Raw genomic sequence first — 57,671 nt, forward strand, 5'->3', positions numbered from 1 at the left:
TTATTATGCAGTTGTTACTCTGCTTTATTTCATGCTGCTTTATCTAGTGTTTTCCAACCTACTGCTAATCCTGTGTCATAGCGTAAATCAACATAGTCCACTTGTTTTTCTTGCTGCGAAATCAGCGGTAAAAGATCCACAAATCGCTGCAACCTTCCAATAAACTCAGTACGACCCAAATTTAGCTTGATACCGTTATTTAACTGCACATTCCATGCAAAACGCTCACTCAAAAACATTTCTACAATGTACAGATTTGATGTTTCCAACAAAGACTGCATATTGCGATACCCCTGTAATGCCGTTTGTTCACTTCCGCCTGGGCCGTATAAATTCGGTAAGGTTATTTTTTCCGTCAAATCAGCGGGGCTAAGCTGCGCATTAAAGGCATCACCATATTGATTCAATAGCATATCGCCATTCCAAATTGCCGCAGGCTGTTGTTCCACTACAAAAATTTCTAAACCACTAGGCCAACGCTTTCGCACAGAAGCACGATAAACCCAAGGCATAGCTTCAACCATTTGATGAGTTTGATTGACATCCAACTCAAAAAAGCTACCTGGCTGGGATTTTTTGATCAGGCTTTCTATCTGTTGATCATCAATAAATATTCTGTCACCAGACACCACTATTTGTTGCACTGGCGCTTGTTGTTCGTCTTCCAACCAAATGTTCAATTTAAATACTGCATACCCTAGCGCCAACAACAAACAGATAAAAAACATCAGCCCAATAAAAAATTGTGCACTTTTTTGTGGTTTATCTAATGTTGGCAAATCACTCATCGGCCTACCTCAGCGGTCTGAAGCACAGCCAAAGACAACTCGGCAAAGCTCATTCCAGATTGTTTTGCCGCCAAAGGCACTAAACTTTTTTCAGTCATACCCGGTACAGTATTCGCCTCTAGTAAATAGAAACGACCTAGTTTGTCTTGCATAAAATCTACCCGTCCCCAGCCCGAACCGGCTAAGGCATCAAAAGCTTCAAGGGCCAACTCACCTAATTTCGCTTCTAACTCTTCAGACAAACCACTTGGGCAGCGATACACTGTACTATCCGCCTGATATTTTGCGGTGTAATCATAAAATTCACGAGGGGTGGACATACTGATAGACGGCAAAGCCTTACCATTAAGTATGCTAACTGTGTATTCAGAACCATGAATGAACTGCTCTATCAAGACTTTATCATCGTATTTAAAGGCGTCTTGAACCGCAGTTTCTAATTGTGATGCACTATTTACTTTGGCCATACCTATGCTGGAACCTTCCTGCGCAGGTTTAACCATCACCTCATTCCCCAAGTCGGCCATTATAGCCTCGCAAGATCCCGCATCAAAGCTTCTTTTGTCAGCTATTTTATATTTTGCTGTGGGTAGCCCTAAACTTTGCCATACCTGCTTGCTACGAATTTTATCCATGCACAAAGCCGAGCCAAGTACACCGGTTCCAGAATAAGGTATATTAAGTTGTTGCAGCGCACCTTGTAGCGAACCATCTTCACCACCACGACCATGCAGTACTATCACCACTCGTTGAATTTTTTGCTCCAAAAGCAGAGTTAAAGGCTGTTCTGCCGGATCAAAGGCGTGAGCATCCACTCCCAATTCAAGCAACCCTTTTAATACGGCCTTACCCGAATTTAGCGAGACGTCTCGTTCGGCAGAATCGCCACCAAACATTACCGCAACTTTGCCGTATTGGCGCGCCGAAGTGAGTTGTTGTTTACTCACGACTCTAACCCTTTACTTAAAATTGCAGGCTCTAATTGGCTGCTTTGTAGAAACTTCGCAATTTGACCAATATTGCCAGCTCCTTGAGTGAGCACTATATCTTGGTCACTCAAGCTTTCGGCTAACAGTTTGGGAAGTTCATTAATACTCGACACATAAATTGGCTCTAATTGTCCACGTTGACGAATTGAGCGGCACAAAGAACGGCTATCGGCACCATCGATTGCTTCTTCGCCGGCGGAATACACTTCGAGTAATAACAACACATCCACTTGTGATAACACTTCAACAAAATCTTCATATAAATCGCGGGTGCGGGTATATCTGTGAGGCTGATAAGCCATCACTAAGCGTCTATCTGGCCAGTTGTTTCTGGCTACGGCTATAGTAGCGGCCACTTCTGTTGGGTGATGACCATAATCATCAATTAAAATCGCTTGGCCTTTAGATGTGGCATAATCACCTAAAAACTCGAAGCGACGACCGATCCCCGAAAATCCTGCTAATGCTTGCACAATAGAATTGTCGTCTAGCCCTTCATCCGTGGCCACGGCAATAGCAGCCAAGGAATTCAACACATTATGCTGGCCTGGAATATTTACCCTTATGCTAAGTGCCGGCAAGCCCTCGCGCAGCACATCAAACGTACTCTGATTAAACCCTAACTGAATATTTACCGCCCGCACATCGGCTTGCTCAGAGACACCGTAGGTCAAGTACTTGCGCCCCACTCTTGGTAACAACTGTTGAATAACTGGGTCGTCAATGCACAACACCGCTAGGCCATAAAAAGGCAAGTTATGGAGAAAATCAATATAAGTATCTTGCATCTTCTGGAAATCACCTTGGTAGGTTTCCATATGATCCGCTTCAATATTCGTGACCACAGACACCATAGGTTGCAGATGTACAAAAGAAGCGTCGCTTTCATCTGCTTCGGCAATCAAATATTGGCTATCGCCTAACCTTGCATTAGTACCAGCACTGTTTAACAAGCCGCCAATGACAAAAGTAGGATCAAGTTTTGCTTCAGCAAATATGGTAGCAAGCAAACTCGTTGTGGTGGTTTTACCATGAGTGCCTGCAACCGCAATACCATGACGAAAACGCATTAATTCTGCCAACATTTCGGCGCGACGAATAACCGGAATACGCTTGTGGTTGGCGGCGATAATTTCAGGATTACTTTGATCAATGGCGCTAGAAACTACTACCACATTGGCCAGCTCTATATTGCTAGCCAGGTGGCCAAAATAAATGGTCGCCCCTAAATCTTGTAACCTTTGCGTCATCCCATTAGGCTGACGATCAGAGCCAGAAATACTGTAGCCTTCATTGGCCAACACCTCTGCAATGCCACCCATGCCAGCACCACCTATGCCCACAAAGTGAATATGCTTAATACGGCGCATTTCTGGTACGTGATAATGGGCGGGGGATTCTAAATTCATGCTACTTGCTCACTTAATTCTATACAACACTGGGCCACGTCTGTAGCGGCACTCAGGCGGGCAAGGGTTTTACTACGCTTACCCATTTCTATCAACGTTTGTGGCGACTGCACATAGTTTTGCAGCAAGGCTTGCAAGCGCTGTGGGGTCAGTTGGTTTTGTGGTAACAAATGGGCTGCTTGCACATCGACCAAAGTCTGCGCATTTTTGGTTTGATGGTCGTCAACCGCATAAGGTAATGGGACAAATATTGCGGATACCCCAGCCATCGCCACTTCAGCCACTGTTAAGGCTCCTGCTCGGCATATGACTAAGTCAGCCCAAGCATAGGCGCTAGGCATATCATCGATAAACTCACTCAATTGATAACTATCAGCGCTAATGGCTTGCTGTGTATAGGCCTGTTGCACAGAAGCTAAATGGCCAGCGCCTGTTTGATGACGTACCTTTATTTGGCTTGTATTGGCCAATGCCAAAGGCACAGTTTCATTCAGTACTTGTGCCCCAAGGCTACCTCCCACTACTAAGAGGTTAATAGGCAAGTTCAGAGAGGTCTTAGCGGGTAGCTCAGTAAACCCTTGACGCACCGGATTGCCAACCCAAGTGTATTTGTGACTTTGAGAGGTGGACTGTGCAGCAAAGGTATTATCAAAACCTGTTAACACTTTTGTAGCGACACGCGCTAAGAGTTTATTGGTTAATCCTGGCACTGCATTTTGCTCATGTATAATTAAAGGCAAGCGATTTAACCATGCAGCTACGCCACCTGGGCCGCTGGCAAATCCCCCCATGCCAATAACGACATCGGGTCTAAAAAGCTTGATAACTTTATGGGCTTGAATGGTGGCTTTAAGCATTTTAAACGGCGCTTTTAACAAAGTCGCGATACCATTTTTGCGCACACCTACCACATCGATAAAACTAATAGGGTAGCCCGCTTGCGGTACTATTTTAGCTTCCATGCGATTTTCTGTGCCCAACCAGTGAATCTCCCAGTTCAGTGCGGCCAATTCAGCAGCCACCGCTAAACCTGGGAAAACATGACCACCAGTACCGCCAGCCATTACAAGTAAACGCTTAGTCATCTAAACCTCCACCATGGCGGCCTGGAGTCGAATCCGCCTGCACCTCGTCAATAACAGCGCTGACCTTTTTCTTGGCTTGTTTAATCAATATTTTTTTATTCGATTTAGATACACCACCTTTGTTGATAGCTTGAATGCCATCCACGCGCATTTCAAAATCTATACGCACTAAGATTGCCACTGCCACTGACATCACTATCATGCTAGAGCCACCATAACTCAGTAATGGAAAGGTCAAACCTTTGGTGGGTAAAATTCCTGCACTGGCACCGACATTTACGGCAGTTTGCAAACTAAACCAAATTCCTATCGCATAAGCCAAATAAGCATCGAAGGGGCGTTCTTGCCTTAAGGCTAGGTTTCCCATTGTCATGGCTTTCATCACTATAACTAACATGATCACCAACACCGCTAGAACACCTGAAAAACCAAACTCTTCCGCTAATATGGCCATTATAAAATCAGTATGGGCTTCGGGTAAGTATTCGAGTTTTTGCAAACTATTGCCTAAACCTTGACCAAACACATCTCCACGCCCATAAGCCATTAGAGATTGAGTTAGCTGATAACCACTGCCAAAAGGATCTGCCCAAGGATCTAGAAAGGAAACTATGCGTCTAACCCGATATTCTTCGAATACAATTAGTAATACTATGACTGAGGTACCTGTTATGGCTAAACCTAGAAACTGCCAGATTTTGGCGCCAGCCATAAACAATATACCTATAGTAGTAAACAACATAACCACCACAGTACCCAAATCAGGCTGCAACAATAACAATAAGGCAAGAGCAAAAAACACCACTAAAGGTTTAATAAAACCTTTGATATTCTCGGTCACTTCTTCATATCGACGCACTAAATAGCCGGCTAAGTAACAAAAGAAAAACAACTTTGCTGGTTCGGCCGCTTGAATAGTAATGGGCCCAACCACTAACCAACGGGTACTGCCATTTACCGTGCGTCCAATCAACAACACCAATAGCAATAACACCACAGCAAAAAGTAACAACCACACATTACTCTTGCGCCACCAGCGCATAGGTACTTGCATCACAATCATACTGGCGATCATCGCGCCCACTATATAGATGCCATGTCGAACCGCAAAATAGAATGGATTTCCATACAATCTATCTGCCACAGGCATAGAGGCTGACGTCACTACAACCAAGCCAATTGATAGTAAGGCGATGGCTAACAGTATCAATGAATGATCATAAGCCTGCACCTCTGTTTTAATGGCTGTTGATTGCGCGTCGTGCTTTGACTTAAACAATTGTCTAAGTACATTAACTTTGTTTTCTGCTGCCACCGTCATGCTGCACACTCCTTTACGGCTTGCGCAAAACATTCGCCTCGTTGTTGATAGCTCACAAACATGTCTAAACTGGCACAAGCCGGTGAGAGCAACACCACATCTCCCGCCTGACTATGCCGCGCGGCCGTCAAAACGGCCTCTTGAATACTATTAACGGATATGCTGTTGCCGTGTAAGCAAGCAATTTTATCGCCATCTTTACCTAGGGTAATAAGTAGCGCCACCGATTTTTGTAAATAGGGTGCCATAACCGAAAAATCAGCACCTTTGCCGTCACCACCTGCGATTAAAATTAACTGACCTTGAATAGTGGATGCCAAACCATTAATTGCCGCTAAAGTAGCGCCAACATTGGTTGCCTTAGAGTCATTGATCCAGCGAACCTGATCAACAAATGCGATTGTTTGGCATCTGTGTGGCAAGCCACCAAATTTTTGAGCAGCAACTTGAATACTGTTGTCATCGATTCCGAATACTTTCGCTAAAGCCGCAGCAGCCTGAATATTCAACATGTTATGTACGCCCACTAATAGGCAACTTTTACTATCTAAAAAGGTCTCGTTATCAAACAAGATACAGGCATTTTTATTATCCCAAGAAAAACCTGTGCGACTTTGGGTTAGCCCAAAACTCATGGCGACTTTGGTATTTTCAGTGACACACCAATTGTCATCTCTATTGCAAATCCTATGTTCACAGTTTTGATAAACGCTGAGCTTTATTCGTTGATAGGTTTCCATGTCGCGATGACGATCTAAGTGATCTTCACTGATATTCAGCACAGTTGCCGCAAATGGTTTTAATGAATAAGTGGTTTCTAACTGAAAGCTAGATAATTCAAGGACGATCACATCAGCATGCTGATCTAATAAATCCAAGGCTGGCACACCAATATTACCGCCCATCAATACCTTTTTACCGGCGGCCTGACACATGTCCGCAACCAGATGTGTCACAGTAGACTTACCATTGGAGCCAGTGATTGCAATCACTGGCCGGCTATTAAACTGCGCAAATAACTCTATGTCGCCAACCACTTGCACACCAGCGTCTACTGCTTGCTGGATTGCAGGTGTGTACAAATCAACACCTGGGCTTAGCACAATTAAATCGGCATTTATTAATCTATTAGCATCAAGCTTGCCTAAAATTAATGGAACCTCAAGGCTGAGAGTTAGCTCATTTCGACTGTCCATCGCTGTCACATTGGCACCCTTAGTCAATAAAAATCGTACGCAAGATAAGCCCGTTAGGCCCATTCCTACCACTACGATTTGTTTATTAGCTAAAGTTACAGTATTCACAGCGATGAATTGCTCCTTAACGCAATTTCAATGTGGCAAGTCCCACAAGTACTAACATCAAAGAAATGATCCAAAAACGCACTATCACCCTCGGCTCTGGCCACCCCTTAAGCTCATAATGATGGTGTATTGGGGCCATTCTAAAAATACGTTTGCCTCTTAATTTGAAAGAGCCTACCTGCAAAATGACCGACATGGTTTCCACCACAAAAATGCCGCCCATAATAAACAGCACAATTTCTTGTCGAACTAACACAGCTAAAATACCCAGTGTTCCGCCTAAGGCTAGCGAACCCACATCCCCCATAAATACCTGTGCTGGATAAGTGTTAAACCACAAAAATCCTAGTCCAGCTCCCACTATGGCGGTGCAAACGATCACCAGCTCGCTGGTAAGAGGAAGGTAAGGAATATGCAAATAAGCAGAAAAATTAATATTGCCTGTGGCATAGGCAAAAATAGCAAAAGCGCCTGCGACCAAAATAACCGGCACTATTGCAAGACCATCAAGGCCATCTGTCAGGTTGACAGCATTGCTGGTACCCACCAATACAAAATAGGTAACAACAATAAACAACATTCCCATTTGTGGCATCACATCTTTAAAAAATGGCACTAATAACGCTGTTTCAGCTGGGCTTTGTTGACTAGTGTACAAATAAAATGCCACAGCAATGGCTATCACGGATTGCCAAAAATATTTCCAGCGCGCAATAAGTCCTCTGGCATCTTTGCGGATAACTTTACGGTAGTCATCGACAAATCCAATTGCACCATAAGTGCTTAATACAAATAGAGTGACCCACACATACCTATTCGTTAAATCACTCCATAACAGCACACTCGACACTATTGCCGCCAAGATAAGCAAACCACCCATGGTAGGAGTACCCGATTTTGCCAAATGAGATTCGGGTCCATCATCACGAATGGTTTGACCTATTTGCATGCGCTGCAGTCCTCGGATCATCTTTGGTCCAATGATCACTGCAATAAGCAAAGCGGTTAAAGTGCTAAGAATTGCGCGCAATGTTAAGTACGAAAACACGCCAAAACCCGCATCAAATTGCTGCAACCATTCTGCTAACCAAATTAGCATGCAATTCTCTCCCTAAAGCGTTCCAACTTTCCCACAGGAGAATCCTCCAATGCTTGGACTACCAGCTCCATTCGTGCACTACGAGAGCCTTTCACCAAAATACTGATGTCGCATTTTTCTGATATGGTTTGCTGATTAATAAACGCTATCATTTGTTCCAAGCGACTGAAGTGTCTACCGTTCTCAGCAAAAACGTCACTGGCACTTTGACTTAACACGCCTAGGGTATACAGTTCATCTATGCCTTTGTTCTTAGCATATTCGCCCACTTGCTCATGGTAATAACGCGCTTTTTCGCCGAGCTCCGCCATGTCTCCTAAAATCAGTGTTTTTCTGCCAGCAAAGCTCGATAACAGATCTATGGCAGCGTTTACTGAACCTACGTTTGCATTGTAAGTATCATCTAAAATCTTCACTTGATTTGTCAGTTGCTTAACTTGCAAACGCCCTGCAACGTGGGGCATGCTCCGTAGCCCTTCTCGCACATCTTGCAAAGTTCCACCTACTTGCAACACTAACGCTGTCGCAGCCAAGGCATTGCTAACATTATGTATACCAGGCAATGACAGGCCGACCCCAATGCGCCCTTTAGTGGTTACCAATTCAAACTGGGCACAACCATCTAAACCCAGCACAACGTCTTCAGCGTAAACATCTGCTTGTTTTTCGGCGGAAAAAGTTTGTACCTTATGGTATTTGAGTTTACCCAACCAATAATCAGCAAATTGGCTATCGGCGTTGACGACTGCTAATCCTTGGGTCTCAGACAAACCTTTGAAAATTTCACTTTTTGCTCTTGCAACACCAAGCAAACTACCAAACCCTTCTAAATGGGCAGCAGCAACATTAACAATAGTCGCCACATCAGGCTTAACCAGATTAGTGGTATAAGCAATTTCACCTAAATGATTAGCACCCATTTCAATCACAGCAAACTCATGGTGTTTTTCTAGCCTAAGCAATGTCATAGGCACACCTAAGTCATTGTTAAAATTACCTTTAGTCGCTAACACCTTACCTCTACGAGCCAAAATAGCGGCCACCATTTCTTTGACTGTGGTTTTACCGCTACTGCCCGTAATTGCCACGGTTTTTGGGGCGACCTCGGCCTTTACCGCTGCCCCTAACAGTCCTAAGGCTATGGATGTATCTTCCACTAATATATAGGGAAGTAGCGTCTCAATATGTCGTGACAAAATTAAGGCAATGGCGCCTTTTTCAGCGGCTTGGTGCACAAATTTATGGCCATCAAAATTTGGTCCTTCGAGTGCCAGAAATAAGTCGGCTGGCTGAATACTTCTGGTGTCAGTACTTACACCTTCTATAGTCAATACCTGCTCATGCTGAGCTACTAATTGCCCATTAACCTTTTCTGCCACCCAGGATAATGATACTGGGATCATGATGTTTTCCCCTCTTGAAGAAGTGCAACAAACTGGCGTTCATCGTACGCCAACCTTTGATTACCTATAATTTGATAGCTTTCATGGCCTTTACCGGCGACTAATATCATGTCACCCGCGGTGGCGATTGCAGCGGCTGTCTTAATGGCCGATTTCCGGTCATGCTCTACAAGCATTTGTTCTGGGTTGATACAACCCGCTAAAATATCTTGAATAATGCTTTGGGGGTTTTCGCTGCGCACATTGTCATCGGTTAAGATAACTTGGTCGGCCAACCTCTCGGCTATTTCCCCCATTAACGACCGCTTGCCAACATCTCGATCGCCGCCACAACCAAACACACACAAAAGTTTTCCATGGCAATGTTGGCGGGTAGCCAACAAGGCTTTTTCTAACGCATCGGGGGTGTGGGCATAGTCCACCACAACTGTGGCGTGATTTTTACGCCTATACAGTTCCATTCTCCCAGCAACGGGCTTAAGCTTTTGCACTATATAAGCAATCTGTTTTAAGCTTTTACCTAAACACAACTGGCTAGATATGGCGGCTAAGACATTGGCCACATTGAATTCGCCCAGTAGCGCAAGACGCAATTCAGCGTCTCCCCATGAGGACTGCAATGTTAGGGCAATACCATCGGCTGTATAGCGCACATTGTTTGCTACACAAAATTTATGTTCATTGGGCAAATCAGCCACACAAACATTCAAGCCAAATAACACCACTGAGGTGCTTTTAGGAATATTTAACAACCAATTTTTATGTTCAGGATCATTTGCATTTAGTACCGCGAAGGCCAATTCTGGTTGGCAAAGCAACAATCTTTTTGCCTTAGCGTATTCAGCCATTGAGCCATGATAATCAAGGTGGTCGCGGCTTAAATTTGTAAAAACAGCAATATCGGTCTTAACAGCTTGAATACGGTTTTGCACTAACGCGTGAGATGACGCTTCTAACGCCACTTGGTATGCTCCATCACTGACAAATTCAGATAGTAACCGCTGCATGCTAATCGCATCTGGCGTGGTATTAACAGCATCATGTGAAGGTTGAGAGTCAGAGTTAGTGTGGTACATGGCGGCACCTAAAGTACCAATAACCGCTGCTTGCTCGCCCATGAGAACCGCTAATTGACTGCTTAGTTGCACTGTTGAGGTTTTACCATTGGTGCCTGTTACAGCTATCACCGACATTGAATTCGCTGGAAATTGATAAAAATATCCAGCCAGTTCCGACAGTTTTTCAGGCAATTGGTAGAAATACACAATCACGCTTTGCTCACGCATTTCTACATGACCATGTTCGGTTTTGTCATCACATTGGGCCACAATAACCTTGGCCCCTAGACTTACCGCCTGAGGAATAAAATCTCGCCCATCAAGTGAATGCCCCTTAATGGCAATAAAGGCTTTATGAATAGCAACATCACGGCTATCTAGCACCAAATCACTTATCATAATATCGGGTGCATCAATCCCAAAGTGCGCCAGCAGTGGTTTAATACTTTGGTCAAAGGCTTTAGGAAATTGATTGGTGATACTTACCATGTCAGCCTGCATTAACGACCTCCTTGTGAGTATTCACTGTGGACACGGCTAACGAAGAAACTGTTTTGTCGTCAGGGGGTACATTTAACATCTGTAAACTAGCAGCCATCACTTTAGAAAAAACCGGCGCGGCAGTATGTCCCGCGTAGTACAGTTCGCCCTTAGGCTCATTAATTAAAATAACCACAGCCAACTGAGGATCTGACACAGGCGCAACACCCGCAAAAATATTGACATACTCCTCACCGTAACCATTGGCATTGGCTTTACGGCTAGTACCCGTTTTACCTGCCACGCGATAGCCAGGCACTTTTGCTTTTTGGGCAGAACCACCGGCTTGAGTGACGCTTTCAAGCATCTGTAACACCTGCTGCGTAACGTCCTCGCTGATGACTCTTTCACTCTCAATAGGCTCGTCATTTTTTATAATGCTAAGGGGGCGCTTAATACCACCATCCCCTAAAATGCTATACATTCTGGCCAGCTGCAGCGCCGTTACCGAGATACCATAACCAAAGGAAAGTGTGGACAGCTCAAAATCTGACCAACGGTTACGTTCATTAAAAATACCGTTGCTTTCACCGAGCAAATTAGCACCGCTGTCGCTCATTAGGCCGACGTTGTAATACATGTCGAGTAAGAAGTCTTTAGGCACCGACAAAGCCAGCTTAGAGGTGCCCATATTGCTTGATTTACGGATGATTTCAGTTAAGTCAATTTCGCCATAATTGCGCGAGTCTCTAACAATATTGCCGCCTAAATGCATCCAGCCCGGCGAAGTATCAATCAAAGAATCTACATCAGCCGATCCAAACTCCAAAGCGCTTAATACTGCCAGTGGTTTAATTGAAGATCCTGGCTCATAGGCATCGGTTACCGCTCTATTTCGAATTCTGTGGGTCGACACACCCGCCCTATTATTAGGATTAAATGAAGGGCTATTCACTAAGGCAAGGATTTCACCGGTACTTACAGCCACTACCACAGCCGAACCCGAGGTCGCCTTGTAATATTGCACCGCCTGCTTTAGCTCTTTGTATGCCAAAGCTTGAATACGTTGGTCTATGGTTAACTGAATATCTTTCGGCTTCTTGCCTTCCTCAAACTCAATAAGTTCAACCATGCGGCCTTTACCATCACGTCGAATTTTGCGAGAGCCTTGTACACCAGCAAGATAGTCGTTATATACCTTCTCAACCCCCTCTATGCCGTTATCATCAACATTGGTAAATCCAACAACATGGGCTGATACTTCACCACTTGGGTAGTAACGTCTCGATTCGTCTCTAAGATAAATACCCGCCAATTTAAGTTGCTGAACATACTTAGCCATAGCTGGGGAAACTTGGCGCTGAATATACACAAACGTTTTTGTTGGATTGCTGACTTTTTGTTTAAGGTCTACTACATCTTGACCTAAAACTTCTGCCAAAGCTTGCCAACGCTTTTTGTTTTCGCGTTGCACGGACTTCAAATCAAAGTGAGGGTCTGCAGCTGCTTTTTTCTCAATTTCTAACATAGACTCAGCAATGGCCTTAGGACTAGCCCAAATAGCCCTTACTGGTACACTTACCGCCAGTTGCTGACCATTTCTATCTACAATCAAACCTCGGTGCAAAGGGTTAGAGCGAGTACGTAGGGTACGATTGTCACCACGCTTGATAAGTAAATCCGGGGAAATCACTTGGATATAGGCTGCTCGGATCCCCAAACCAACAAATACCAAAGAAATGGTTACCACAACCACAACAAACCGCCAATGCAAGAAGCTTGGCACACTCTTAATTTTTGCCTGATTGGCGCTGGTTTTGCGTTTTGAAGGGGTAGTTAGTCGACTCATTTTATCCTCACCACAACTTCTTCATTGGGTAAGGGGCGGCGCATATTTAGCTGGCTCTTCACTAAATTTTCGATACGGTTATGTTCAGCCAAAGCGCTTTGTTCAAGCACTAAATGACGCCATTCAACATCAAGCTGATCTTTCTCTTGCATCAAGCGTTCGATGGCAATGGACATTTGCCTGTTGTGGTGGGCACTGAGTATCACTAAGGCCGCACTAACCAAGACTGCCAGAAACAACAAAACCCGCACTGGATGGCGGGCTAAGTCAGCAACTACAAAACTCAATAGATTAAAGTTAGTATTAGAAGCACTCATAACTTTTCAGCCACCCTTAACACCGAACTTCGCGCCCGTACATTATTTTGCAACTCTGTGGCTGATGGTTTAATCGCCTTACCTATGGCTTTTAATGCTTTAGTTGCATCAATTTCTGACTGCATGATGGGCATATTATGAGGGACATTTAGGCCGCGACTTTGCTCGCGAATAAAGCGTTTAACTAAGCGATCCTCCAACGAATGAAAACTGATTACAGCGAGCCTTCCTTGAGGTGCAAGGGTTTTCAAGGCGGCCTTTAAGCCTGTTTTGATTTCGTCCAGCTCGCTATTGATATAAATACGTATTCCTTGAAAACTGCGAGTCGCGGGATGTTTAAATTTATCTTTAACAGGTACGGCTAAATCGATAATTTCGGCCAATGTTGCGGTATCGGTAATAGGCGCAATTTGCCGAGCATTGACGATGCCGTGAGCGATGCGTTTACCAAATTTTTCCTCTCCAAACTCCTTAATGACTTGGGCTATATCTTGCTCTTCTGCAACGGCCAACCACTGGGCTGCACTCACACCTTTACTGGTGTCCATACGCATATCAAGTGGACCATTTCGCATAAAGCTAAAACCCCGTTGGGCATCATCTAATTGGGGAGAAGACACACCGAGGTCCATCAAAATCCCGTCAACCTTTCCAACTAAATCAAGCTCTTGAGCAACGGATTGTAATTCAGAGAAGGGGCAATGATGAATAGAAAACCGTGGGTCTTGTGCCAAAGACTGTGCAGACTCTATGGCACTGGGATCTCTATCGATGGCAATTAATTTACCCTTTGCAGATAACGCTTCTAATATCTTTCTAGAATGGCCACCTCTGCCAAAAGTTGCATCCAAATATATGCCATCAGGCTTGATAGCTAGGCCGTCGATGGATTCCTGCTGCAACACAGATAAATGTGAAAAATCATTGGCCATTACAGAGAAAAGTCCTGAAGTCGTTCAGTCAATTCAAAATTCGCTTCTTGCTCAGTCGCGACATCTAAATTGATTTGCTGTTGCCATACATCGGCATCCCAGATTTCAAACTTGTTGAACTGGCCTACTAACATAATTTGTTTATCGAGCTTGGCATGTTGACGTAATGGTGCGCCTAATAAAAACCGTCCATTTTTGTCCATATCGCCTTCATTGGCATAACCCAATAGCAAACGCTGCATGCGACGTTCGTGCGGATTCATACTAGAGAGGCGACTTAATTTAAGCTCAATTTCTTCCCATTCAGGAAGTGGGTAAAGCAGCAAACAAGGCTGTTGCGTGTCGATAGTACAAACTAGCTGTCCCTTACAATCATCCAGCAAAGACTGTCTATACTTAGTAGGTATAGTCACTCTTCCTTTAACATCTAGATTGATTGCATTAGCGCCGCGGAACATAATTCCCCTAACCTTTTTTATTTTTATCTATCAACAATGAACTAGTAAATACGACACTTAACAAAATCTGATGTGATTTTTATAGTTTTTTTGAGGTTATTAAACCCTTCAGATCCACTTTATGCCACTTTTACCCACAATGGACAGTTTAGGTAGCACAGGTCTATCATGTCAAGGACTAAAAGCAGCTATTTGAAGGGTTTCTAGGGCAAGTAATCAAAGGCTTTACAGAAGTGTTTGAAATGCTAGAAAAAACTGACAAGCTGGCGCAATTTGGTAACAACCTAAATAATGACTTTACAGGTTCTAGCTATTTGACGTTTTATAGGTCATAAAGGAAGCTGATTTCGGCTGGCATTAAAAGCTGGTAGTTTTTCCCGAAACTTTTGCTGTATTTGAGGTAGTAAGTTGAGATGCTTTTTATTGATCACATGGTAACCAGACACATCTTTTACTTTTATATAATTAAGTTTAGATGACCATTCACTAAGCTGACTGGCATCGAAGCTATATAAAGCATAGATTATCCTATCCTCTTCGAGCATTTTTAAGGTGTTAGTTGGCATTTCGCTTATCACAATATGTGCGGTTATATCTCCTTTTTCGAACAACTTTAACGTGCCTTCATCGGTCTGAATATAAGCAGTTTCTTGTTGCAGAATCTCTAAATTGCAGGGTTCCCCCTTTTTGCATAACAACACTAAAGAGCCTTTTGCAAAAGCCGGTTCAACTAAAATCACATTGTCATATTTTGTAGCCACACTCTTAAGTCTAATCACATCAGCGTCGACCAAACTATCGTTTAGCAAAATCAAACCTCGTTTGGTCGGCGTGGTAAGAATCGATACAGTAAAGCCTAACTCTTGGTATATAGATTGTACAAATTGAGCGTACACCTTGCCCTCTATGCTTCCCCCATAGGAGATCCTAAACAATGGCTTTGCGTCTGTTCTTTCGGTGGATACTGAACCCCCTGAAAGAAATAATAAACATACTGAAACAATACGCCAATTGAACATTCTTTACTTCCCTATATCCATGCGATAGCAATCTTTATTCTTAACCTACAATAAACTGCAAAAATTTATGTTAATCAAAGAAGTAGTATAATAATGGTACTACTATGCCGTAAAAGTCAAAACTACTTGCCCTTACAAACAAGCTCTTTGGATGGAAGTAACTCACTTGCAACTATCAGGCTCTGTGTATACCATCATATGGTTACTAATAAAAATGGAATTTTTATGCGTTTATTTACTATTTTGTTTTTCTGCGTTATTTGCACTTTTTTTGCAAACTCAGCGTCCAAACCAATAATAGGCAGTTATTACATTCCCGGATTAGTCATCGATAAATCTCATGGTTTATTTATTCAATTGCATAAGTTGATAATGGAAAGAGTAGCGGTCGAGTCCGAGCTGGTACTGCAATCAACCAAGAGCATGCAAAATTCTTTTAAAGACAATCAAGTATTAGCTTACTTTCCAGAACTATGGGAAAACGTGCCGAAAAAAAATGCGGTGATTTCAGACACTATTTGGCTTAAAAAAATCATTGTTTATACACTTAATAACAGACAAGTTAACTCTATCAAAGATTTAGAAGGCCTCAATATTGGTGCCGTAAGTGGTTATAGTTACGGTGAAACTATAACTAACAACCCTAAAATTAGCATCGACTACGCAGACAATGACGATATCAATGTAGAACGATTAATTAAAAGAAGAATTGACGCCATCATAGGCGATCAAATCTCCACTCAATTTGCGGTTAACAACAGCCAATTTAAAGATAGAATTCGTTATGATGTAGACAAACCTTTGGAAGTGCTTAATGTGTTCTATGTTTGCCAAAAAACTCTTGACGGTATAGCGCTTTGTGAACATATATCATCAGCCATAGCCAACTTAAGAGAAAACGGAATCCTGATGCTAAATGCTTCAAGTGGCGAAACTCAGTTAAACCTTCAACTCGCCCGTTAGGATGCCTCATAAGTCAGTCCTTACCTGAGTTTTAGAAAGGAAACATTATAAAATATATGTGTTCTGTTATTTTTCGCGGTTTTATCTTCAGCATCGCATTTATTTAAATTCTAGGTTGTGTGTTCCCACTCATATTATTGGTTATCTTCACGGCATAAAAATAATATACTCGTCTGATGCTATGAATAAGCAGCTGCTATCCATTAAGCAGCTGAAATAAATGAACATTCCCCACTATACAAAGGAACACGCTATGCCGCTAGAAAACTGTATTCTGTCTATTGATCAAGGCACCACTTCTAGCAGGGCTATAGTATTTGCACCAGATTCAAGCATTGTAGCTGTTGCTCAACAAGAGTTTGCACAGCATTACCCTAATGATGGTTGGGTTGAGCATAACCCTGAAGATATTTGGGCAAGCACTTTAAGCGTGTGTCAGCAAGCCGTTGCTAGGGCAAGCGAACAAGGGGCAAAAATCGCGGCAATTGGTGTAACTAATCAAAGAGAAACCACTTTGGTGTGGGATAAAACAACCGGCAAAGCGATTTATAACGCCATAGTATGGCAAGATAGGCGCACTGCAGAGCAATGCCGCAAGTTGCAAGGTGAAGGGCACTTAGAAGCAGTACAAGGGCGTACAGGTTTGTTACTCGACCCGTATTTTTCTGCTTCAAAAGTGGCGTGGATTTTGGACAACGTGCAAGGTGCTAGGCAGCAAGCCGAAGCCAACCAACTGGCTTTTGGCACTGTGGATAGTTTTCTTATTTGGCGTTTAACAGGGGGCAAAGTGCATGCCACCGATGTCACCAATGCCAGCCGCACTAACTTATTTAACATCCACGATCTTTGCTGGGATCAGCACTTACTTGACATTTTTGATGTGCCAACGTCCATGTTACCCCAAGTAAAAGAATGCGCCGATGACTATGGCCACACGGCCGAAGAATTATTTGGTTATGCCATCCCTATTGCTGGGGTAGCGGGCGATCAACAAGCGGCCAGTATTGGGCAATGTTGTTTCAAGCAGGGCGACATTAAAAGCACCTATGGCACTGGATGTTTTGTGCTATTAAATACCGGTGAAAAAGCGCTACAATCAAAAAACAAGCTATTAACCACAGTGGCCTACACCATTAAAGGGCACACTCACTATGCCCTTGAAGGCTCGATTTTTATTGCCGGTGCGGCGGTGCAATGGCTAAGAGATGGCTTAAAAATCATTAAAAGTGCTACAGAAACCGAAGCCATGGCCAACAGCATTGCCGATGATCATGGGGTGTTTTTAGTACCGGCTTTTGCTGGTTTAGGCACCCCTTATTGGGCGCCCGATGCCAGAGGGGCAATATTTGGTTTAACCCGCGCCACCAGCGATGCGCATCTGGCCCGCGCCGCTCTTGAGTCAGTGTGTTTGCAAACCGCAGATTTGCTGCAAGCCATGAGTGAAGATGGGGTTAATCCAGAAAAGCTACGAGTCGATGGCGGCATGGTGGCCAATAGCTGGGTCTGTCAGTTTTTAGCGGGCATACTTAACGTAACAGTAGAACGTCCTAAAGTGATGGAAACCACGGCATTAGGCGCAGCATATTTAGCCGGTTTGCAAGTAGGCATTTACCAGTCAACGGAAGAGCTGGCCAGCATGAATCAAATCGATAAGCGCTTTGAGCCACAAATGGATGCCGCAAAACGCGCGAAACTACTCAAGGGCTGGGCCAGTGCTATTCAAAGCACTTTAGGTTTTAATCCTTGATAACCCAATCGACCTTTGGCGAAATGCCCGATGGCACAGTAATCGAGCAATTTTGCTTAACCAATAATCAGGGCGTAAGCTTAGAGATCCTCAGCCTAGGCGGCATTATTCGTCGCTGGTTAATTCCCCATAATGCAAAGCCGCCTACAGATATAGTGTTAGGTTTCGACTCAGTACAGGCATATTTATCTGATGACAGTTACTTAGGTGCATTGGTAGGCAGATACGCCAATCGCATTGCCGAAGGAAAATTGTGCCTAGAGAGTAAAAATTATCAGCTGGATATCAATCAAGGCGACAACTGTTTGCATGGTGGTAGCCAAGGCTTTAATAACAAAGTATGGCAGAGCACTGTGTTATCTCGCGACGAAAACCCAGCAATTGCGTTGCAGCTAGAAAGCCCAGACGGCGATCAAGGCTTTCCAGGCGCCTTATCTACTAAGGTAATATATACCTTAACCGAATCCAACCGCTTAAAAATAGAATATTTTGCCACCTCAAAGCGCACCACAGTATTTAATCCAACCAACCACAGTTATTTTAATTTGTCTGGGCATAACAGTGGCTCTGTTAACAATCAGCACATCCAAGTAGTGGCCAGTTATTACACCCCAACAGATGCACATGCCATACCCACAGGTGAGCTGATTAAGGTAGAAGGCACGCCTTTTGATTTTAGGAAGTTAAGCACAATCGAACAGGCATTAACGTCTGCCCATCCACAAATTCAATATGGCAACGGCTTAGATCATAATCTGTGTATCGATTCCTATGATCCACAATCCCAAGAAGCCAAATATGCGGCTAAAGCCACATCAGAAAATACAGACATTAGCCTAAAGGTTTATACCACTATGCCCGGGATCCAGGTTTTTACTGCCAATCACTTTGATCATAAAAAAGGTAAGCAGGATAGCTTATATCACGCCCATCAAGGGCTGTGTTTTGAAACACAGTTTTACCCTGATTCGCCCAATCAGCCGCAATTTCCCAGTGCTACATTAAAGGCAGGTGAAGCGTTTTATTCGGTCACTGAATATGAAGTGTTATTTTAATACCAAGCCACATTAACTAACCCGAACTCGGAATAAGAAACGCCTGTAAGTAGCGCTATTTTTGCCCCTATCTTCGTTGTTCATCATGAGTGTAGAGTGACTACACAACATAATGAACGCCTTGATAAGAACAAAACTAGCACCACTTACCCATGATTTGAATAATTGTATTAATTTTAATAAAAGTAAATCTTTGAAATATAAATGTAAATCTGTATTTTTCGACATTCCTTATCCCGAATTCGGGTTAACTAAAAAAGCCCGATACAACTCAGTTGCAACGGGCTTTTTGTATGCAGTCAAAACGTTTTACTTTTTAGCGGTTTTTTTCGCTTTAGGTTTTGCTGCTGGTTTTTCTTCTGTTGCCGTTTCTTCAGCTTTTGGCTCTTCAAGTTGAAGTTGCAGGGCTCTAACAGGATTGTCGCTTGTTTGTGTCAGTTGAACTAAACGGTTCAATTGTCCAAGAGACATCATCACAGCATAAATAGCACCTAAGTAACCAGTTTTATGCAAATCAGTAATAGTATCGGCATCAAGGGCTTGAAGACGTTTTTCACTGATAGTTTGCATACCATTGATATTGCGCTGTTGACCATTAACATAGTGAGCACTTAATACGATTGAGTCAAACAATCCTAGCTCTTCGATTTTCTTGACAAAATCTCGAGTAGCCATTTCGCTGTTAGCTAGCTCAGACAACAACTTTTGACGGTTGTCGAAGAATGGGCTGGGTTCGTCACCAGCAAAAAGTGGCTCGCCTTCGGTGCCAACTAGATCAGAGTTTTCATCGAAAAACACCCCTAATTTATCGCCGTCTGGTCGTACATCAAAAGGATAGCGTTGAATATTTAGCGGCACAACATGACCTGACCATTTGTCGTCTTGAATATACAAGTTAACGCCTTGCTCAATACCTAACATAGCCACACTGTGAGTCGTGTCGCTGTTCGGATCTTTAATAAAGATAATCGGCATACAACTGGCAATCTGTGCATATTCACGCAAGGATGCCGCGGCTAAATGCGCTTCTTTAGCATGTGGGAAATTGGCATCTAGCTTTACGTGTAAGTCTTTATGCTTGTTTTTGTCTAGGGGAATGTAATTCATTGTCATTAAAATATTCTCTAATTATTTTTGATAAAGCGGTTTTTATGCGCCGTATTGAATGTTAACAGCCAACATAATTCAATAACTGGGGATCTTTCAGGCTTTTACAAGTTAAAAACCGCAGAAGTGTGATTTATTTGTAAATAACTTACCGTTCTCGTGTGACAATTTTACCCGTTGCTTGAATTTGACTGTTTTCCTTATCGTCCCGACATGCAATTTTCCCCCCTTATCGTTGGGATAGCATATCCCTGTTTTGTCGTTCCCGAAGTCTTTTGATCGGGAACCTAGTGACTTTGTATTGCTTGCGCTGAATGTGTTAAACCCAGTTTGGGTGCGATACAGAGTCACTGGATACCCGATAACTACACTCGGGTATGACAGTTTTTGTTTGTCGTTGGGATAGTATATCCCACTTGTCGTTCCCGAAGTCTTTTGATCGGGAACCTAGCGACTGTGTGTTTCTTGCGCTGAATTTGTTAAACCCAGTTTGAGTGCGATACAGAATCACTGGATACCCGATAACTACACTCGAGTATGACGATTTTAAAAGTATGAGTTAATTCACAGAGTCGATGTATTCTTGCAGTTTGGCTTCCGCTTCATTTCCAAATAAGATTTCACACGCCACTTTTAATCCAGGGGCGGCTAGGATGTCTTCTTGTCTTACCACTAGAGATATTTTTGAACGGCGACGTAAAAAGTCTTCAAGTTTGGTGACCATTTCACGCTCTGCGGCATGTTCAATTTCAACCCTTAGGTATTCAGAGTTTTCAATTAATAGTTCGGCGTTTTCGGGATTCTCACGGATCTTCTCTAACATATTGATAGCATTACGGCCGTAGCGGCGCCAAAACCTTTTGGTTAGAGGTTCAGATGAGGTTGCAGGGGTAAGCGCATCAAAGTTCATCAATTCAGCGCGGTGGTAAAACTCATCCCGTACGGTATCGTCGGGTTCGCCGTACCATTTGTAATTTTCGTAGGGCAGTGAAATGCCTAGTTCCTTAATCAAGCCCGCTACTTCGTCACCGACGTTAATACAGTCGGTCAGTTTGCCCCCAAATATCGACAAATACTTGTCCACTTTATTTATGTCAATGGCGTGTTTACGTGACAATTGCACCCAATCTGCGGTGCCACCTGTGCCTTTTATGGCTAGGGGCCTTACGCCACAACGCTCGGCTATTATGTCATCTTGGGTTAAGGCTTTTGGCAAGTCTAGAAGTTTGTTTACATTGTCTAAAACAAATTGCCGGTCTTCGTTTGTCACTTTTGCATGGGGATCTTCAACTTGGGTATCAGTAGTACCAATACAGGTTTTTGGCCCCATAGGGATAACAAAAAATAACCGTCCATCATCGGCAAAAAAAGTCAGAACCTTATTACTATCGGTAATTTTATCGACAATTAAATGTATGCCTTTTGAAAATAAGTGATGATGCTCGGTAGTTTGTTGATTAAGCTGATTCATTGGATCAACAAATGGCCCAGCTGAATTAATAATCACCTTAGAGCGAACCGTAAACGCTTCACCGCTGATGACATCCATTGCTTGGGTGTGCCAAAGGCCATCTACTTTTTCTGATCCATTAGCTTGCACATAATTAGCAGCAATACAGCCATAACTCATACTCGAACGAATAAAATTAAACACAAAACGAGCATCGTTATCGTGTAAAAACGCATCTGAATATTCAAAGCCACCATTAACTTTTTGGGTGTTAACTACATTCTCTAAGGATTTAATTTTAGGAGCTGATAAATACGTTGGCCCTTTGGTAAAAAAGCGCCCCATCAACCAATAAACCAAAGTTCCCATAAAAATAAACAAAGGTGGAAACCGAAAACCTTTTTGAATGCTAGTAAAAAAGCGGATCTCTTTTACCGTCGAAGGATAACTACGCATTAAGTGATTACGACTCTTACACAGTTTATTCACCAAAGCATATTCATGGCTTTCGAGGTACTTCACCCCACCCCATGCCAAGTTTGAAGAATTAGAACTGGTAAAGCCTGCAAAATCCCCCTTGTCTATTAGAGCCACTTTCGCCCCTTTTGCCGCAAGGGAGGCCGCTGATACGGCCCCGTTAATGCCCCCTCCGATGATCAGCACATCAAATGTTGTTTCTGGCAGTTTTTGTATATTACTTTTTCTAAGATGATTCACTTTTATTCCACTATTTTATGATTCTGCGGGTTGCACTAAACCATCATTACTGCCCCATGCAAACTCGGCACTTTGCTTGTAATACAATTTATTGATCAACAGTGCGACAGACACGCATGACACTAAGGTGATAAACATTAAGTGAATGTAATGCAGCCCAAAGGGAGCATGGATAGGCGAGAACTCAAACGACAAAGCACCGTACCAAAATACCCCAAATATCACGGCAATAATACCCGCATTGGCGTGGACATTTCTAAATACTAAGCCAACGATAAATATTGAAAGGATTGGCATACTGAATAATCCCCAAAGCTGTTGTAATAAGTTAATAATACTCTCTGCTTGGGCGTAAACCGGCACTAAAGCCAAGGTAATAACGGTTAACACTGCGGTGATCCCAGCACTGAGTTTAGGTACATTTTTAGTGTGGCCGATGTAAGGTTCGTGAATATCGCATACATACAGAGCAGCGGCTGAGTTTAAGTTACTGTTAAAGGTTGAAAGCACGGCTGCAGCCATGGCGGCAGCAAAAATACCCGACATCCAAGAAGGTAATAAATCCCCTACTATCCTGCCATACGCAGCATCACCTATATCACCATACAATTGAAAAGACACAATGCCAGGAATAACTACTATGGCGGGCACAATCAGAAGACGGATTGCCACAGCACCAAACACTCCTTTTTGGGCTTCTTTTAAGGTAGGTGCCGCCATAGCGCGCTGGGTGATCACTTGATTGGTTCCCCAATAAAATGCTTGGATAAAAATCATACCGGTTAATAGAGTATGCCAAGGAATAGGTGAGTCATCTGAGCCAATAAAAGTCAGTCTTTCAGCAGGGATAGCAGAAAAATCATAATCAATGGCGTTAAGGGCCAAAAATACTACAGCAACAGCCATAGTTAAGAGTAAAACACCTGAATAAGTATCCGAAACCGCAACGGCACGTAAACCACCAAAAATGGCGTACATTGCGCCTAACGTCGCGAACGCTGCAGCGATATACATCAATGGGATATCCACATTAAACATGGTTTTCATAAATAACGACCCTGAATAAATCACCGCAGGGCAAAATATCAAGGCACTACTAAGGAAAAACAAAGTCCCGATAACTGCGCGTATATGTTTGTTGTTGTAGCGTTTTTCTAGAAGCTCTGTGGTGGTGGTACATTGGTACTTGTAATAAACAGGCAAGAATACTTTGGCTAACAGCACTAGCCCTACTAATGCAGCAAACTCCCACCAAGCCAGCAATGCCATTTGGTTGCCGTTAGTGCCTACAAGTTGATCGGTGCTTAAATTGGTTAAAGTAATAGAGCCAGCAATGAAATACCATTTCAACTCCCCACCAGCTAGAAACATTTCTTTGTTTTGTTGGCCCTCAGTGGCGCCAGATCGTGGCCCTTTGCCCCTACACTGCCAGTAGGTAAGCGCAGCTATAAAAGCTGTCACCATTGTAAAAACAATTACTTGCGTCATATTTTCTGGCATTACATTTTTCCTTAGCAGGTTTTATATTATTTATTTTCACTTCATTATTTGACTAAGCGCCTAGGCAATTGCTCGGTCTTTCATCACTTCTATTTTTAGTTGTTTGATAACTCTCATACTGTGTAATTCATTGTTTTTCTTAACTAAAGTATTTAGCTGATAAATTGAAATTAACATGGCGTGGATCGGAATTAAGTAACCAAGTTTATTCAACTCTGCTAATTGCTCGGCAGATAAAGCATGTAACTTGTCTTCATCAAGCGTGTGTAAACCATTTAGGTGTTGCACGCTGTCATCTTGAAACTGTATTACCAAATTTATGGATTTTAATAAGCCTAATTCTTCTAACTTCTGGCAAAAGTGTGAAGTCTGCATATCATTTTTAATATCCGCTTCAAGCAGCTTTTGTATACGACTCAAATACAGTGTGGCTCTTCCTTGAGTATCAAAAAGTGGTTCCCCTGTTTCTTTAGAGAACGCCGCACTTTGCTCTAATACACCTATAGTAAAGCTGTTTTCTTGTTTTTCAGACTGCATCAAAAACAGCGGATAGGTTTGCATACTTGAAGGCAAAAACGCACTGTCCCATTGCTGTTCACGCACAAATAAGTTGCTGCCATTCTCTAGGCTGGTTAAGGCCGATAACACCCACGCACCCGTACGTTGTTCACGGGTAAAAAACACCGGAAAACTTGTCACGGCCTTAGAGGTTTCGGTAACTCTTAGTTTCATTATTTGTTGGTTAGCAGCCATGGCTATATGGCAATTTGGCCTGACTTTTAGCCCTTGATGACTTTTACTGTTGAGCTCTACTAATTTTGTCATGATGAATCTTCTTCTTATTTAACTTTAGACAGCCAAGTTTCAATGTAATCTCGATGCGGCGGCAAAGTTTGCAACATCTGCTCGGTTAATTGCTGATTACGCTGCATAATTTTTTCGGCTTGTTGATCTTGATTATATAAATACCGCTGGCGCTCGAAATAAGGCTTAAAGCCCATGCCATATAATACGTATTGATAACTAGCAGCAGGAAATAACTCTATAGAGGCATCGAAGTCGCTACTTACTGGCCCTCGATACCCCCACAATGCCAAGTCATTTTTTAGACTTTGCGGAATGGAGTTGTCTTCAAGGTGTGCTTGCCAGTAGGGTTCAGGACGCTGAGTTAAACAATAATGTAATTTCAAAAAATCAATAATGCGCTGCCAGCGATAATGCATCTGTTGATTAAATCGCTCAGCGGTAATGGCCATTAAGGAGTTATCTGCTGGTAAGTTTTCTGCAATATAACGGGCAGATATTTCCACCAACATAATAGCTGTGGCTTCTAGGGGTTCAACAAAGCCTGCAGACATGCCTACTGCTACGCAGTTGTTTTTCCAAAACGTGGCTCTGTGTCCAGATTCAAACGAGATTTTTCGCGCCGGTATGTCTTTAGCAGCGTTACCTATGTAGGCACGCAAGTTAGCTTCTGCTTCATCATCGCTTAAATAAGCGCTGCTATAAACATGTCCTACTCCGCGTCTATGGGTCAAACCTATATCCCAGATCCAACCGGCATTTTGCGCCGTGGCTATGGTATGACAAGCAATAGGGCTGGAATCATCCTCGTAAGGGATTTGCATAGCAAGAGCGGTATCGTTAAATAACACATCATCTTGCGGTACAAAAGGCACCCCTAATGCTTTGCCTAATAACAACGAAGAAAATCCAGTGCAATCGACAAACAAATCGCCTTGTACATGCTTTTGTTCAGACAACGCAACCGATTGGATATGGCCATTCTTCGCTAAAACAACGTCTTGTACTGTACCGATAATATGTTCAACATTGAGATTGTCACGACAATGCTGCTTGAGTAAATCGGCAAACGCCCCTGCATCCAAATGGTAGGCATAGTTACACTGAGCTGTATATTCAGATTCGGCCATAGTACGTGGCGCTAAACCGGCTTCACAGATATGATGCTGAAAATTTGACCGTGCGGCATAATCTTCAATATTGGCCATATAAGGGGCTAAGTCTATGCGCCCATAACCTAGAGGCACAGTAAAAGGGTGATAATAAAAGTCATCTTGACCTTGAACCCAGTCTACAAATTTTCCACCTTGCTTAAAAACGGCATGACAATGTTTAAACAAATCACTTTCTTTAATGCCAATTTGCTGCAGAGTATTTTTCATGGTGGGCCAAGTCCCTTCGCCTACACCCACTGTAGGTATATCAGACGACTCCACAAGAGTGACTTGAATTGCATCAGAAGTGCTAGTTTTATGGTGAGAAGCGACAATAGCAGCAGTTAACCAGCCAGCCGTTCCTCCACCCACAACTACAATTTTTTTAACCGCTTTTGACATCTTGATACGCTATCCATTTACTGCACATACAACCTCTTATTCTATGGGTATAGAACACGGAAATCAGCAATACTTCAAAAGATATTTCTATCCCATAAGGCCTGCTGCGCCCTGTGGGATAAAAATAACCCGCACCTTCAATGCGGGTTATATTCCTAGTTAACCGACAATTGCGTTAACTATTGTATTTCACTAAAAGCAAACTTAGAAATTAGCACGAACACCAAAAGCATAGCGGGCTCCAGTATCTTGGATCTGCGTGATTTGATTTGAGAATCGACCATGCTTGAAGGTTTCTTCACCGGTTAAGTTAATGCCTTCAAAGAAAATCGTGAAGTTTTCGTTGATGTCATAACTGGCACTTGCATCCCATTGTCCGTAAGTATCTACAAAGTTAGGCTCGCCAGTACCACCTGCCAATGTTTGTAAGAAGGCTTCACGATTGTTATAGGCTAATCGTGCCTGCCAACCATCTTGTTCATAAAACACCACAAAGTTTTGAGAATCACTTAACCCTTCTAAAGCAAAGGTTTGAGATACAGTAGTATCTATTTCAGCATCACTGTTGACCACAGTTGCGTTAGCCGTGAAGCCAAAACCATTATCCCATACATGAGTCAGGGCAATTTCAAAACCATTGACACTGGCCGTTTCACCATTTTGAGGACGACTGACGAAGAAGTCTTCGGTGGCACCTTGTAATTCATCGGCAATGATTAAGTCTGGATCATCACAATTGCCACAGATGTTGCCCGGATTACCGGCACGACCTGCCAATGCAAATGTTTCTAGTCCTCTTACTGTGGTAATAAAGTCTTCTACTTCTTTATTGAAGTAAGCAAAACTCAATGAGCTTGCATCAGCAAAATACCACTCGTAAGAAATATCCCAGTTCTCAGACAAGAAAGGTTTTAATGCAGGGTTACCACCCGACGCTGTTAAGTTTTGTAAACGAGGCTGTCCAAAGTTAGTAACAGGTGACATTTGTGACAAAGTAGGTCGTGTCATGGAGTCATAGAAAGAAAAGCGTAATACCATATCGTCTTGCAAGTCTAACTTGAAGTTAACACTAGGCAATAAATTCGCGTAGCTGCCACCTTTAGTAATTGGCTCTGCATCACCTGCGTAAACATTCTGGAATACCGTTCTATCACTGGTTGCTTCTATATCAGACAACACTTGTGATGCGCCATCTACTGATGTTTTAGTTTCACTGTAACGCGCGCCCACATTGACAGTCCAAGGCATATCACCTAATTCACCTTCAAATACAAAATCTAAATATAAGCTAGTGACTTCTTCGCTTACAATGGCAAACCCATTGGTACGCTCAGGGATCCAGTAATTATTTTCAGCTATAAATGCAGCAGTTGAACCCAGAGGGAATCCTAAGGTTGCATCATTACTGGCTTGCAAGCTAGTGTCGTTTATCAAAGTATCAAACCAAGCTAAACCATCATATGAATACCAAGTATCGGTCACACCATCGAAGAAGTTGTTAGCAGTATAAGACTCTAAAATACCTGAAGGCACTTCACTACGGTAACCACCGTACAGGCTGTTTAGACCACCCACTTCACTGTATGGCTGGATGCTTTTTTCGCGGTCTTGGAAATAGCCTCCAAATTTCATACTAGTGAAGGTATCGCTATCAGGTGTATAGGTAAAATCAGCTTTTAGTTCGGTCAGCTCATCTATATTGTTTCTTGCGCCGCCTTTATTGGCAATATGTGTACGCGCCCGGGCAATATCAGGTATACCACTGGCACTAAAATCATCATGCTGAGTAGTAAAACTATCCCCTTCTAAAGTAGAAGAAAAGTTATTGATCATACCAATAACGGTAAAATAAGTACCGCCATCTGAGGTATCATCTGTGGCTTTTGAAGTGGAAATATCAAAATCTGCTTTCAGATTTTCGCGTATATCCCACTCTACATTTAGACCAAAGGCTTCCAAAGATGAATCACGGCGGCCTTGAGTGTTTTCTACAAAATCAGTCGCTGCACCTCCACCTACTTGGTCAATATAGGTGGCAGTTCTGGTTTCGGGATCAACAGTGACACTACCTACACGAGTGGGTTCGTACCAAGCGGCTAGATCATGTTGTACTGAGTCCACTTCAAATTCTGATAAGAAACCATCAAAGGTAATAGAAATTTCATCATTAGGGGCATATTGCAAAACAAGTGATGCGTTAGTACGGGTTCTTTCTTGTACATCAGAGATGTGATCCACGTTACGTGGAATATAAATGTTGGTGGCCAACACTTCGCCAGCCGTATTAGAAACGTCAATACCAGGACGCCAGCCGCTGGTACCAATAGTATTAATATCCACATTTCTCTGCTGATGAGATGCAGCGAATAACACTCCGAATCTGTCATCATTAAAGGTATTACTAACCAGCACAGATGCACTTGGAGAAGTCTCTTCATTTAGACTTTCATAGGTACCTTTAACTGTACCTGCGACTCTAAAACCATCGATATCGAATGGTCTAGCGGTCGTGGTATTAATAGTGGCGCCTATACCGCCTTCTTGCAACGCCGCATTGGTACTCTTATATACATTAGCACCGCTGATCATTTCCGCAGCTAGCACATCAAAACTAAAAGCGCGGCCTACATTATCGGTAGCCATCTGGCGACCATTTAGCAATACCGCATTAAATTGTGGGCCAAAACCACGTACCGATACAAGGCGACCTTCACCGCCGCTTCTATCAATGGACACACCAGTGATACGTTGCAATGATTCGGCAACGTTCATGTCTGGGAACTTACCTAAATCTTCTGCCGCAATACCATCAGATACTATTAGTGACTCTTTTTTGTCTGACATTGCACGCTTTAAACTACTCACAATACCACGTACTTCAATCACTTCAGTGGTGTCATCGGCAGCGGCATCTTGAGCCATTGCCTGCAAAGACAACCCTGCTGCTGGTACTAATAATGCGGCTTTAACGGCCGTCCAAAGATAGTTTTTTTTCATTTGATGTGTCCTGTGTTTGCCTAGTAAATTATTATTTTTAAGAATGTAATAAACCGGTGTCTCCATGGGTATGATTGTTATAAAGATCCCTTGGCTAAGTCTCACTCAGCTAATAACAACTCACCAACATTTTTCACTCTTTATGTTAGCAATTTTCTAACTTACACTTATATAAGACAAAAGAATATTACTATTTGTGATGATCATCCTTCACTATTGCTTATATTTTTACTAGCAATCAAGTGTTTAGCGGATTAGAAGAGGCATCAAAATGTAGAGTAAAGACTGGTTTCAATTGCAAAAGCGATTGATATCACGGTATAAATCTATCCTATTCTCTGATCATCACTTTTTTGTGGCTTTTAAATTAAGGTTAAACTCCAGTGAAAAACGCCGTGCAGAACTATATATCTTTAACTGGTCGTAACAGTAGCTTGGTCATCGATTGCAATAATGATGCACCGCAAATCATGTACTGGCGCGAAAAATTATCGGCCCAAAGCACGGCGCAGATGATGAGCTTGCTGCGCTTACGGCAAGAAGCCCCCGCGTCACCTATTAAAGAAATTCGCCGCTCTTTAACGCCCACAACAGGTCAAGGGTATACCGGACATCCGGGTATAAGCTTGCACGGCGAGACAGATCAATGGTCTGTGGCTACCGATATTTCAAAAGTAGAATGTGTTGCGCCCAATCACTACGAAATCACCAATACCGACCGCAATCGTAATATTGTCATTATTCACACTATCAAGATGGATGCTGAGACCGATGTAGTGGCTGTTTCAACAGAATTAGTGAACCACAGCGACAGTGCCATAAGCTTAGATTGGTGCGCCGCCGCAACCATTCCAATACCCAGCTATTTTAAGCATATTATTGGCTTTGAAGGTCACTGGGCCGGAGAGTTTCAAGAACATCATCTAGAGCAACATTTTGGGGCCTATGTGCGAGAAAATCGCCGCGGTAGAACATCCCACGATAGTTTTCCAGGCCTAATCATGCGCACTAAAGCCACCGACCAGTTACAAGGTGAGGCTTATGGGTTTCATCTAGGTTGGAGTGGCAATCATAAAATTATCGCAGAGAAAATGGGCGATGGTCGTGCTTATGTGCAAATAGGTGAACTACTACTGCCCGGTGAAATGACCTTGCAACAGGGTGAAAGTTACCGCTCCCCCACTCTTTACGCCAGTTACAGTAGCGGTGGATTATCAGCGCTTTCCCAGCAATATCATCAATATGTTCGCAGCCACTTAATTCGCCAGTCAGTTAAAAATAAGCCCCGCCCTGTGCATTACAACACCTGGGAAGGGATATATTTTGATCATGATGTAGATACACTAAAAGACTTGGCCAGCCGCGCCGCAGCCATTGGCGCCGAGCGTTTTGTTTTAGATGATGGCTGGTTTATTGGCCGTGATGATGATAGCGCGGGCTTAGGTGATTGGTATGTTGATAAAAAGTATTATCCTAGTGGCTTAACCCCGTTAATTGACCACGTTAAAGCACAAGGCTTAGAGTTTGGCCTTTGGTTTGAGCCCGAAATGGTCAACCCCAATAGCAACCTATATCGCGCCCATCCAGATTGGGTGTTAGGCACCCCGCCTAATCAACAACTAGGCTTTCGCAATCAACTGGTCTTAGATTTAAGTCGCCAAGAAGTATTCGATTACTTATATGCGCGCATTGATAGCATATTAACCGAATATGATATTGCCTACATTAAATGGGATATGAACCGAGATATCAATCACCCGGGCGGCGCCAACGGCAAACCCGCTATTCACAACCAAACTCACGCTTTTTACCAACTAGTGGCGAAATTAAAGTCTGCCCACCCTAAGGTTGAAATTGAAAGTTGTGCCTCGGGCGGTGGCCGCGCCGATTATGGGGTGTTAGCCCATACTGACCGCATTTGGACCTCTGATTCAAACGATGCCCTAGAACGACTAAAAATTCAAAAAGGGTTTTCGTACTTTTTCCCCGCTGAATTAATGGGCTCACACGTTGGCCCTAGGGACTGCCATATTACCCATAGAAACATCAACATGGCGATGCGCGCCTCTGTGGTGTTATTCGGTCATATGGGCATGGAAATGGACTTGCGAGAATTAACTGACGAAGAAACAGTCGAACTCAAAGCCATGGTGGCGCTGTACAAACAACATCGCCATTTAGTGCACTCAGGCGATTTATTTCGCTTAGAGTTACCGGAATATATGCATGGACTGGGCATAGTCGCACAAGACCAATCCCAAGCGCTATTTTCATACAGCTTAATTACAGCTAGTTCTGCATCCTTGCCTGACCAATTCCATTTTGCCGGATTAGATAAACATGCCATTTATCAACTCGATATTATCTGGCCCATTAAGTCTGGCGATCGCTGGCCGAAAGCCTCGGTATTTAATTTTAAAACTCACTTACCCGATGTAGACGGCAAGCAATTTTCAGGGGAAGTATTGATGCAATTGGGTATGCAATTACCTTTGTTGACTCCTCAAAGCAGTTTAATTTTTCATTTATCCAAAGTAGGGTAGTGTAGGTGAATACCTGATGACATAAAAACATGATCTTTTACTTTACCGCGGCAAGCTATAGACTCAATGCCAATCTAATAATAAATAAGGAACCATTACAGTGAATAAACTTTTTAAAATCAGCACTTTATTTGCGGTTAGTGCATTAAATATCGGTAGCGCTACAGCTATCGAAGTAAGTGAAAAAGCCCACAAACTGGCTCAAGAAAACATCATTATTGATTCTCATATAGATGTGCCCTATCGCCTCGAAGAAAAATGGGAAGATGTGACTAAAGCCACCAAAGGCGGTGATTTTGATTACCCTCGCGCTAAACAAGGCGGCCTAAATGCGCCTTTTATGTCAATTTATATTCCCGCAAGTTTAGATAGTTCTGACACCTCCACTAAATTAGCCGACAAGCTGATTGATTACGTTGAAGCCATAGTAGGCCGTGCCCCTAACAAATTTGCCATTGCATCCAGTACCGCAGATGTTGAACAACAATTTGCTCAAGGTTTGATTTCATTGCCGTTGGGTATGGAAAACGGCTCACCTATTCAAGGTGATTTGGCCAACCTACATCATTTTTATGAACGTGGTATTCGTTATATAACCCTTGCTCATTCACAAGCGAATCACATTTCTGATTCGTCTTATGATCTACGCAGAAAGTGGAAAGGCTTAAGTCCTTTTGGCAAGGAATTGGTGCAAGAGATGAACAAGGTAGGCGTGTTGATTGATATTTCTCATGTATCTGATGCCGCTTTTTATCAAGCTATCGAGTTATCTAAAACTCCTGTGATTGCCTCACATTCTTCATTACGTGCTTTTACACCTGGTTTTGAGCGCAACATGGACGACGATATGATCAAAGCCCTTGGTAAAAATGGCGGGGTGATCCAAATTAACTTCGGCTCAACCTTTGTGACTAAACGGGCTAATGCTTGGAGCAATAATCTCAAAGCTAAACGTAAAGAGCTTGAAGAAAAACTCGGTAAAGATAGTGACGAACTAAAAGCCGCTATGATGGCATTTATGCAAGAGTCCCCTTTCCCCTATGCGACGTTAGACACAGTGCTGGATCATATTGACCATGTAGTGAAATTGATTGGCATCGACCATGTTGGTATAGGCTCAGATTATGATGGTGTGGGTGATTCCCTACCTACCGACTTAAAAGATGTGTCAGCTTACCCTAACTTAATCCAAGGCCTGTTAAATCGCGATTACAGCGACAAGGACATAGTCAAAATACTCGGTGGTAACTTTTTACGAGTGTGGAAAGCCAACGAAGTCTACGCTGCAAAACACTAAAGCGTCACCTGAAAGAGCCCTTTATTTGGGCTCTTTTTGCATTCAATTCTAAATAATGACTGTCTATCTTTTTTACATTTTCTTAGAGTGATAAGTTGGAATGTAGATATAATGCTTAAAATACAACAACTTAAAATAATGGCTCGAAAGCTGCTTACTTACGTCAATATAGTGAAATCTCATCTGGGTTAAATAAAACCCATTGTTTAATATAAAAAGGAATCATCAAATGACATTGCGTAGTTTACTAAAAAGCCTTATTGCAATTTCAGCCTTGTGCTTATCACTGAATGCGTCAGCTAATCTTATTTTTAACTTTGACAAAAACCTTGAAAATAATTTGACCTTAATCGAATACCGAATTGATAACTACATTTTAAAAGTCACTACGCCAACCAATAACGGTTCGATTTTTACAGGTGGAGCCGGACGTTTAGCGGTACTAAGTGACACCATACAAGATAAAAACAATAATATTGGCAGGGCAGAGCAATTAGATTTTTTATTAACAGATTTAAATGGAAACGCAGTGAATTTTAACGGCCAACTTAACATTGTATTTTCGGGTTGGGATAAGAAAGATCGCGCTAGAATAAGTGGTGCAGGTATAGACAACACTACTTATGGAAATGATAACGGTACTTTTTCAACCTTTCTGTCAGGTGACGGGTTTAGTGTAAAAGGCCATAGAGCCGGCGACGGTTTTAGAGTTTCTCAAGTCGCGCTCATTCCTGAACCATCGACTCTTGCGGTTCTTTCCTTAGGTTTACTTGCTTTTAGTTTGCGAAGGTTTAAGCATAACTAGGTTATTCCGTATCTAACTTATAGTTTTTTTTCTAAAAAAGCACCTTATTGAATAGGTGCTTTTTTTATGCATTATTTTGTTGCATCTGTTTGCTTCTAACACCTAATCTGCCAGGACCCTCTATCTTTGGAATAGTACAGACCCCGAACTCTATATAGAACCATCAACTATTTTAGCTATTCAGCTATAAATCTTGCTAGTTTCAACTAGCCTTAAACCATTCCTTGTAGGCAGTGGTATCAATCATGAACGTATTACAGTACAAAGCCTTTATTAGTTATAGCCATGTAGACGAGCAATGGGCGAAGTGGATCCATCGCACTTTAGAACGTTATCGCGTGCCCAAAAAACTGATGAAACAGCACGGCCTAGCAACTAATCGTCTACATCCTATATTTCGTGACCGTGATGAGTTGTCGACCTCTTCAAGCCTTGGAATAGCAGTCACTACTGCCCTAGCCGCTTCGGACAACTTGATTGTGGTATGTTCTGCCGCCGCAGCTAAGTCTCATTGGGTCAATGAAGAAATTAAAACCTTTAAGGCCCTAGGCCGAGAAGAGCGGATTTTTTGTCTTATTGTTGATGATGCTGACAATGAGTGCTTCCCTCCTGCACTACAAATTGACGAGCCATTAGCAGCCGATGTGAGAGCCGATGCCGATGGTAAATACAACGCCAAGCTTAAGATCATTGCTGGCTTGTTGAATTTTGGATTTGCAGAATTAAAAGATCGTGAACAACGCCGCCGGTCACAATTTCTTGGACTGGCCTCAGCCGCTTCGCTGCTTGTGGCTGGCGTGATGACAGCATTAGCTATCAATGCCGTAATCGCGGGGCGTGAAGCTGAGCACAGTCGCCAACTGGCAGCCAAAGCACTAGAAGATGCCGAAGCCGTGGCTGGTTTTCTTTCGACCATGTTAACTGACCTCGACCCAGAAGCTATGGGGAATACCATAGTAGCAGACTTACGCACTCAGGCATCCAATGTCGCGCTTCCGGCCACCCTTAATGGAACAAATACCGCTAGGCGCATCTTGGATAAACACCTACTTGAACACGCTACCCAATCGGTGACAGCGCAGTTTCTGGATCAACCACAAATTTATGCACGACTAGAGCGCTCCATTGGCGACTCTTATTACGCCATAGGTTTATATGACCAAGCAATCAAGCGCCATAAACAAGCATTATCCCACTATCGCACAACACTGGGCGAAGGTGACAAACGCACCCTTGAAGCCGAAGGTGCTTTGGCGTTGGCTTATCTTTTTGGCGGGCGGCTCGACGATGCAGCCACTACTTTCGAGCACAATATTCAATTGGCTCGTAAAACCTTTGATTCACAGCATGAAGTGGTGATGTCGGCTATTAATGGCTTAGCTGTGACTTACTCTGATTTAGGTCGCTTAGAGGAGGCACGAGATCTTATGGAAGAAGCGATGCAACTTATGGTGAGTAAGTATGGTATTGACCATGGAGAAGTGCTTGAAGTACGAGGCAATCTCGCTTGGGTGTTATATGTTTTAGGTGATTATACCCGTGCCGAAGCAATAAATGTTGAGCTACTCGACAGCAAACGACGAGTTTTAGGGCCAGAACATAACAGTACGCTGGCAACTCTCAATAATCTGGCGCTAGTCTATAGGCGTACCGGTCGCTTTGATGAAGCGGAAGCTACCCATCGAGAAGAGTGGGCAATTGGCCGCAGGAAATTAGGCGACGATCATCCAGATGTATTGATTACCATGCTCAATTTGAGCCGAGTATTGTCGTCATCAAATAAAACGGAAGAAGCACTGTCATTATTGTTGGATGCCCATGGTATTGCAAAAGCGACACTACCGCCTTACCACCCATTACTTGCGGCCATGACGGCAGCCTATGGTGACGCAACTTTGAGCGCCGGTCACCAAGAAGCTGCACGCACCTTGTACTTAGAGGCTAGGCGTATCTACGAACAACTACACCCATCTGGGCATCCTCGTTTCGAACGCCTAGACAAAAAACTCGCGGCGTTAAAACCTGCCCAAAAAACATAACTGCTCAAACAAAAACAGTCCTTTAAATGATGGACCGTTTATTATGACCATATAATTTCCGTGTAGGCTTAACCAAGTTTATCTTGGGTCTTATTCTCAAAATCACTGGCATCATTGCGTTGGTGTAACTGGCCTTCGGGTGCGCCCCAAGTACGATTAACCATTTTACCGCGCTTTACGGCGTCTCTAGCATCTATCTGCTGCGCCCAGCGCAATAAGTTTTTGTATGAGGCGACATCTAAAAACTCAGCGGCTTCATATAGTTTACCTAGCACCATAGCGCCATACCATGACCAAATAGCTATATCGGCAATAGTGTATTCATCACCACAGATATACTCTTTATCCGCTAAATGTTTATCTAATACATCCAGTTGCCGTTTTACTTCCATGGCGTAACGGTCGATTGCATATTCGAACTTTTCAGGTGCGTATGCGTAAAAATGCCCAAATCCGCCACCGAGCATTGGCGCACTGCCCATTTGCCAAAATAACCATGACATACACTCAGGTTTTTTGGCAGGATCACTAGGTAAAAACGCGTTAAATTTTTCAGCCAAATACAACAAAATCGCCCCTGATTCAAAAACACGAGTTGGCGGATTAGTGCTAGTGTCCATCAATGCAGGTATTTTTGAATTAGGATTAATATCTACAAAGCCACTGCCAAACTGCTCACCTTCCATAATATTCACTAGGTAAGCGTCATATTCTGCATCGCTAATGCCCTTTGCCAGCAGTTCTTCAAGCATCACAGTGACTTTTACCCCATTAGGTGTAGCGACCGAATGCAATTGCATAGGATGTTTTCCTTTAGGTAATGCTTTGTCGTGGGTGGCACCGGCAATGGGCCGATTGATAGCGGCAAATCTGCCGCCACTGTCTTTGTCCCAAGTCCACACTTTAGGTGGCGTGTATGCTGCTTCTGTCATATTAAGGATCCCAATGTAAATAAAGTGAATGATTGAACAAATTGTAGAAACAAAAAAGGCCTCAAAAAATTGAAGCCCTTGATAAAACCTTTAACCGAAAACTTAGCTTAGTATTCCCACCAAGACTGTTGCCACCATTCTAAAAACTCATCAAAGTCGATAGAACCATCATGATTTTTATCGATTAAACCAAAACCTTCTTCAACATGACTGGCTTTGGTTTTTGGCGACAACACAGTGAGCAACTCAATAAACTCCTTTAGGCCAATTGTGCCGGTGCCATCGGCATCAAAGAAATCAAACTCTTTACGGGCTTCTGCAATTTTTTCAGGTGATAATATTTTTTCAGACATTGTTGTTTCAACTGTTACTTTAATAGGTTAAGTCTAACGCTAATAACAAGCTAGTGTCTATATGCCAACCTTTAATTAACCGTTAGATTTACCCAAAGCTGTGCGCTGGGCACGACGTTCTGCCGCTTTTTGTTGCCGTCTTAACTTTATAGCTTTTCGGGCTTCCAGGCCAAGATGCTCTTCATCACGCGCGCGGGCTAAGGCCACTTGCTTTTCGCGCTCTCTAAAACGCGCCAGTTGTTCATCACTATGCTTGCCATGACATTTAGGGCAACTCACCCCAGCTTCAAAGACATCGCTTTGCTTGTCTGCTTCGGTAATAGGTAAACGACAGGCATAACACTGGTCATATTGGCTTTTTTCTAAGTCGTGATTCACTGCCACGCGATTATCAAATACAAAACAGTCCCCTTCCCACAGGGTATTTTCTTGTGGGACTTCTTCTAAATATTTAAGAATACCGCCTTCAAGGTGATAGACCTCTTCGAAGCCTTGTTGTTTTAAATAGGCTGTGGATTTTTCACAGCGAATACCGCCGGTGCAAAACATGGCGACTTTTTTATTTTTTCCTGGATCTAGGTTGTCTTTAACGTATTGAGGAAACTCGCGGAAAGACTCGGTATTAGGATTGACCGCATGCTTAAATGTACCGATATCAATTTCATAATCGTTGCGAGTATCAATTAGCAATACATCAGGATCTGAAATTAGATCGTTCCAATCGGTAGGTTTAACGTAAGTGCCTACTGTTTTTCTAGGGTCGATACCTTCTACCCCCATAGTCACAATTTCTTTTTTGAGTTTGACCTTAGTACGATGAAAAGGCTGAGTTTCGTCTAAAGACTCTTTGACTGAAATAGGATTTAGTCGTTCATCTGCGTTAAGCCAATTTAGTAGGGAGTCGATAGTTTCACGGGTGCCAGAAACCGTACCATTAATACCTTCTTCAGCCAGAAGAAGCGTACCTTTGATGTTGTTGCTTTCCATAAACTGGAGTAGAGGTTGGCGTAACGTCTTGTAATTATCAAGGGCGACAAACTTGTATAACGCACAGACCACGAATTTTGATTGTGTAGACATAATATTACCTTGCGAGTTGGGGCGTAATCCCAGAGCAAAAAATTGGAGCGCGATAGTAGCAGAATGCTTAGTTTAGGGTCAATATTTTGAGTGATACCTGTATAGCCTGCGGCTTATAGCAAGTCATTATCTTTAGCAACGTTTCCCATATTTGGGAATATTAATATCCCTCAGTTGGGAAACCTTCCCTGTTTCAACTTCAAAAAAGTCATTTAATCCTTAGATTACAATTAGATACGTTTTGGCATGGAATTGGCTTTAGTTCATACATATAAAGTGACTAAGACCAATCGCTAGCTGCGATTGAACTGTAATGTGAGGTTAAAAATTGGATATTGTTCGACAAACATCCTCAAAAAATTGGTGGAAATCTAAGCCGTTTATATGGTTGACCGCAGGGGTACTCATATGTGGCATTGGTTATGTGAGCTGGTCGCAACCTTCAGCCGATATACAGGTCGATAATGACCAACTGCTTATGGCTGAAGTAGAGCAAGGACCCATGAGCGTTAAAGTGGCTGGCAACGGTATTCTCATTCCAGAAAATATTCATTGGTTAGCCAGCGAAGTATCTGGACGGGTTGAGCAAGTATTAGTACGCGCCGGTGCACAGGTCAAAACAGGGCAAACTCTTTTTGTATTGTCTAACCCGTCACTGAATCAATTTCGCGATGAATCTAAGTGGGCTTACGAGGCGATGTTAGCTGAAGAAAAAGCACTACAAAGTCAGTTAGAAACTGAAAAGCTCGATCAACATGCCAGAGTAATCCGCGCAAAATTCGCCCTTGAAACCGCCAAATTACAATTAGAAGCCGAAACTAAGCTGATTGAATCCGGCAACGATGTGGTATCAAAAATTAATTACCGCAGAACCCAATTACAAGTAGCGCAATTACAACAAAGCTGGGAAATCGAGCAACGTATAGTGGAGCAATTTGATAACAACGCCAATGCTCAAATAGCGGCGATGTCGGCTCAAGTCAATCGTTTGAAAAATATATTAGCGAGAGCACAACAGCAAGTCTCCGCTCTTCAGGTGTCCTCAAGCATGTCTGGCATAGTGCAAGAGTCAAACCTTGAACAAGGGCAACAACTTATTGCCGGCACTAATCTAGCGAAGATTGCGCGGCCTGATAGTTTGTATGCACAAATCGCGATTTCCGAACTACTTGCCAATGGTGTGGCAGTGGGTCAAAAGGCCAACATTGATACTCGCAATGGTCTTATAAAAGGAAAAGTAACTCGCATCGATCCCGGTGTAGTCGATGGCAATGTAAAAGTGGATGTCGCTTTGTTGGGAATATTACCTACTAATGCGCGCCCAGACCTCAGCGTCACTGGGGAGATATGGGTAGCGGAAATTCAGCAAACTTTGCACATAAGCCGCCCTGCATTTAGCCAGTCCAATCAACAGGCAGTGTTATTTGTACTCGACACTCAAGGTATTGCACACAAGACCCGGGTTCAATATGGCACCGCTTCCACCCATAAAATCGAAATAATATCCGGCTTACAACTTGGCGATCGCGTCATTGTGTCAGACACCAGTGACTGGGATCGCCATCAAAGCATTCGCATTAATTGAAACCTACTACGCTCGTTTAAATAAATTACACTACAGAATAAAGAGGCAATCATTATGACCCATCCTTTGATCCAACTAGACAATATCAATAAATCATTTGTGACCGATGACATCGAGACGTTGGCACTGAGTAACATCGAACTCAATATTGAAAAAGGTGAATTTGTGGCCATTACCGGTCCATCGGGTTGTGGAAAATCAACCTTGTTATCGCTATTGGGTTTGTTGGACGTAGCCAGCAGTGGCCACTATCAACTTAATCAACATCAAACCGAACAGCTTAGTAAAGGTAACCGCGCACGTATTCGCAATCTAGAAATTGGGTTTATTTTTCAGTCCTTTAACCTAATATCAGAACTTAATGTCTATGAAAACATTGAGCTGCCCTTAAGTTATCGCAAAGATTTAAATAAGGCGGACATTAAGCAAAAGGTCACAGAGGTATTGGCGCAAGTCGAAATGAGCCACAGAAGCAAACATTTTCCTTCGCAACTTTCTGGTGGTCAGCAACAGCGAGTGGCCATAGCTAGGGCACTGGTTGGCTCACCCTCATTACTTTTGGCGGATGAGCCTACGGGTAATTTAGACTCAAAAAACGCCCAAATGGTGATGGACTTATTGTCCGACCTCCATAAAAAAGGCGCCACTATTTGTATGGTCACCCACGACAATCACAGTGCAGCCGCCGCTCCAAGGCGGATAAGCTTATTTGATGGGCGCATAGTAGAAGATACCAAACCACCCCAAATTGATGCAGCTTAAGGAGGTCAGACGATGTTTCAAGATCTAAAATATGCGCTGCGCTTACTGCGTAAAACGCCTCTGTTCACTTGTTTGACTATTTTTGTGATGGCGATTGGATTAGGCCTGACTATTTACATGTTTGCTGTGGTCAATTTACTGGCCTACAAAACATTGGATATCACTCATTACGATAGGTTAGTGGTGATAGACGCCACAGAAAACGGATTTCAGAATAATGGCGGTACTATATTTCCCCACGATTACTTTTATTTTAAACAACGTCAAAAAAGTTACGAGATATTTTCAGCCTACAATAATGTGACCGCCAACTTATCCAACGGTGAAGCTACCAAGCGCTATGCGGGTGCTATGATGGAAGTCGACGCATTTAAGTTGTTTGATGGCGTGCCCGCCTTAGGAAGAACCTTTAATGCACAAGACATGTTAGCCAACAGCCCCAAAGTCGCCATTATCAGTCACCAAATTTGGCAAGATGACTTTGTTGGCCAAGCCGATATTATTGGCCAACAAGTGCAATTGAATGGAGAACTTACCAGTATTATTGGGGTGATGCCGCCCGATTATGCTTACCCCGTAATGGAGCAAGTCTGGATGCCGTTAAGCATAGACAAAAATGCTAAACCGGGTTTAGGCTGGCCTATTAGCGTAGCGGCTAGATTAAAACCAGATGTTAACATCGAAAGTGCACAACAAGAGCTAGCCAATCACGCCCATCAGTTAAGTCTGCAATACCCAGAATCTAATGCTCGAGTAGGCATTCATACTCGTTCACCTGTGATGCAGATGATGGATAATTCGATGATGATTGTTTATATGCTCACTGGTGCAACTGTATTTATTTTACTCTTAGTGATTGCCAATGTGGGCAACCTAATGTTAGCAAGAGCAATGGAGCGCACCAAAGAAGTGGCGATCCGCTCAGCCCTTGGTGCATCTAGACAGCGCATAATTATGCAAATGATAATGGAAACCCTCATTATCTGTGTTGTAGGCGGCTTTTTAGGGATATTTATTGCAGGCTGGGGGCTAGATGCCACTCATCCCATTTTTCAAAATTTAGGGGGGTGGGTAGCAAATTGGTGGCAATTTAAATTGGGCACTGAAGAACTCATCGCTGCGCTTTGGATTATAGTGGGCACGTCAATCTTAACAGGTGTGGTGCCCGCCATTCGCGCGTCAGGCGGGGATATTAACAGCATCTTACGTGATGGCACCCGAGGTGCCCAAGGTAAAAAAGCTGGGCGCTTAAGTAAAATATTAGTTTCTGTAGAGGTGTTTTTATCTTGTTCTTTGCTAATAGTCGCAGGCACTATGGTGTTTGGGACGCAACAAGCCCTCAATGCCGATTACGGTATCAATACCCAAGGTTTTTTAACGGCGCGTTTTGGTCTCAATGATAGTGAATACCCCGATACCGCTGCGCGTTATCAATTTCATCAACAATTGATAGCAGGGCTCAGTCGTCAGGATAATGTGGCTGGGGTGACTATAGGTTCGGCGTTCCCTGGCAGAGGGTCCGGTCGTCAGCCTATCCAAGTGGAAGGCTTAGAAGTGCAAAATAACAGTTATGCCCGTTCCTATTTTATGACAGTCGCAAACAACTACTTCGAAGTACTAGGGGTGCCGATCCTTGAAGGCAGAGCGTTTGACCAACGCGATACCTTAGACAGTCAACAAGTGGTGATTGTGAGTCAAAGTTTTGCATCACGAATGTGGCCCAACTCCTCAGCCTTAGGCAAAAGAATCAAAGCGGATCCAAGCGATCCCGAAAGTGACTGGTTAACAATTGTAGGCGTGAGTAAACATCTATTACATGCGCAACCTTTTGGTGATGCGCCGAATCGAACGGCTGTTTATGTGCCTAATGCACAATGGGCCTATGGCTATCAATATGTGGCGATTAAAACCCGCGGTAATCCAGATGATTTACGAAACACCCTAAAAAGAGTTGCAGCAAAAGTTTCACCAAATGTACCCTTTTATGATGTATTTTCGTTACAGGAGCGATTGTCTAGACGCGTAGCAGGGATTAACTTTGTAGGAGACTTGTTCGTTATTTTTGCTGTGATGGCATTGATATTGGCGGCAGCGGGGATCTACGGCGTAATGAACCGCAATGTTATCGGCCGTACTCAAGAATTTGGGGTACGTCGCGCGTTAGGCGCCACAGAACGTGACATTCTAGGCATGATATTTCGTCAAGCTTCCGTATTATTGCTGTTTGGAGTAGTAAGCGGGGCAATTGCAGGTTATTTGGGCGTTCAAGCCTTATCTGGTACGCTAATGAACTTAGTGCCCTATTATTTAGGTGTCACTTTGGTGGTGGTAACATTAATCAGCCTTACTTTTGTGATGGCCACCGCCATGCCAGCGAGGCATGCTTTAGCCTTAGAGCCTAACTGCGCACTCAGGTATGAATAAAGGGAAAAGTTACCACTATGTCACTAATAGACAAACCCTTGTTGATTGCCGATGATGATATTAATGTTCTCTCGGCCATCAGCTTACAACTCAAGTGTGAAGGGTATTCCAGCCGAGCGGTACAGTCGCCGCAAGATGTACTGGACAATCTAAAATTGGCCGAATATGGGTTAATTTTAATGGACTTAAATTACCATAGCGATACCACATCGGGGCAAGAAGGTTTAACCCTAATTTCAGCCATACGCAAACTCGACAAAAACATTCCCATAGTGGTGATGACTGGCTGGGGCAGCATTGATATTGCTGTTGAGTCCATGCACAGGGGCGCCAATGATTTTATTGAAAAGCCCTGTGACAATAACCGACTCATTAATATCATCCGTAACTTGCTGGCACTGGGAGAAAGTCATCAACAATCGGCGCGATTACGCTCCGAAAACCAATTACTACAAACCCAACAACATCCCGCTCAGTGGATTTGCCAATCAAAAGCCATGCAAGGTGTTATGGATATTGTTGCATCGGTGGCCGATAGTGATATCAACATTTTAATCACAGGTGAAAATGGCACAGGCAAAAGTCAATTAGCACACATTATTCATCAAGCCTCACAAAGGCGTGAGCAAAGCTTAGTCGCAGTCAATATGGGAGCTATCAACGAACAAGTATTTGAATCAGAAATGTTTGGGCATATCAAAGGCGCATTTACCGATGCCAAGACAGATCGTATAGGTCGCGTAGAACTAGCCAAAGCAGGCACCTTGTTTATGGATGAAATAGCCAATATCCCCCTGACCCAACAGCCTAAGTTACTTAAAGTGCTAGAAGACGGACAATTCGAACGCTTAGGCTCAAGCAAAAGTTTACAGGCTGATATTCGGGTGATATCTGCCACAAATGGGGACTTAACACACTTAGTTGAGCAGGGAGAGTTTCGCCAAGATTTGTTGTACCGCCTCAATAGCATCGAAATTGCCATGCCCAGTTTACGCCATCGACAGGAGGACATAGAGCCTTTGGCTGAACAGATATTGCAGCGCTATACCCGTAAATACCGCCGTCATGTGACAGCTTTTAGTGATTCTGCAAAATCAAAAATGAAAGCCTACACTTGGCCTGGCAATGTACGTGAACTCGATCATTTAATAGAGCGAGCGACATTGATGGCGAAAGATAGCGTTATTCAAGCTGAAGATTTATTGCTGCCCACCTCAAAATCTCACAATGATGAAGACTCAGAGTGGGCAAATATGAGTTTAGAGCAAGCAGAGCGTAAGCTTATTGTGATGGCTTTAAATAAATTTAAAGGTAACGCCAAACAGGCTGCTCAAATGTTGGGTTACAGTAAAAGTGCCTTTTATCGCAGGCTGGAAAAGTTTGCATTGTGAGCGATCCCACAACAAATAAACGCTTTATTTGGCCCCGCTTGTCCCTATTCGGCTTTGCAAACCGTATGCAATTGCAGGCCATTTTGGTTATGTTGCCTTTGCTATTTAGCGTGTATTTTCTGTTATGGCATTGGGATTTATCCAGTTATGGAAAATGGCTAATAAGCATTCTACTGACATTTTTGGCGCTAGGTTATTGTTGGCATCTAAAGCAGCAACTCAACTATCATTTCCAGACATTAAGCAATTTATTAGAAGGGATCCGCACCGAAGATTTTACTATAAGGGGCAAGGTGCATTCTGCTGACGATCCTTTGTTCCATCTGATTACGCAAATTAATGAATTAACCGACGTATTAGCGCTACAAAAAATCACCTCCGAAGAAGCCAACAAACTATTAGAAAAAACCATTGCCCAGATAGACGTAGCCATTTTTGCATTTGATAGCCACCAAAATGTCAAACTAGCCAACCCGGCCGCAGCCAAATTATTAGCCCTTGAGTTTGACAAACTTATGGGTAAAAACGCCTTCGATTTACAACTAGCGGCATTTCTAGATCACCACCAACCGCAACTTATTGAACATGCCTTCGCCGGTGCCACAGGACGTTGGCAGGTCCGTTGTGAAGGGTATCGAGATAAAGGTCAACAACGACAATTACTGTTTATAACCGACTTACGCCAAGTATTACGCAACGAAGAACTCAATGCGTGGAAGAATTTGATGCGCGTAGTCAGTCATGAAGTGAATAATTCATTGTTTCCTATTTCTTCATTAAGCCAAACTTTGCAGACATTGACGAAAAATCATCTAGCCCCCACAGAGAAGCAGCAAGATATATTGCAAGGCTTGGACATTATTAACGAACGGGCGGTAAGTCTAAGTGAATTTATCAAGCGTTATGCTCGTTTGGCTCGTTTACCCGTTCCAAACAAAAGGTTTTTCAATTTTAATCAGTTAATTCAACGTGTTATGGGTCTTTTCGAAGAAGGTGTGATTCACCTAGAAGCGACACTCTTAGAGCAAACTGTTGAGTTAGTTGGTGATGAGGCGATGTTAGAGCAGGTACTGATTAATTTGGTAAAAAATGCTATTGAAGCGGGTGCTCCAGTTAAAATATTGTGGGATATGGACACCCATTTTTTTCGGTTAAGCATTATTGATTCGGGTGTGGGGATCACCAATTTGGCCAATATTTTTGTGCCTTTTTATTCAACTAAAACCACAGGCTCTGGCATTGGCTTAGTATTGTGCCGCCAAATTTTAGAAAGCCATAAAGGCAGTTTGACCCTTGAAAATGTGGGTAAAACTGACCTAGGCCAACAATTTAATGGCTGCATCGCAAGAATCAACTTGCCGCTCGAATAAGATTCGATACTTAAAAACTCGCTTCTACCTGAAACACCATGTTTTTTTTGTTTACCGGATGGGTGATCTCTAAACGCTGGGCATGTAAATACAAGCGATTATCTAGCCTGCCATACAAATCGTCGCCTAAAATAGGCATATTTAATCCTTCTGCATGGGCGCAATGTACCCGCAACTGATGAGTGCGGCCTGTATGAGGAGTTAGCAATAATCTAGTCTGGTTTTGATCCGAGTTACGTTCCAGCACTTGCCATTTAGTCAGTGCTTGCTTACCACTATTATGACAAACCAATTGCTTGGGACGATCATATATATCACCTCGCAATGGCAGAGTAATCTCACCTGAATCTTGTTTCGGTAAACCTGTTATTAAAGCCACATATTGTTTATGTACTTCGCGGCGAATAAATTGTTTCTGCAAGCTTTTATTTGCGGCTGAATTTAGGGCGATCACCATCAATCCAGAGGTCGACATGTCGAGTCGATGCACAATTAACGGGCCAGTAGCTTCAGGAAACTGCTGCTTAATGCGCTGAAAAACCGAATCACTGATCTCTTTCCCAGGAACAGACAGAAACTCAGCAGGTTTATTGACAATTAAAATATCGGGATCTTTATAAACAATGTCTAGTTCTTTATGTTTGCCAGAATCCGACGTTAGTGGGTTTTCATCTAACGCCATGCCTTTTAACATATGCTTCAAAATGGGCTGACATTTCCCAGAACATGCAGGGTAATATTGCTGATGCTTTTTAATCTCCGATTTCGGCGACGCCCCCCACCAAAACTCGGCCATAGCTAAAGGTTTAAGGCCATGGGTAAAAGCATATTGTAATAGTTTTGGAGCAGCACACTCCCCCGCTCCTGCTGGTGGTGTTTTGAATGCTGTTTCAGCAAATATATCCAGCAGTGTTTTTACTTCTAAGTCTCTATTCAAAAACTGATATTGAGCAAATATTTTATTTTGTAATTCCGCTGATTGCTGTTTTCGTTGCCGCTTTAAGTCAGTAATTTGAGCAATGAGCTGGTGCAACGCCGCCTGTTGCTTTTGTTTTGCCTGATGCTGGTGCTCGGTTAACTCCTTTAGTCGCCACTTGTCAGTAACACTTTGTTTTGCTAGCGCTTTAAGGCATTCATTTAATAAGTCTTGATCGACTTCATGCTTTAGGTATTGTCGCTGCAACTTGCGCTTTTTGCGGTTTTCAATTGTTTCTTGTCGTAACTCTTGCAACTGTTGGTTTTGCCCTGATTCAAAGGCGGCCATTTGTTGTGTCAGTTGCAAAAGCTCTGGGGCGTTTTCCAATTCTTGTATTTTACTATTGAGGCGGTTAATAGCGTTTTTTTCAGCAAAAAAGAAACTGTCTTCAGCCAATAAATCAAACACTGGCGGCACAAAACCTTGAATTTGGCTTTGTTCGGCCAATTTTCCTGAAAAAGCTGCGATATAGCCTAGTTCACCTTCAGAATTTTGGACTAGTAACACCCCAAACATTTTACCAATCACGTTTTTAGGGTCGTCAGTCAATCCAAAATTGTGCTGCCAATTGGTAGTTGATTTAAGCTGTTGTTGTAACTGTTCTGCCGCCAACACACAAAGTGGATGAGGTTGATAATAAAAAGGAAAGGTAAAACGCTTTGGTAAGCTATATTGCTTTGTTGAAGTTGTAAAACGCGTAAAACAAGAATTGTTATTTTGCATAGCTGTTCAGTCAGTTTTTACCTTAATCATATCTTCACAAGATATATAATGGCGCGCATGATACACACTCATACTGCAAAGTTAAATTCAATCTTAAATGATGAAGGTACATTCACTTTCTCATAACGGTATACTCATTTTTAGCACATCTAAACGTAAGAAGCGGTTTATGGTCATTAAACAATTTGCAAAAACATCTTTAGGTTTTTTCCCTACACCCGAGGTTGAATTAACTAGGCTAAGTCACTTTTTAGGTGGCCCCAAAATATTTATAAAAAGAGACGATCTAACAGGCTTGGCTTTAGGTGGCAATAAAACCCGAAAGCTAGAATATATTTTGGCTGATGCCCTGCAACAAGGCTGTGACACTGTTATTACTGCAGGTGCAGCCCAGTCTAACCATTGCCGCCAAACCGCTGCAGCGGCAGCCATGTTAAACTTGCAATGCCATTTACTATTAGGCGGTGAATCTCCTGCAACGTGCCAAGGTAATTTACTGTTAGATAAAATGTTTGACTCTCATATTCACTGGACTGGAGATAATCGTAAAGGTGAGGATATCCAGCGAATAACAGCACAGCTTAAGGCCTCAGGTAGAAAACCTTATTTAGTGCCTTATGGTGGCTCGAACGAGTTAGGAGCCATGTCTTTTATTAATGCAGTTGGTGAGCTGAAGCCGCAACAGCAAGCTGATGAATATTCCCATCTGGTGTTTGCATCCTGCTCTGGTGGGACACACGCTGGATTAATTCTCGGCAAAGAAATTCATCACAAAACTTTTGATTTGCTTGGTATCAATATTGACAAAGAAAACGTGGCAAGCGGTGAGTTGTCTCAAACCATAGTGCGACTGGTTAATAACACTGCAAAATCTATCGGCTTGAATTATAGCTTTTCTGATCCACAACTCATTTTAAATTCAGATTATGTTGGTGCTGGGTATGGCGTGGTTAGTGAGCGAGATAAAGAAGCTATTGCGCTAATGGCCAAGTATGAAGGGGTTTTACTGGATCCAGTTTACACAGGGAGAGCCATGGCAGGACTGATTGATTTGATCCGAATAGGGAAGCTCACTAAAAATGATAAGGTGCTTTTTTGGCATACAGGTGGCGCCCCTTCGCTATTCGCCTACAGCGAAGACTTAGGTTTTTCATAATTGTGACTTAATTGAACGCCTGACTTTAACTGGCTTGCTCTAAGTCTGGCGAGGTTTTGGGTTCGAGCTGTTGCAAAATATCGTACAACTGAGTTTCGTCAACTTTTACTAATTGTTGCTGTTTTTGCTGCAATCTAGCTTGCGTATTGCTACTGCAATTGGCGATGACTTCCACATCGATAATATCGGCATTGTTATGTTGTGATAAAGGCTCTGGATGCATAGTTAACCAAAGCTGTGCGCTCTTCAGGTGTCCATGTTGAATGTACCGTTGCGTTTGTTGGCAAGTTTGCCAATAGTTGTCATTAGCACTTAAAGGTTGCGAAGGATAAAAATTATTATCACCTGAAAAGTTCGAAGTCTGGGTTATTTCGGGAGGCTTTTCTAATTGTGGGCGATGACTGCAATCTTGCTCAAGCATCGCCATAATTAGCGCGAACTTCGCCCCTTCATTGGCGGCACGATTAACAGTGCCGTTTAATTCATAGTCATTAGCAAGCAACAACTCATTGTTAGCTTCTAAGCTTCCATGATTTTCATTAGCAGCGATGCTCAAAGTCAAAATCGATTAAAATAGTTAAGGTACTTAGGTTATCGATACTATTTCATAAGACTTTAGAAATGTTCGACCACATTATCTTGTTGATTTTTTTGAAGTCACAACATCCCTTTAGAAATCATTTAAATAACTTTGGGATCAACACAGGTGTTGAGGCTTTGTATTCCTGGTAGTTTTGATTATCTTTCCAACGTTGCTCTGCTTGTTTTTGTTGTTGAGGAACACCGCTAACCCGAATCAATAAAAACGCCACAAAAATCGGAGATATTAAGGTTATCAATTGCCATTGATATAACGCAGGATAAGCAATAATAGCCACCCCCAACCACACTAATATTTCACCAAAATAATTGGGGTGACGAGAACGCGACCATAAGCCCGTTTGGATAAAATCGGTATTACTATTATTTTGCTTTCGAAATTGTTGCTTTTGATTATCGGCAATCACTTCATAAGCAAAACCAATTGACCATACAATTAAACCTACACTTCCCATGATCCCAAATTCCCTTTGATGACCCGAAGTAATTGCTGCAAATGCGGCTCCCGCAGTCATTAACACCCACAGTCCCTGTAAAGTCCACGTAATTGAGAACCGCCAAAAATTATGTTTTATTTCATCAAAACGACTATCTGAACCTTGCTTAACGACTCTTAAGAATAGAAAACTACCTAGCCGTGCGGCCCAAACACCTATTAGACACACCAGAATTATTGAACGAATATCAAGAGGTGGACTTTGCAGAGCAGCAAAAATAACAACAGAAATATAGGTGATACTTCCGGTTAAATCATAAAAATGTTCTGTCTTAAATAAATAAGCGGGGATAAATGCCAGCCACTGCATGGCAAATATAATTAAAGAACTGCCAGCAAAAACACTCAGTGAAAGGCTGTCATTAACTGCCATTATTTTGCCACCATCACTGCCACTGCAAACCATTAAAGTCGCTAAACATAGGGCAATAAAATAAAAAATAAGAGTGCGAATATACTGCATGTTGATCAGTACCTTAATTGTTAGAAGTTATCTTTAGCTAGATACCAGTAGTTGTTATGCCTTATACGGATCTATTGAACTTTTAGATCTGTTGATTAATTTTTGACAAAACGAATCAATAGATGCATTCTTACCACCTAATTTACAACCGAGCAAGCCAATGAACAATTCAGTTGCCAGTGTTTCAATAGCGGTTATATTTTCGGTTGTGAAATCAGAGATTTCCATCCGAGCATAATCCTAAAGGGCTTTCAGCCCAAACAAAGGCTTTTACGCCAATCAAAAAATTTAGTTTAGACCTAACATTATTACGTTTTTTTCATAGTGAAAAATTGTAATAGCTTTTTAGGTTGTGGAAAATTTATTATGCCAAATCAAACATTTACACCTGCAAATCAATCATTATTTGCTTTATTCAAACAAGCTTTAAGTGGCGACAATCAAGAAGATTTAACCAAAGGTTCAATAGGACGAGCAGCGTTTTTGCTATCTGTTCCAATGGTGCTGGAAATGATGATGGAGTCGGTTTTCGCGATTACCGACATCTTTTTTGTCGCGGCCCTAGGATCATCTGCCATAGCCGTGGTTGGCTTAACAGAAGGAATAATTACACTCTTATACGCCGTGGCCATTGGTCTTGGAATGGCGGTCACGGCGACTGTCGCTCGCAGAGTTGGCGAAGACAATATTGACGGCGCTAATCACGTTGCCGCGCAAACCATTTGGCTGGGATTAGGTGTTGCTTTAGCTGTGGGTATTCCCGGGAGTATTTACGCAATCGATTTGTTACAGCTAATGGGCGCAACCAAAGACGTGGCGCTTCAAGGAGAAGGTTATGCCTCAGTGATGTTTGGTGGCTGTATCAGTATTCTTTTCTTGTTCCTGTTCAATGCAATTTTTCGAGGCGCGGGAGACGCCAAAATCGCCATGAAATCTCTATGGTTAGCCAGTGGTATTAATATTGTTCTTGATCCTATGTTGATCTTTGGAATTGGTCCCTTTCCAGAAATGGGATTAACTGGTGCGGCTGTTGCTACCACTATTGGTCGTAGTATTGGGGTGCTGTATCAGCTTTACCATTTATTTTCGATTAAAGGCAAAATTCAAGTGTGCCTCGATAAATTGAAGTTGGACTTTGCCGTTATTGGCGGCTTACTTAAAGTATCGGTGGGTGGGGTTTTGCAATTTTTAATTGCGACCGCCAGCTGGGTATTCTTAGTCAGAATAGTCTCTCACTTTGGCAGCGATGCCGTTGCTGGCTATACGGTAGCAGTAAGAGTCATGATGTTTGCTATTTTACCCGCTTGGGGACTAAGTAACGCCGCGGCAACTCTAGTAGGTCAAAACTTAGGAGCCAACCAAGCCCTGCGCGCCGAGCAATCGGTATGGGCGATTACTAAATACAATCTCATTTTTATGTTGTTCGTTGCGGTAGTTTTTTACTTATTTTCAAGCAATATTATTAAGCTCTTTAGCGAAGACAATCAGGTTATTTTTTATGGGGCACAATGTTTAGAGCTTATAGCATATGGGTATGGCTTCTTCGCAATAGGTATGACCTTAGTACAAGCCTTTAACGGTGCGGGTGATACTATGACGCCAACGGCGATTAACTTTGTTTGTTACTGGTTATTGCAAATACCCATCGCATACTGGCTTGCGGTGACGTTGCAAATGGGACCCTCTGGTGTCTTTTTAGCTATTTCCATTGCATCGTTTTTTATTGCCATAGGCTCAGTTATTTTATTTCGCGTTGGCCGCTGGAAAACAATTCAAGTTTAATGCTCAAAATGAACAACGCAGTTTGACTGCGTTTTAAAACAATTTAGTGAGCAAATTCGTGGGGAATATATGAGTACAAGATTGATAAAAGCGGGGAGCACAACCGCCCTAATGTTACTATACGGCTGGGCTGTAGCGGCGATTAGTCCGCTAAACGCATCGACCCAAGGCAAAGATCAAGCCGCTGAAACGCGCATAGTAGGCGGCGAGAAAGCCACAAAACAAAACTGGCCGTGGATGACGGCCTATGTGGCTACTTATACTGAGCTAGTGACAACCTTAAGTGTCAACAATGCTAATTTTGAAACTAGAGCCTTCACAGAAGGAACAGGCGGACAAGCCAATGGCATCATCACAAGTTGTGGTATAGGCGATTCAGTTTGCACTGATGTAACGGGTAATATTTGCTTAATAGAGCGTGGCGAGGTTAATTTTTCCGAGAAAGCCGATAATTGTGAAGCCGGCGGTGGCATAGGAGCCATCATCTATAACAATGAAGAGCAAGGCAATATCTCAGGCACTTTAGGTGAAGACTACTCAGGCTCTATCCCCGTTGTGGCCGTAACCCAAGAAGATGGATTAGCTCTGTTGCAGCAAGTTGGCAGTATGGCTGCGTTGTCGGTCAGTGTTACCGCGCAATTACAACAAGACTCCTCATGCGGCGCTTCGTTTTTAGGTGATAGGTGGGTACTTACCGCAGCCCATTGTGTGGATGGCCCTAATGCCCGTCAGTTAAAAATGAATGTGGGAGAATACGACTTATCTGATGGTGCAGCAAACGCCATCGATATTGCCAATATTTATATTCACCCTGGTTACGACGACAAAAAATATGATAACGATATTGCCTTAGTTGAACTTGTTGCTTCAGTGGACATTGCCGGCGTGCAAATAGCCGAGCCTATAGTAACCAACCTATATGCAACTGAGAATAGTGTCGCCACGGTAGCTGGCTGGGGTGGACGACTCGGTTATGCGCCAAGTGAAGGCCCAACCAAGGATTTTCCCGATATTCTTCATAAGGTAGATCTAAGGTTATCCACTAACGCCCAATGCCGCGCTGAAATAGCTGAAAGTTTTGGCGCATCCCCTAGCAGCGTTAATGTCACCGATAAAATGATATGTGCAGCCGTAACTACAGGCGGTAAAGGGTCATGCCAAGGTGACAGTGGTGGTCCATTAGTTATCAATACCGGTGTAGGTGTACAGCAAGTTGGATTAGTCAGTTGGGGCTATGGCTGCGCCGAAGCTGGATTTCCTGGGGTATACACCAGAGTTTCGGTCTTTAAAGGGTGGATGTCAGCTATCACCCAAGGTATTGCCATCACCCAAAGTCACGACTTTGGTGTTGGTCTTGAAGGTGAAGAGCAAACAACTGAACTTAGAGTTAGCAACAACAGTGACATCGATGTTGAACTGAGCTTTCAGCTTACCGGAGCAAGTGATTTCACCTTGGACGCCAGTAGTTGCAGCGCTTTAGCTGCGGGTAGTAGTTGCCAGCTGAGTGTGAGTTATCTGCCAGCTATAGCTAACCAAGTATCGGCAGAATTAACCATTACCACCGACAACGCGCAAGTAGCCACAAGTAGCGCCTTAGTGTCAGGCACTACAATTAACAAAGCTGGTGAACTATTGGCCATAGCGGGTAGCACCTCTGACGCTGTGACACTATTTACCGGTGGCACAAATGACAGAGCTGGGTGGGTAGCAAATTCAGTTGAAGGCCTAGACAGTGGTACCACAAGTAACTTACAAGACAGTATTTTAGTGGCGCAAATTGCTGGAGAAGGAGTGCTAACATTTGATTGGTCAGTTTCTTCTGAAGCAAACACTGAGTTAGAAGAAACCGATCCCGACTTTGAACCTTATGATGCCCTATATCTTTACGTAAATGGCAGCTTGATAACCTACATATCTGGTGAGGTCGATTTCACTGAATATAGTGTTAGTTTAGCGCCAGGTACCAATATAATTAATTGGACTTATAACAAAGATCCCGAAGCAGCAGAAGGGCAAGATAAAGGCTTTATTCGTCATCTAAAATTCACGCCCGTGGATAACTCACCGCCTGATGATAAAGATCCACCATCAGGCCCTCCGACGGTTACAGCGCCAAATTCCTCTGGTGGAGGTAGTTTGGGCTACATAATTCTAGCGTTATTAGGACTGACTTTGAGGCGTAATAATCTAAGGTTAGCAAGGCGGATATTTGATCCGCCATCTGCCATGTTTCAACGCAAAGGCAGGTGAGCGGTATAACTGTTCAGCGGCGTTATTTCATTCAATCCATCGTTGGAGTCGACTGTCACTGGGGTCACCTTAGCAGTACATTGCTTGTCAATAGCAGCGGATAAGGCTATCCCTCCAAGCAACAAGAAAAACCACAGGATCCCACCTGCAACTAAGGCTTTTTTCATTAGATATTCCTAAGCTGAGTTTTTAAAGATATTGTTTAAGTCGCAGCTCAGGCATAAAAAGTTTATATTTTCGAAAAATAAATGGGTATTTAGCTCGGGTCAATTATTGTTTTTAATCTGTTGCCAGGCAGCTTCCATTTGCTGTAAGTCGGCAGTTTCCATACTCAGCCCTTGGTTTTTTATGACTTGTTCAACTTGTCTAAAACGTTTTTCGAATTTGCGGTTGGCTTTTATCAGGGCGGTTTCGGCATTAACAGAGGTATGCCTAGCTAAATTAACCACGGCAAACAATAAATCTCCTACTTCTTCTTCAATGGCCTCTTGATCGGGTTTTGGCGTATTTACTTCTGCCAATACTTCGGCAATTTCTTCGTGAACTTTATCTACCACTGGTGGTAATTCAGTCCAGTCAAAACCGACTTGGGCGCATTTTTTCTGGATTTTTTGTGCGGCTAATAAAGGCGTCATGCCCTTGGGGATATTAGCCAATAGGCTGGTATCTTGCCCTTGATTTTTATTGGCTCGCTCTTGGGCTTTTATTTGCTCCCACTGTTGGTTTAACCCTTGTTCTGATTTTTGCTCTCCATAGGCAAAAACATGGGGATGACGCCTGATTAATTTATCGCTGATAGCCGTCACAACATCATCAAAATCAAAGTCACCTTGCTCTTTTCCTAGCTGAGCGTAAAACACCACCTGAAACAACAAATCACCCAGCTCATCTTTAACATCTTGCGTATCGCCACTTAAAATCGCCTCGGCAAGTTCATAAGCCTCTTCAATAGTGTGGGGCACTATGCTTGCGAAACTTTGTTTTTGATCCCAAGGACACCCGATAACAGGATCTCGCAATTGCTGCATGATCTTTAATAATCGCGACACTTGGCCAGAGTTTGATTGTTTAGATAGACTCATGCTATTTATCTACCTTTATAACATCAGTTACACCCTTAATTAGCTGTAGGCGGCTCATGGCTTTTGATAAAAGGCGTAAGTCTTTTACCTCTAATTTGAGTTCTATTTTAGCTCGATTTAATTTTGTATCCGTGCTGCTGTTTACCCCGAGTAAACTCACCTGTTCATTGGCAATAACTGTGGTGACATCTCGCAATACTCCGGATCTATCATCACACAACACATCTACTTTGGTTTGAAACGCGGCTTGTAAATTACTGGCCCAATTGACTTCAATTTGCCGCTCTGGATGCTGTTCTAACAAGCTATGGAGTTGCTCGCAGTCTTCACGATGCACGCTAACACCACGGCCTTGGGTGATATAACCTAAAATTGCTTCACCGGGAAGGGGTTGGCAACAGCCCGCAATTTGATTTAATAAATTGCCCACCCCTTCAACTATTATGCTGTCTTTTTTTAACTTAGCTGCTTGAGGCTTTTTAGCTCTAATCTTTAATTCGGGTTCAGGCTGATATTTTTGCTGTAAAAAGTTCACAACTTGCATAATACGCACATCGCCGCCACCTATAGCAGCGTATAGGTCCTCGAGATTTTGCATATTAAAACGGGAAGTTGCCTCACCAGCCAGTTTCGGTTCAATATTAAGTTTGCCCAGTTCTCTATCGAGTAACTCTTTACCGGCATGCTGGTTTTTGTCTTTATCTTGCTTTTTAAAGTAGGTTTGGATCTTTGCTCGTGCGCGTGACGAATACACATAGCCCAGCCCGTGATGCATCCAATCTCGGCTGGGGTTGGCCTGTTTGGTGGTAAGGATCTCAACCTGATCGCCGGTTTGTAGCACATAAGTAAAAGGCACAATTCTACCGGCTATTTTAGCACCAACGCATCTGTGCCCCACATTACTGTGAATGTAATAAGCAAAATCAAGAGGCGTGGAACCAAGTGGCAAGTCCACCACATCGCCTTTTGGTGTAAACACATACACCCGGTCATCAAATACTTGGCTTCGTAGCTCTTCAACCAAATCGCCACTGTCGGCGACTTCTTCTTGCCACTGCAATATTTTACGCAGCCAATTTATGCGTTCTTCATAGCCTGAACGACTGGAAGTGGCCCCTTCTTTATAGCGCCAATGTGCGGCTACGCCTAACTCTGCATCTTCGTGCATTTGCGCGGTGCGAATTTGAATTTCGATGTTTTTGCCCTGTTTTCCTATAGTCACAGTATGAATGGATTGGTAACCATTAGGTTTAGGAGTGGCAATATAGTCATCGAATTCTTGAGGAATATGTTTCCAATTGGCGTGTACTATACCTAATGCTGCGTAACAATCTTGCATGCGTTCGGCAATAATTCGTACTGCTCGAATATCATAAAGTTGTTCAAAACCTAGATGCTTTTTCTGCATCTTTTTCCAGATACTGTAAATGTGCTTAGGTCTGCCATACACCTTAGCTTTGATGTTTTGCGCATCTAGTACACTTTGCAGTTGCGCTACAAAGTCCTCAATATATTGCTGGCGGTCGCTGCGACGTTCATCAAGTAAGCTGGCTATTTGTTTATAGGTATTGGGGTGCAAATAGCGAAAAGAATGATCTTCTAATTCCCACTTTAACTGGCCAATACCCAATCGGTTTGCCAAGGGTGCGTAGATATTGGCACATTCTCGCGCGACTAATACCCGTGTTTCTTCGTCGGCATGTTTAACTTTTTGTAAGGCACAAATTCGCTCAGCCAGTTTCAGCACCACAGCCCGCACATCTTCTACCATAGCCAACAACATACGCCGCACGTTGTCGATTTGCGCTTCATCATGCTTGTTTTGACTGTTTACTCTAGCATGTAAAGATTTGATCGCATCCATACGCCGAACGCCTACTATGAGCTTTAAGATACCTTCGCCAAATTGTTCGGAAATTTGCTCTTCGCTTAGTTGATGGGCCTCGCAGTAAGGATAAATGAGCGCGGCTTGTAGGGTTTCGTCATCCATATGTAACTCATGAAGAATTTCTACCATTTCTTGGCCAATCAACAGAATTTCAGGCGTATCAGACACGTCTCTGAGTTTTTGCTTACTTGTTTCTGGCAAATTCAAAGCGGCCAACCACTCATCAAACGGCGGACGTTGCTCTTCATGTACTTTACGAATTGAAAC

45 protein-coding genes (1 of these 45 cut by a window edge) are annotated in these 57,671 nt (G+C 42.9%); 15 read left to right on the top strand and 30 right to left on the bottom strand.

Annotated elements, in window-relative coordinates; genetic code table 11:
* Window positions 1–29 precede the first annotated feature (29 nt).
* The 14 genes from Q0688_RS18950 to Q0688_RS19015 all read right to left on the bottom strand — a co-directional run bounded on the left by Q0688_RS18950 (window position 30) and on the right by Q0688_RS19015 (window position 15,511).
* Entirely contained in the window at window positions 30–788 is a 759-nt protein-coding gene (locus tag Q0688_RS18950; protein WP_299080835.1) for a cell division protein FtsQ/DivIB, read from the bottom strand.
* Window positions 785–1,735: a D-alanine--D-alanine ligase gene (locus tag Q0688_RS18955; RefSeq protein ID WP_299080838.1), complete on the bottom strand. Its 951-nt coding sequence runs from the start codon at window positions 1,733–1,735 to the stop codon at window positions 785–787. Before Q0688_RS18955 ends, Q0688_RS18950 begins: the two co-directional genes overlap by 4 nt.
* Entirely contained in the window at window positions 1,732–3,186 is a 1,455-nt protein-coding gene (gene murC, locus Q0688_RS18960; protein ID WP_299080842.1) for a UDP-N-acetylmuramate--L-alanine ligase, read from the bottom strand. Before murC ends, Q0688_RS18955 begins: the two co-directional genes overlap by 4 nt.
* Window positions 3,183–4,271 carry an undecaprenyldiphospho-muramoylpentapeptide beta-N-acetylglucosaminyltransferase gene (gene murG / locus Q0688_RS18965; RefSeq protein WP_299080845.1) on the bottom strand — a complete coding sequence of 363 codons (1,089 nt, stop codon included), beginning with the start codon at window positions 4,269–4,271 and terminating at the stop codon, window positions 3,183–3,185. The genes murC and murG overlap by 4 nt, the downstream gene beginning before the upstream one ends.
* The gene (ftsW, locus tag Q0688_RS18970; RefSeq protein WP_299080848.1) at window positions 4,264–5,592 is read right to left on the bottom strand and encodes a cell division protein FtsW; all 1,329 of its coding nucleotides are present in this window, start codon (window positions 5,590–5,592) and stop codon (window positions 4,264–4,266) included. Before ftsW ends, murG begins: the two co-directional genes overlap by 8 nt.
* Entirely contained in the window at window positions 5,589–6,896 is a 1,308-nt protein-coding gene (gene murD / locus Q0688_RS18975; RefSeq protein WP_299080851.1) for a UDP-N-acetylmuramoyl-L-alanine--D-glutamate ligase, read from the bottom strand. The genes ftsW and murD overlap by 4 nt, the downstream gene beginning before the upstream one ends.
* A gap of 16 nt (window positions 6,897–6,912) precedes the next feature.
* Window positions 6,913–7,995: a phospho-N-acetylmuramoyl-pentapeptide-transferase gene (mraY, locus tag Q0688_RS18980; RefSeq protein WP_299080855.1), complete on the bottom strand. Its 1,083-nt coding sequence runs from the start codon at window positions 7,993–7,995 to the stop codon at window positions 6,913–6,915.
* Window positions 7,989–9,398 carry a UDP-N-acetylmuramoyl-tripeptide--D-alanyl-D-alanine ligase gene (murF, locus tag Q0688_RS18985; RefSeq protein ID WP_299080858.1) on the bottom strand — a complete coding sequence of 470 codons (1,410 nt, stop codon included), beginning with the start codon at window positions 9,396–9,398 and terminating at the stop codon, window positions 7,989–7,991. The genes mraY and murF overlap by 7 nt, the downstream gene beginning before the upstream one ends.
* Window positions 9,395–10,957, bottom strand: coding sequence for a UDP-N-acetylmuramoyl-L-alanyl-D-glutamate--2,6-diaminopimelate ligase (murE, locus tag Q0688_RS18990; protein WP_299080861.1), 1,563 nt, complete (start codon window positions 10,955–10,957; stop codon window positions 9,395–9,397). The genes murF and murE overlap by 4 nt, the downstream gene beginning before the upstream one ends.
* Complete coding sequence (locus tag Q0688_RS18995) at window positions 10,947–12,785, bottom strand: penicillin-binding transpeptidase domain-containing protein (RefSeq protein WP_299080865.1); 1,839 nt, start codon at window positions 12,783–12,785, stop codon at window positions 10,947–10,949. Before Q0688_RS18995 ends, murE begins: the two co-directional genes overlap by 11 nt.
* A complete protein-coding gene (gene ftsL / locus Q0688_RS19000) occupies window positions 12,782–13,102 on the bottom strand; it encodes a cell division protein FtsL (RefSeq protein WP_299080868.1) in 321 nt (106 codons plus the stop codon). The genes Q0688_RS18995 and ftsL overlap by 4 nt, the downstream gene beginning before the upstream one ends.
* Window positions 13,099–14,034 carry a 16S rRNA (cytosine(1402)-N(4))-methyltransferase RsmH gene (rsmH, locus tag Q0688_RS19005; RefSeq protein ID WP_299080871.1) on the bottom strand — a complete coding sequence of 312 codons (936 nt, stop codon included), beginning with the start codon at window positions 14,032–14,034 and terminating at the stop codon, window positions 13,099–13,101. The genes ftsL and rsmH overlap by 4 nt, the downstream gene beginning before the upstream one ends.
* On the bottom strand, window positions 14,034–14,492 hold the full coding sequence (mraZ, locus tag Q0688_RS19010; RefSeq protein ID WP_299080874.1) for a division/cell wall cluster transcriptional repressor MraZ: 459 nt from the start codon (window positions 14,490–14,492) through the stop codon (window positions 14,034–14,036). Before mraZ ends, rsmH begins: the two co-directional genes overlap by 1 nt.
* Window positions 14,493–14,821: 329 nt before the next feature.
* Window positions 14,822–15,511, bottom strand: a complete 690-nt coding sequence (locus Q0688_RS19015; protein WP_299080877.1) for a hypothetical protein — start codon at window positions 15,509–15,511, stop codon at window positions 14,822–14,824.
* A 225-nt stretch (window positions 15,512–15,736) separates the two neighbouring features.
* On the opposite strand from Q0688_RS19015, the gene Q0688_RS19020 reads away from it, so the two are divergent.
* The 3 genes from Q0688_RS19020 to Q0688_RS19030 all read left to right on the top strand — a co-directional run bounded on the left by Q0688_RS19020 (window position 15,737) and on the right by Q0688_RS19030 (window position 19,276).
* Window positions 15,737–16,474, top strand: coding sequence for an ABC transporter substrate-binding protein (locus tag Q0688_RS19020; RefSeq protein WP_299080879.1), 738 nt, complete (start codon window positions 15,737–15,739; stop codon window positions 16,472–16,474).
* Window positions 16,475–16,727: 253 nt separating this feature from the next.
* Complete coding sequence (glpK, locus tag Q0688_RS19025; protein WP_299080881.1) at window positions 16,728–18,221, top strand: glycerol kinase GlpK; 1,494 nt, start codon at window positions 16,728–16,730, stop codon at window positions 18,219–18,221.
* Window positions 18,218–19,276, top strand: a complete 1,059-nt coding sequence (locus tag Q0688_RS19030; RefSeq protein ID WP_299080884.1) for an aldose epimerase family protein — start codon at window positions 18,218–18,220, stop codon at window positions 19,274–19,276. The genes glpK and Q0688_RS19030 overlap by 4 nt, the downstream gene beginning before the upstream one ends.
* Window positions 19,277–19,585: 309 nt before the next feature.
* Here Q0688_RS19030 and Q0688_RS19035 read toward each other — a convergent pair whose 3' ends face one another.
* From Q0688_RS19035 to Q0688_RS19060, 6 genes are all read right to left on the bottom strand, one after another.
* Complete coding sequence (locus Q0688_RS19035; RefSeq protein ID WP_299080887.1) at window positions 19,586–20,389, bottom strand: SapC family protein; 804 nt, start codon at window positions 20,387–20,389, stop codon at window positions 19,586–19,588.
* Window positions 20,390–20,942: 553 nt separating this feature from the next.
* Window positions 20,943–22,550 (bottom strand): glycerol-3-phosphate dehydrogenase/oxidase, encoded by a 1,608-nt coding sequence (locus tag Q0688_RS19040; protein WP_299080890.1) that lies wholly within the window; start codon window positions 22,548–22,550, stop codon window positions 20,943–20,945.
* A 15-nt stretch (window positions 22,551–22,565) separates the two neighbouring features.
* Window positions 22,566–24,050, bottom strand: coding sequence for an SLC5 family protein (locus Q0688_RS19045; RefSeq protein WP_299080893.1), 1,485 nt, complete (start codon window positions 24,048–24,050; stop codon window positions 22,566–22,568).
* Between the two features lie 60 nt (window positions 24,051–24,110).
* On the bottom strand, window positions 24,111–24,875 hold the full coding sequence (locus Q0688_RS19050) for a SapC family protein (RefSeq protein ID WP_299080896.1): 765 nt from the start codon (window positions 24,873–24,875) through the stop codon (window positions 24,111–24,113).
* A gap of 14 nt (window positions 24,876–24,889) precedes the next feature.
* On the bottom strand, window positions 24,890–26,410 hold the full coding sequence (locus Q0688_RS19055; protein WP_299080904.1) for a tryptophan halogenase family protein: 1,521 nt from the start codon (window positions 26,408–26,410) through the stop codon (window positions 24,890–24,892).
* Between the two features lie 204 nt (window positions 26,411–26,614).
* Window positions 26,615–29,407, bottom strand: a complete 2,793-nt coding sequence (locus tag Q0688_RS19060) for a TonB-dependent receptor (RefSeq protein WP_299080907.1) — start codon at window positions 29,405–29,407, stop codon at window positions 26,615–26,617.
* Between the two features lie 383 nt (window positions 29,408–29,790).
* Between Q0688_RS19060 and Q0688_RS19065 the strand changes: the two genes are divergently transcribed.
* The 4 genes from Q0688_RS19065 to Q0688_RS19080 all read left to right on the top strand — a co-directional run bounded on the left by Q0688_RS19065 (window position 29,791) and on the right by Q0688_RS19080 (window position 36,091).
* Window positions 29,791–31,950, top strand: coding sequence for an alpha-galactosidase (locus Q0688_RS19065; protein ID WP_299080910.1), 2,160 nt, complete (start codon window positions 29,791–29,793; stop codon window positions 31,948–31,950).
* Between the two features lie 100 nt (window positions 31,951–32,050).
* Window positions 32,051–33,247: a dipeptidase gene (locus Q0688_RS19070; RefSeq protein ID WP_299080913.1), complete on the top strand. Its 1,197-nt coding sequence runs from the start codon at window positions 32,051–32,053 to the stop codon at window positions 33,245–33,247.
* Between the two features lie 229 nt (window positions 33,248–33,476).
* Window positions 33,477–34,052: a PEP-CTERM sorting domain-containing protein gene (locus tag Q0688_RS19075; RefSeq protein ID WP_299080918.1), complete on the top strand. Its 576-nt coding sequence runs from the start codon at window positions 33,477–33,479 to the stop codon at window positions 34,050–34,052.
* 245 nt (window positions 34,053–34,297) lie between these two features.
* Window positions 34,298–36,091 (top strand): toll/interleukin-1 receptor domain-containing protein, encoded by a 1,794-nt coding sequence (locus Q0688_RS19080; protein WP_299080921.1) that lies wholly within the window; start codon window positions 34,298–34,300, stop codon window positions 36,089–36,091.
* Window positions 36,092–36,159: 68 nt separating this feature from the next.
* Here Q0688_RS19080 and yghU read toward each other — a convergent pair whose 3' ends face one another.
* From yghU to Q0688_RS19095, 3 genes are all read right to left on the bottom strand, one after another.
* A complete protein-coding gene (gene yghU / locus Q0688_RS19085; protein WP_299080924.1) occupies window positions 36,160–37,023 on the bottom strand; it encodes a glutathione-dependent disulfide-bond oxidoreductase in 864 nt (287 codons plus the stop codon).
* A gap of 107 nt (window positions 37,024–37,130) precedes the next feature.
* On the bottom strand, window positions 37,131–37,376 hold the full coding sequence (locus Q0688_RS19090; protein ID WP_299080927.1) for an EF-hand domain-containing protein: 246 nt from the start codon (window positions 37,374–37,376) through the stop codon (window positions 37,131–37,133).
* Between the two features lie 75 nt (window positions 37,377–37,451).
* The gene (locus tag Q0688_RS19095; protein ID WP_299080930.1) at window positions 37,452–38,456 is read right to left on the bottom strand and encodes a rhodanese-related sulfurtransferase; all 1,005 of its coding nucleotides are present in this window, start codon (window positions 38,454–38,456) and stop codon (window positions 37,452–37,454) included.
* A gap of 328 nt (window positions 38,457–38,784) precedes the next feature.
* On the opposite strand from Q0688_RS19095, the gene Q0688_RS19100 reads away from it, so the two are divergent.
* Genes Q0688_RS19100 through Q0688_RS19120 form a run of 5 tightly spaced genes read left to right on the top strand, consistent with a single transcriptional unit; the run spans window position 38,785 to window position 45,988 of the window.
* On the top strand, window positions 38,785–40,041 hold the full coding sequence (locus Q0688_RS19100; protein WP_299080934.1) for an HlyD family efflux transporter periplasmic adaptor subunit: 1,257 nt from the start codon (window positions 38,785–38,787) through the stop codon (window positions 40,039–40,041).
* Window positions 40,042–40,095: 54 nt separating this feature from the next.
* Window positions 40,096–40,803 (top strand): ABC transporter ATP-binding protein, encoded by a 708-nt coding sequence (locus Q0688_RS19105; protein WP_299080937.1) that lies wholly within the window; start codon window positions 40,096–40,098, stop codon window positions 40,801–40,803.
* Window positions 40,804–40,815: 12 nt separating this feature from the next.
* Complete coding sequence (locus tag Q0688_RS19110; protein WP_299080940.1) at window positions 40,816–43,227, top strand: ADOP family duplicated permease; 2,412 nt, start codon at window positions 40,816–40,818, stop codon at window positions 43,225–43,227.
* Between the two features lie 17 nt (window positions 43,228–43,244).
* The gene (locus Q0688_RS19115; protein ID WP_299080944.1) at window positions 43,245–44,618 is read left to right on the top strand and encodes a sigma-54 dependent transcriptional regulator; all 1,374 of its coding nucleotides are present in this window, start codon (window positions 43,245–43,247) and stop codon (window positions 44,616–44,618) included.
* Complete coding sequence (locus Q0688_RS19120; protein WP_299080948.1) at window positions 44,615–45,988, top strand: ATP-binding protein; 1,374 nt, start codon at window positions 44,615–44,617, stop codon at window positions 45,986–45,988. Before Q0688_RS19115 ends, Q0688_RS19120 begins: the two co-directional genes overlap by 4 nt.
* Before the next feature lie 10 nt (window positions 45,989–45,998).
* Here the strand turns inward: Q0688_RS19120 and Q0688_RS19125 are convergent, their stop codons facing one another.
* A complete protein-coding gene (locus Q0688_RS19125) occupies window positions 45,999–47,687 on the bottom strand; it encodes an RluA family pseudouridine synthase (RefSeq protein ID WP_299080950.1) in 1,689 nt (562 codons plus the stop codon).
* Between the two features lie 169 nt (window positions 47,688–47,856).
* Here Q0688_RS19125 and Q0688_RS19130 point away from each other — a divergent pair, with 169 nt between their 5' ends.
* The gene (locus tag Q0688_RS19130; RefSeq protein ID WP_299080953.1) at window positions 47,857–48,843 is read left to right on the top strand and encodes a D-cysteine desulfhydrase family protein; all 987 of its coding nucleotides are present in this window, start codon (window positions 47,857–47,859) and stop codon (window positions 48,841–48,843) included.
* 25 nt (window positions 48,844–48,868) lie between these two features.
* On the opposite strand, the gene Q0688_RS19135 is transcribed toward Q0688_RS19130, so the two are convergent.
* From Q0688_RS19135 to Q0688_RS19145, 3 genes are all read right to left on the bottom strand, one after another.
* Entirely contained in the window at window positions 48,869–49,399 is a 531-nt protein-coding gene (locus Q0688_RS19135; protein ID WP_299080956.1) for a VC2046/SO_2500 family protein, read from the bottom strand.
* Between the two features lie 121 nt (window positions 49,400–49,520).
* Window positions 49,521–50,402 carry a DUF1295 domain-containing protein gene (locus tag Q0688_RS19140; RefSeq protein ID WP_299080958.1) on the bottom strand — a complete coding sequence of 294 codons (882 nt, stop codon included), beginning with the start codon at window positions 50,400–50,402 and terminating at the stop codon, window positions 49,521–49,523.
* Between the two features lie 54 nt (window positions 50,403–50,456).
* Complete coding sequence (locus tag Q0688_RS19145; RefSeq protein ID WP_299080961.1) at window positions 50,457–50,630, bottom strand: hypothetical protein; 174 nt, start codon at window positions 50,628–50,630, stop codon at window positions 50,457–50,459.
* Window positions 50,631–50,768: 138 nt separating this feature from the next.
* On the opposite strand from Q0688_RS19145, the gene Q0688_RS19150 reads away from it, so the two are divergent.
* Together Q0688_RS19150 and Q0688_RS19155 are read left to right on the top strand one after the other, a co-directional pair.
* Window positions 50,769–52,184: an MATE family efflux transporter gene (locus tag Q0688_RS19150; RefSeq protein WP_299080962.1), complete on the top strand. Its 1,416-nt coding sequence runs from the start codon at window positions 50,769–50,771 to the stop codon at window positions 52,182–52,184.
* Between the two features lie 69 nt (window positions 52,185–52,253).
* Window positions 52,254–54,434 (top strand): trypsin-like serine protease, encoded by a 2,181-nt coding sequence (locus tag Q0688_RS19155; protein WP_299080967.1) that lies wholly within the window; start codon window positions 52,254–52,256, stop codon window positions 54,432–54,434.
* On the opposite strand, the gene Q0688_RS19160 is transcribed toward Q0688_RS19155, so the two are convergent.
* From Q0688_RS19160 to relA, 3 genes are all read right to left on the bottom strand, one after another.
* The gene (locus Q0688_RS19160) at window positions 54,416–54,601 is read right to left on the bottom strand and encodes a hypothetical protein (RefSeq protein WP_299080971.1); all 186 of its coding nucleotides are present in this window, start codon (window positions 54,599–54,601) and stop codon (window positions 54,416–54,418) included. The two genes, Q0688_RS19155 and Q0688_RS19160, sit on opposite strands and share 19 nt — an antisense overlap.
* Window positions 54,602–54,700: 99 nt before the next feature.
* Window positions 54,701–55,516 carry a nucleoside triphosphate pyrophosphohydrolase gene (gene mazG / locus Q0688_RS19165; protein ID WP_299080977.1) on the bottom strand — a complete coding sequence of 272 codons (816 nt, stop codon included), beginning with the start codon at window positions 55,514–55,516 and terminating at the stop codon, window positions 54,701–54,703.
* 1 nt (window position 55,517) lies between these two features.
* Window positions 55,518–57,671, bottom strand: the 3' portion of a protein-coding gene (gene relA / locus Q0688_RS19170; protein ID WP_299080980.1) for a GTP diphosphokinase. The gene runs 3 nt beyond the window's last position; 2,154 of the gene's 2,157 nt are visible here — the last part of the coding sequence; its start codon lies beyond the right edge, outside the window; its stop codon occupies window positions 55,518–55,520.

This window comes from uncultured Paraglaciecola sp., from assembly GCF_937123705.1.
In the GTDB taxonomy this organism is placed as follows: Bacteria; Pseudomonadota; Gammaproteobacteria; order Enterobacterales; family Alteromonadaceae; genus Paraglaciecola.

Coding starts and splice junctions, on each gene's coding strand:
- Q0688_RS18950 (WP_299080835.1), bottom strand. CDS start 788: ATGAGTGATTTGCCAACATTAGATAAACCACAAAAAAGTGCACAATTT.
- murC (WP_299080842.1), bottom strand. CDS start 3,186: ATGAATTTAGAATCCCCCGCCCATTATCACGTACCAGAAATGCGCCGT.
- murG (WP_299080845.1), bottom strand. CDS start 4,271: ATGACTAAGCGTTTACTTGTAATGGCTGGCGGTACTGGTGGTCATGTT.
- ftsW (WP_299080848.1), bottom strand. CDS start 5,592: ATGACGGTGGCAGCAGAAAACAAAGTTAATGTACTTAGACAATTGTTT.
- mraY (WP_299080855.1), bottom strand. CDS start 7,995: ATGCTAATTTGGTTAGCAGAATGGTTGCAGCAATTTGATGCGGGTTTT.
- murF (WP_299080858.1), bottom strand. CDS start 9,398: ATGATCCCAGTATCATTATCCTGGGTGGCAGAAAAGGTTAATGGGCAA.
- murE (WP_299080861.1), bottom strand. CDS start 10,957: ATGCAGGCTGACATGGTAAGTATCACCAATCAATTTCCTAAAGCCTTT.
- Q0688_RS18995 (WP_299080865.1), bottom strand. CDS start 12,785: ATGAGTCGACTAACTACCCCTTCAAAACGCAAAACCAGCGCCAATCAG.
- ftsL (WP_299080868.1), bottom strand. CDS start 13,102: ATGAGTGCTTCTAATACTAACTTTAATCTATTGAGTTTTGTAGTTGCT.
- rsmH (WP_299080871.1), bottom strand. CDS start 14,034: ATGGCCAATGATTTTTCACATTTATCTGTGTTGCAGCAGGAATCCATC.
- mraZ (WP_299080874.1), bottom strand. CDS start 14,492: ATGTTCCGCGGCGCTAATGCAATCAATCTAGATGTTAAAGGAAGAGTG.
- Q0688_RS19015 (WP_299080877.1), bottom strand. CDS start 15,511: ATGTTCAATTGGCGTATTGTTTCAGTATGTTTATTATTTCTTTCAGGG.
- Q0688_RS19020 (WP_299080879.1), top strand. CDS start 15,737: ATGCGTTTATTTACTATTTTGTTTTTCTGCGTTATTTGCACTTTTTTT.
- glpK (WP_299080881.1), top strand. CDS start 16,728: ATGCCGCTAGAAAACTGTATTCTGTCTATTGATCAAGGCACCACTTCT.
- Q0688_RS19035 (WP_299080887.1), bottom strand. CDS start 20,389: ATGACAATGAATTACATTCCCCTAGACAAAAACAAGCATAAAGACTTA.
- Q0688_RS19045 (WP_299080893.1), bottom strand. CDS start 24,050: ATGCCAGAAAATATGACGCAAGTAATTGTTTTTACAATGGTGACAGCT.
- Q0688_RS19050 (WP_299080896.1), bottom strand. CDS start 24,875: ATGACAAAATTAGTAGAGCTCAACAGTAAAAGTCATCAAGGGCTAAAA.
- Q0688_RS19055 (WP_299080904.1), bottom strand. CDS start 26,410: ATGTCAAAAGCGGTTAAAAAAATTGTAGTTGTGGGTGGAGGAACGGCT.
- Q0688_RS19060 (WP_299080907.1), bottom strand. CDS start 29,407: ATGAAAAAAAACTATCTTTGGACGGCCGTTAAAGCCGCATTATTAGTA.
- Q0688_RS19075 (WP_299080918.1), top strand. CDS start 33,477: ATGACATTGCGTAGTTTACTAAAAAGCCTTATTGCAATTTCAGCCTTG.
- Q0688_RS19080 (WP_299080921.1), top strand. CDS start 34,298: ATGAACGTATTACAGTACAAAGCCTTTATTAGTTATAGCCATGTAGAC.
- yghU (WP_299080924.1), bottom strand. CDS start 37,023: ATGACAGAAGCAGCATACACGCCACCTAAAGTGTGGACTTGGGACAAA.
- Q0688_RS19090 (WP_299080927.1), bottom strand. CDS start 37,376: ATGTCTGAAAAAATATTATCACCTGAAAAAATTGCAGAAGCCCGTAAA.
- Q0688_RS19095 (WP_299080930.1), bottom strand. CDS start 38,456: ATGTCTACACAATCAAAATTCGTGGTCTGTGCGTTATACAAGTTTGTC.
- Q0688_RS19105 (WP_299080937.1), top strand. CDS start 40,096: ATGACCCATCCTTTGATCCAACTAGACAATATCAATAAATCATTTGTG.
- Q0688_RS19110 (WP_299080940.1), top strand. CDS start 40,816: ATGTTTCAAGATCTAAAATATGCGCTGCGCTTACTGCGTAAAACGCCT.
- Q0688_RS19115 (WP_299080944.1), top strand. CDS start 43,245: ATGTCACTAATAGACAAACCCTTGTTGATTGCCGATGATGATATTAAT.
- Q0688_RS19125 (WP_299080950.1), bottom strand. CDS start 47,687: ATGCAAAATAACAATTCTTGTTTTACGCGTTTTACAACTTCAACAAAG.
- Q0688_RS19130 (WP_299080953.1), top strand. CDS start 47,857: ATGGTCATTAAACAATTTGCAAAAACATCTTTAGGTTTTTTCCCTACA.
- Q0688_RS19140 (WP_299080958.1), bottom strand. CDS start 50,402: ATGCAGTATATTCGCACTCTTATTTTTTATTTTATTGCCCTATGTTTA.
- Q0688_RS19145 (WP_299080961.1), bottom strand. CDS start 50,630: ATGGAAATCTCTGATTTCACAACCGAAAATATAACCGCTATTGAAACA.
- Q0688_RS19150 (WP_299080962.1), top strand. CDS start 50,769: ATGCCAAATCAAACATTTACACCTGCAAATCAATCATTATTTGCTTTA.
- Q0688_RS19155 (WP_299080967.1), top strand. CDS start 52,254: ATGAGTACAAGATTGATAAAAGCGGGGAGCACAACCGCCCTAATGTTA.
- Q0688_RS19160 (WP_299080971.1), bottom strand. CDS start 54,601: ATGAAAAAAGCCTTAGTTGCAGGTGGGATCCTGTGGTTTTTCTTGTTG.
- mazG (WP_299080977.1), bottom strand. CDS start 55,516: ATGAGTCTATCTAAACAATCAAACTCTGGCCAAGTGTCGCGATTATTA.